The following is a 57671-nucleotide window of genomic DNA, read 5'->3' as shown; positions in this document are numbered from 1 at the left end:
ATGGGACAGACTACTTCTTACAAAAAAGAATTGTTGAAACCAGAAGTAATTGTATTAGGCGAAAATCGTTCGTTAAATGAAGCTCGTTATATTCACGGTACTTTCTTAAAAGGCTTTTGGACTTTTTATGGCGGACATGACCCCGAAGATTATAGACATTATGTAAACGAAGAACCAACCGATTTGAATTTGCATCCTAATTCGCCAGGTTATCGTTTGATTTTGAATAATGTTTTATTCCCAGCAGCGAAGAAGAAAAAGCAAAAAACATAATTACGAAATACTCCAAAATAAAAGCCTCTCAACATTATTGAGAGGCTTTTTTACTGAATAAAGTTTCTAATCTCCATTTTACGTTGGCATAAACTTTCATCAAACGTGTTGGAATAATAAAGTCTTGAAAAACAGATTTTAAATGTTTTTTTGAATTGGGCTTTGTTAAGTACAAAGAAATAAAAGCAAAATAAATACTTTGAAAATACTGATTTTTAAGCTTAAAAACATTGGTAAGTAATAAATAATATTCGCCTAAAATGGGTTTTATCAAATGATTGTATTTGAAGTTTAGTTCTTTATCAACATTAGAATACATAAACATTCTGTTTTTAATAAATACTTCATCTAAATTGCTATCAGTGTAGCTCATTCCACTCAAATGCCTTCTATAAACACACATTACGTCAGGAATATAACCAATATAACCTTTGTTTGATAACATTAAATACAAAGGAATATCGCCACTTTTTGATTGCAAAAACCAATCTGGAAACTTTTCGCCAATCAGATTTCTCCTGAACATCACACTGGCAGTTGCCATGAACCAAACTTCTTTTTGGCTAAGAAAATCTTCAGGATAGATTTTTTCTTTTTGATCTGGAGGATTGATATTGGTGTTTGGTCTTCCTGTTCCATCTTCATACGACATAATGGCGTTATGAAAACAGGCAGATGCCTCAGGGTTTTGTTCTAAAAAATCATACTGTATTTGAAGTTTATGATTATTGATTAAATAATCGTCAGCTTCTATATGAACGATGTATTTTCCTTTGCATTGATAAAATGTATTGGTAAAATTCCCTTTCCCGGGACATTTTTTTGAACCTTGGTTTACTTCATATAAAATAGGAACAATTAATTCTGGATATTTATTAGCATATTCAATGACAATGGCACGAGAGTTATCAGGAGAACAGTCTTCGCCGATGACGATTTCAAAATTGAAATTAGTTATTTGACTAACAAGACTATCGAGGCACTCTCTCAGAAATTTTTCGTGATTGTAAACCGTAATAAAAACACTTACTTCAATATTTTCAGCTTGTTTTGTTTCAATCATGATTGAAAATAATTAGTAACATCTTCAAGTTGGGGATAGTTTGGCGTAATTAAATCTGCATTTGGATAATACACATAAGGATGCGGATAGCCACGTTCGATAAACTGATTTTCGGATAAATCATTATATCTAAAATGACATGACCAACGAATACCGTTTTCTGTTGAATTATCGCCAGATTGATGAATTAATAATGAAGAGAAAAATAATACATCTCCTTTGCGTACTTCGATAGGAACAAACTGATTTTTCTGCACTAAATCATCTGGAATAAGCCCAAAAGAATCAACCATTTCGGTAGTTTGTAAACCTAGTTTATGGCTTTCTGGAATTACTTCTAAAGCACCAAGTGATATATCAATATCTGCTAAAGCTACCCAAACAACCATCGAGTTCAATGAGCCTTGCATACTTCTCCAGTCTTGATGAGCGTCAGTTTTCCAGTAAACTTGCTTTTTAGCGAGTTTTTTGGCGTTGAAAAACATAACAGGACGAGTACAAATATTAGGAACTTGAAGACCCAATTTTTGTAGATTACTTATGATACGTTCGTCTAAAGAAAGTCTATGAAGGGAAATTAAATGTTGGATATGTTTTCCACTAGCAATTAATCTATTTGGATGCTCCTCAAAAAGTTGGAACAATAATTTGTTGAAATCCTCGTCCGAGCTAATATTATCAATTGGATAGTTGAGATACCGCATTTGATTTAAAAAAATATTGCTGGCATCTTGTCTGATTTGGTCGATTTCTTCGACTGTGAAGAGTCCTTTAATAAGCTGGTAACCAGTTTTTTTGAAGTTTTCTACATCTATCATTTTTTGATATGTTTATTTTGATACAGCATAACCAAAACCGCTTGCACCAAAGCCATTTCCGTTATAAAACATTATTTTTTCTCCTTGATGATTAATGACCAATGGATACTCAATCATTTGAGCATCCCAACCACTCTCAGAAATATCAATTCCTACTTGGTCGTCTAGTCTTGTCCAATTGATTCCATCCAGAGATTCAGCATAGCCAATTCTATAACTTCTTTCGGTATTAGTTCTATAATCGTCAATTGCTCTATATGAATACCACATTTTGTAAATGCCATCTTCAATCAGTACGGTTGGTCTTGAAATACCGCCCTCAACTTCATCTTTATAGTCAATCGCAATTTTCCCTTGACGAACCCAATTAATTCCATCAATTGATTCTGCATATTTTAGATGATAACAAGGTTCAATTTTGCCATCTGGTGCATTGTACCAATCTGTACAATTTAGATACCACACTTTAAAAAGTCCTTTATCAAATAAAACACAGCAACTTCCATTAAAAAGCGGTTCTGTAGCAATGGTATGAATTACTGGTCCTTCAAACATTTTTGTAAAGTTCAAACCATCAGTACTTTTTGCAATGCCAATCGAATTATGATATGGAATGGTGTTTCTGACCGTCCAACCGATGTAATAAAGCCATTTTTCGCCATTTGGATGATTCAAAAACCATGTAGGCATGATTCCACAATCATCAAAAGTTCCTGCTTTGCCCAAGGCTAAAGTAGGTTTGTCATGAACATAAAGTACTTCTGATAAATTGTTCGGATTTAAGTCCAGAAACGAAGCCATACATCTTCCTTTTTCATCACGTGTAGAATAATGAATACGTAATTTATCCTCGAAACTGGTATCTGCACAAAGCACATGTGCATGTGTTTGATTCCAACCAAATTTACCATCGGGCTTGTAGATGAGACCTTTTTTTATCCAATTCATAAATTATAATTTAATGTCTTTACTTGAAATTTTTGCTTTTTCGGCTGGATTACCTTTATAGATACTCCATTCATCGGATTTTTTACCTGTAAAGTTGGTCCCCATCGCAATGAGAGTTCCTTCTGCTAAATGTACTCCGTCTCTGATTGTTGCATTTACACCTAAAAAACAATAAGGTTCAACAATGCAACGTCCTGAAAGTACAATGTGTGAAGTAAAATATACATGGTCTTTAATGACACTGTGATGACCAATATGATTTCCCGACCAAAGTACTACATCATTGCCAATTGTTACAAAAGGTTGAATAGTATTATCTTCTAAAATAAAACAGTTTTCGCCAATTTTATCAGTTAGAACTGTCGCTTTCGAGCTGATGTATGAAATAAATTCATAACCTTTATCTTTTGCTTCTTGATAGATTTTTGCCCTAATTTGATTCATTTTTCGTTCAGAAAGAGGGGCGAAAAACTTAAATTTAGCGGGTGGGAAGAGCGTAGTTACTTCCTCGAAAGCTACTACTGGAAGACCACAAAAAGTGGATTCTTTGATATATTCTTGATTGACAGTAAAAGCAACAATTTCATGCTCAGAGTCATTTGTTAAGTAATAGTGGGCTAATTCCGCCACTAATTCAGTTCCGAAAACTACTACTTTTGCCATTTTTTAAGGTATTTTTGAGTGGCGAGCCACTGATTTTATCAAAAATGATGATAACCTAAACTAATTCAAAATTATTCAAATACTCTTTGACTTCTGTTTTCGAGCAAAACATTAAAACATCAATAATTGAAAGCCAAGGTACAAACTCATTTTTAAATTGTTTATAAGTACATGCTTTACTTTTAATAAAAAATAATGCCATATCTTGATTTTTGAAAACAGATTTATCGTACAATTCCAAGCCACCAATAGGATTGATGTAAGTTTCAGCTTTTTCCTGCAAACAAATATCAATAATTCTGTCTTGTGCTTTTAGATGAGTGTTGTTATAAATGCTTGAACTGCTTACAATTTCAGTGTTAATATCAAGATATTCGTTGACTAATTTTAAATTTAGTGTAATCACTGCTGAAATAGTAGTCTGATTGATGCTGATTGTTTTTTCAATTATTGGAAGAATCTCCGAGTAAAATGGTGCTTTTTTATAGCTTTGTTCGATGGTTTTTAGAAATTTACTTTTCCAAGAATTATCCCAATTTACTTCAATTTCATTAATTAATTTATTCTGACTCGCTTCTTTCAATGGAATGGTAAAAAGGCTGTCTTTACCATTCACAAGTATTCTATTCCGATTAATCCAACCTTTATTGATATAATTTACATCATCATAAATAATGAATTTATCAACAGCATTAATTAACTGAAAATACCCAATGTATGGGAATATATAAGGTTGCATAATTGCAATTTTCATCATCGAATATTAAAGTAACTAACGTAATTTTCTGAGGTAATAATCTTCGCCTTTTACAATTACATTTTTAGTCATGGTTGTATCTGTTCCTAAACGAATGTCGCCAATTTTGGGTTTAATGACACTTTTAGCAAAAAATAAATAATCAGCTTCTTTTGGAATGGGGCGTAAGCCTTGTTCAAAAGGATTAATGACAATTAATTTTCTTGTGAGTTTATCTCCCCAAAGTGGGTATTCGTAGTCATCGTTTATTGTTGCCACAGCTACTGTAGCATCTTGTGGAACTATATTATTGAAGTTTTCATAAGCCTTGGTTATATCTGGTCTAGCTTCTGTTAATATTTCCATTCTTGTCATATCAAAAGCAGATTTTCTACCATAAGCACTAAATGGTAAACATCTATAATTTAGAAATGTAGATGAAAGAGCAGAAGCGATTCCAACAATTACTACAAAGCCCACATAAGTTTTTAAAAAGATATGCTTTGCTTTTTCAATAGAATATTGCTCTGTAAAAAGCAAAGCAAGAAAAGGCACAGCGAAAATTGCACTGCTTATCATGTATCGTCCTTTCCAAGGGTCGTAAGCTGCTGTGTAACATAAAGCAATAAAATGTAACGTAAAAGCCATGCCCAAATAATAATAAACTGCTTTTGCTCTTATGATTCGGAAAAGCACCATTAATATCAAAGGAAGAATTAAACCAAAACCGAAAATGCCCCAGTAGGGACTCATATTATAAAATTCGAACCTTTTATGATAAGTAAATGGAACGATGGTAAAGTCTTTTTCGGCTTCTAATCGTGTTTTTAAAACGTTTCTTTCAAACCAAATAATTGGTTTTTTCATGGTTTTATTCAACTTTTCACCTGCTTCCCAGTTTCTTAAACCATCTAAATTGATTAAATCAATACTGTATCTTAAAACATTTCGAGAACCTTGTTTGATAAGATTGGCTTTTGAACCTGCTCTATCAACAGATTGATGTTTTAAAGCAGTTGGTGGTCCAATTGGATGATGATATTCTTGAATATTTTCTATGTATCCCGCAGGAAGAGCAAATAACACAAAGCCCAAAATGAAGGCAACAAATAAATGTTTAAAATGTGCAAACGTAAGACGAAGGAAATTACTTTTTTCGTCATCTCTGAAAACAGTATAAAGTAAAATTAAGAAAACTGGTGGAAGAGAAAACACAAATGTTATTTTATGCCCAAGTGCAATTCCGAAACTAAAACCTGCTAAATAAAGGTATCTTCTTTTTTTCTTTTCGTTAAAACTGAATAGAAAGTAAACCAAACAAGCCAAATATGAGGCAAGTACAATATCAGATTCTGTCGTAATTGTTTGTTTTAAAACATCAGGTAGTAATAACACGACTAATGCACAAAAGAAACTAGCTGTTAGGTTTTTGCTGATACTTCTAACAATACCAAAAACGCCAAATCCAATTATCCAATAAGCAGTATGATGAATGGCTTTAAACCAATTTTCAACTTTTCCTGACATCAAATAAGTATAAATTTGAATTGTACAGGCACTTCTTGGATAGCTGTCGATGTTCCAGTTTGTTCCACCGAAATGCGACATTGTATTGTGTTGGAGGTAATACAGAAGTCTATTTAAGTGTCCTGTCATACTATCCCATTCATTAGGAGGAGTATAGCAAATTAAAATAAAGTTGGTGATTTCAATAATGCCAAGACTAATGAAAAGCCCAGCGAAGATACATTTTAAGAATAGCGAAAGATTACCAAACCAATTCCAAACTGCCTGAATTTGACTACCAATCATTTGAAAGACAGTAAAGTTTTCATTTCTATCTTTCCCGAAAAATTTTGTGAATTGAATATAGAAAATAAAAGCAGGAATAAATACTCCGATTGCCCAAAACCTTCTATCATTCATTTTATGAATTTCAGAAAGCGTAAAGCCTGTTAGAATAACACTTCCACAGAAAACGATGTAGGCAATAATGATGAGATCAATTAATGATTTCTGACAAACTCTTGCCGATACTCTAAATACAAAACCAATGAAAATGGCAAATATGATAGGATACAAGAAAGTCATATTCTTTATGAAATAGTGTTATTAATTATCGTACTAATTCTTTCAACATCAGTATGGGCTAAATCATAATAAAGAGGCAAAGCCAATGCTCTTGGAGCGACATCATCAGCAATTGGACAATTACTTTGTGCTGTTACAAACTTCAAAGTATTTAATGAAGGGTAGAAGTATCGTCGAGGAAAGATGTTTTCAGCTTCTAATGCTGTTCTTACTTTTAACAAAACTTCTTCAGATTCAAAGAAAACAGGATAATACGCATGATTAGTTTCTATGGGAAGTTTCACTTTAGGCTTTGTCAATTTTTCCCAGTTCAAAAGTTTATCGTACAAAGCAAAAATGTTTTTTCGGGCTTCGATAATTTCTTTTACTTTAGGTAACACACACAAACCCATTGCAGCATGAAATTCTGAATTTTTGCCATTGATACCGATGGTATAATAGTTGTCGCTTTTATGTCCAAAGCTTCTGTAGCTATCAATCAAATACGCTAATTGGTCATCATCTGTAAAAATAGCTCCGCCTTCGGTAGAATGAAATACTTTTGTGGAATGAAAACTGCAAGTACTTATATCCCCAAAATTGAATAAAGAAGTACCATTTACTTTTACGCCAAAAGCATGGGCAGCATCATAAATTAATTTTATGTTGTGTTTTTGGGCAATAGCAGCCAACTTTTCGACCTCACAAGGATTACCATATACGTGAGTCGCTAAAATAGCTTCGGTATTTTCAGTAATTAATTGTTCTACTTTTGAAGGGTCAATACAAAAATCATCAGGTGAAATATCTGCGAAAATAGGCGTACAGTTTTCCCAAACAATAGCATGAGAAGTAGCACAATATGAAAATGGTGTAGTAATTACTTCCTTCGTAATATTTAGTACTTTCAGTGCTATTTGTATTGCAATCGTTCCGTTGCTTACATAAAAGCAATGTTTTACGCCAAGATATTCTTTGAGCTTACTTTCTAATTCCTGAACTAATGGGCCGTTATTAGTTAATTGATTTTTCTGCCAAATACCTTGTACATATTGTTGGTACTCTTCAATGGGAGGTAAATATGTTTTTGTAACGTTTATCATTTGTTGATGTTAAAGGAAAAGATTAATGAAGTTTTATCTTTTCTAGCTAACATTTTCTAGTTCAAGTTGAGTAATGGGAAAGTTGATTTTTGGTCTAATATAACCTGGCCACTTTCCGTACCAAGCTGTTCCTTCACGATAATCTTCAATTTCAAAAACTAATACTTCGCCGAAATTATGAATTACAATTGATTTATCTTGAACAATCATCAACGATATTGAATAAGAACCATCGTTCATAAAATCAGAAGGAATTTCACATTCAGCATAAATTACGCCTTTTCTCAGCTCTAAGGATGGTGTACCAATATTAAAAATACATTCGCCCGTCAGAGAATTTAGATGTAAACTTATATTGGCATTGATGTTATCGACCATGTTCCAAAATTCAATTTGAATCTTGAATGATGTTCTCACATCAATATGTTTTAAATTGCCTTGATAATCGGGAGTAAGTTTTACTTTCTTGAGCCTAACTTTATCGTTTCCTGGAGCTTCTTCTGGTTTTGTCCAACTAGATTCTAAATCTGTTTTTTGAACATGACTTAAATAAGTGGCTAATACTTGGTTGGTTTCACCCATTTCAAGTAGTTTACCTTTTTGCATGTACATAGATTTATTGCAAAGTCCTTGTACGGCAGTAAGATTATGGCTTACAAAAAGAATTGTTCTTCCAGAACTAGAAGCATCTTTCATTTTGCCTAAACATTTTCTTTGAAATTCAGCATCGCCTACTGCTAATACTTCATCCACAATCAAAATTTCAGGTTCGAGATGGGCAGAAATAGCAAAACCAAGACGAACATACATTCCAGAAGAGTATCTTTTTACTGGAGTATCCAAGAATTTTTCTACACCTGCAAAATCCACAATGGCATCAAAATGTTTTTTGATTTCTTCACGCTTCATTCCTAATATTGAACCATTCAAATAGATATTCTCACGACCAGAAAGCTCTGGATGAAATCCAGTTCCAACTTCAAGCAAACTGGCTACTCTACCTTTAATTTTGATTTTCCCTTCGGTAGGTTCTGTAATTCTACTCAAGATTTTTAACATTGTTGATTTACCAGCTCCGTTAGAACCAATAATACCAACCCTGTCTCCTTGATCAATTTTAAAACTAACATTCTTCAAAGCCCAGAATTCTTCGTGACTTATTTGTTCTTCAGTTTTTTTATTGAATATGTTTTTTAACTTATCTGTAACTACCTCTCTAAGCGTATTGGCTTTCGCATTACTTTTGATGTGGTCGATAATGTATTTTTTACTTATATTTTCAGCTTCAATTACTGTCATTTTCAAAGGGTTTTTCTACATTATGCAAATAATGTTAAATGTAATCCACAAAAGAATTCTCTTTTTTACGGAAAAAAATGATTGCCAGCGTAGTGGTTATGGTTACAAATATGATGGTTGGGATAAAACTATTCCATTCAAAATCTGTATAATTTGGAATTAAACACCACCTAAAACCTTCTATAATTCCTGCTAATGGATTTAACCATTGATAGATTGGATACCAAGAGAAATCTTTCAATGATGATATTGGATAAGCCACTGGACAAACAAAAAAACCATATTGAACTACCAATGGAACGATTTGCTGGAAATCTCTAAATTGAACATTTAAAGAGGCAAAAATTACACCTAAACTAAATGAAGCAAAAAATGCTAAAAATAGAAATACTGGAACAAATAGAATATTAAGTGTTGGTGTATAACCTTTGTAAATTAGAAAAGGAATCATTACTACAAAACCAACAATAAAATCAAGTAAAGGTACTGCTACCGCACTCAAAGGCATCAATAATCTTGGGAAATAAACTTTTGATACCAAATTAGCATTTCCAGTAATACTGTTGCTTACTTGTTGGAATGACATGGCAAAGAAATTCCAAAAAATAACACCAGTAAAAATAATGATTTGTAATGGTATTGTTGAATGGCTTTCTATTTTGGCTACTTTATCAAAAGCAAAGACAAATACTAATACTGTAAGTACTGGACGAAAAATAGCCCAAGCAACTCCTACAAATGTTTGTTTATACTTTACGGTAATATCTCGAATTGCCAAAATGTAAAGTAATTCTCTAAACCTCCACAAATCTTGCCAATAATATTTTTCTGACCTACCTGACTCGATAACTGTTTCTTGCATATTATTAAATAATTACTCTTCTACTTTATTCTTTACTTTACCCATTGTTTTCGAAAAGACAACGTATAAAATCGAAAGCAATAATCCTAAAACGGTTCCAATAATTGTTCCCTTTGTTATTCTGTCGGTCTCCTTCGGAAAAGGTAACTCAGCATCGTCGATAATACTATAGAGTGGAGATTCTTTTACCATCGAGAACTTCATATTGTCTAGGCTTCTTACAGCTTCATAATATAAACTTTGTAATTGCGAGCTGTTTGTAGCCAAACGTTGTTGTTGAACCAATCCTTGTTGAACAATTACTTGTTGGTTTTGGTCAGCAAATTTTGCCGCAGCACCCTGAGTACGATACAATTCTCTTCTTAAAGAATCTACTCTATTCTCAACCAATACAAGTAAATCTTTAGATTTTTTAGTCTTGGTTTCAATATAAAAATCGGTAATAGTTTTAAGATAAAGATATGACCATATATAAGATAATGTGTCGTTTCTTGTAATAACTGTTAAAGTAACAAATGATGCTTTTTTACTTTCATTCGCAATATCAGTTAGTGGCATTAAAAAGTTTTGAATATTTCTTAACTGAGCTTTCTCTTTAACAGTACATTCTTTGTAATTACTGTGTTTGAATTGAAAGTTTTGAATCTCTTCATCGTCTTCCATTTCGATTTCACGAATACCACTTTTACGTAAGAAATAGTTGGCAAAAATTTCATCTTTGCCCTTTACTTTCACTTTAGTTAGTAATGCTCGGTTGTAAAGATTTTTAGTTCTAATAAGTTCATTGAAATTCTCTCCAACAAACAAATTAGAAGAAGGAGCAGCTCCTGTATTTACGCCAAAAGCACTTGCCAAGTCTGATAGTCCTCCAGATGGAGAACTACCGCCGTTTTCCATGTTAAATAGAATTTTGGACGTATAAACGGGAGGTTTTCTGGTGATTAATTCCCATGATAAACCACAAGCCATACCTATGAAAGTGGCAATTGTGACAATTTTCCAATTAGCTACAATTAACTGTTTTAATTTTATGACTTTTAAAACTATGTCTTCAAGCGAAAATTGATCTTCTGGTAATGATGTATGTTGTTTTGCTGACATCTTAAATCCTGAATTATAATATTATTTAAAAGTTCTGATAAGTGCAAAAAGAGTAGCAACACTTGTTAAACCCATCGTAAGTGTTTGAATCGTTTGTAATGCTTGTTGCGAAGCACCTTGTCTGACATTCAAGCTTGGTACAACAATTTCTGAACCTGGCTGAACTTTTGGATAGATATTTATCAAACCTAAAAACTTTCTCGTTCTATCTACAGAACCATTTGCATAAATGATATAAGAACGTTTACGTGATGATAATTCTGTAAAACCTCCAGCTTCAGAAATATAATGTTTGAAAGGCAAGCTTTCAACGTATCTCGTTGATGTTGGGTACAAAACTTCTCCTTGCATTCTTACTGTCTGTGGTTCTTTAGGGATTTTGATAATATCTCCATCTTGCAAAAGCATATCTGCTGAAGAGCTTGGGTCTTCTAAGGCTTTCACTAAATCAATTCCAATTGATTCAGATGTTTCTTCTTTTACCGATTTTACTTTAACACTTGCTTCAGTAGTATTGTCAGATAATTCACTCATTTGTTCGCTTTTTCTATCAGCTTCTTGTTTACTTATTTTGAATTTACGAACCAATGTAGCACCTTTTGGATAAGCTTGAGCATTTAATCCTCCAGCACGAGTAATAACTTCAGAAATACGTTCATTTTTTCTTTCTAAGCCATATACGCCAGGGAAAGTAACTTGTCCTTCAATTGAAATAAATTGTTGCTTTTCGTAGTTTGGAGATGAACGAACAAATACTTCATCAAATGGCTCTAAAATAAATTTTGAAGCGCTTGGGTCAATTGATAGATTACTGTTGATAGCAAAATTAAAACGCTCACCGATTGTAGAAGTAATTTGTGCAGGATCATCTTTACCAATATTCTTCTTTCTTCTGATTACCTCGATTCTACCTGTAGCTGCTGATTCTTTTAAACCACCTGCTTTTTCAACTAAATCTTCTACAGTCATATTATGTAAAAATGGGAAAGTGCCTATAGGAGAGTCATTGTTTGGATTTTCACTTGGGGTTTCAGAAACTGCTGTAGATCCTTTTTCAATAGCACTTGTTAAAGGTGCATCTTCTTTTAAGTTAATTTCACCTTGAATACGTACTGTGTATTTTTCCATTAATTCTACTACAGAATAAACCGTAACGATGTCTTCACGATGAAGAGCAATATCTGGGCTTTTGCCTGAAAGAATGTCGTTGTAATTAACAGAGATGTTTTCTTTCGTTAAATTATCACGAAGTCTGACGATAGAAATTCTTCCTAAAAAGGCATCTTCTTTAAAATTGTCAGCTCTTTTAATCAATTTTGTTAGTGTTGGACTATCATTAATTGAAAATTTACCTGGTCTAAATACTGCACCTTCTAAGGTTACGGCATTTTCAATTCTATTCATCAATACTTTTTCAACGGTAATAACATCACCTGCTTTAGGGTAAAATGATGATAGTAAATCATTACTTAAATCAATCAGCTTACTGTCTCTTTCAGTAATACGTTGAACTTTTAGTACTGATTTGTATGCCATTGGAGTAAAGCCATTGGCATATTCATTGATGATTTTCTCTAGACTTTCATTCGCTAAAGTTTCGAAAACAGCAGGTTTTTTAACTTCTCCGATAATTTCTACTCTTGATTTATAAGCACCTACCTGAATAATATCTTGGTCGTGTAAACCAACGTTTTGACGTAAATTACCTGTCGTCAATAAATCATATAAATCTAACTGAGCGATTAATTTTCGGTCTCTAATTACTCTGATTTCACGGAAAGTACCATTTTCATTTGGTCCGCCCGATAAGTACAGAGCGTTCATCACTCTTGATAAAGAAGAAATAGAATAAGTACCTGGTGCTACAACATCACCCAAAACCGATACTCTGATAGTTTTAATACTACCCAAAGAGATTGTTGCAGTTGTGTTAGCCGGGGCGCCACCATAAGGTCTTAATCCTACATAAATTTTAGAAAGTCTGTCTATAATTCTTTTTTTTGCTTCTTCGATAGAAATACCGCTTACAAACACATTGCCTACTTTAGCAATTTTTACATAACCCTCAGGAGTAATTGGAAGTGTATAATGTTCTTCTGAATAACCATTGATGTCAATAACCAACTCATCACCTGCTCCTAAAATATAATTTTTAGGTGTTGGAATGTTCAAAGAGCTTTCAAAAGTGATATTTGGGTTATTAAACATGTTAATACCAAAAATTTTCTTTTTGTAAGCAGCACTAGCAGAATCTGCCGCACTAACAACACTACCAGTAGCTTTTGCTTTTAGAGAATCACTAGAAGATTTTGCATTTGCAGCAGCATTAACTTTTCTAGGGTCAACATTTGGAGATTTCGCTGAAGAAGTCGAAATTTTACTCCCTTGCATTGGAAGTGCTAAATTTTGAAGGTCTCCCAATGTGAAGTTTTGAGCATTACCAGAATTTGATAAAAAAGTGAGACACAGGAAAAGAGCAGAAACAATAAATTTATTTAAGTGTGAAGAAATAAATCGTGTGCCTACTTTGTTAGAGCAATCGTTTGCTTGCATGATTTTGAACATATAAATTGTTGCCTTTGGGTTTAAAAGGATTACTTTTCTGACCAATTGAATCTTATTGACAATAGAAGTTAATTCTAAACAAAGTGCAAAGTAAAACAACTTTTAGTAATTTCTAACGACCTCCTCTAACATTAATTATCTCTTCTAAGATTAAATTATGCTAATTTTATAAATTCTTAATGTTTTTGTAGCTTTGTTTCACTGATAAGCAGAATAGAGGAAACGTACAATTTTTGGTTACTTTGCTCTTTGAAGTTTATTGGTAGTTTTAATTGTTTTTGATAAAAATTGTTTTAACAACAAATTTTAGAAAGTATTAACCCTTGCTTTGAATATGTCAACAAACCCTACTTCTGTACAATACACTGAAGATAATATTCGCTCTCTCGACTGGAAAGAGCATATTCGCCTTCGTCCGGGTATGTATATTGGAAAATTAGGAGACGGTTCCTCTATTGATGATGGTATCTATGTCTTAGTAAAAGAAATCATGGACAACTCTATTGATGAGCACATGATGGGAAATGGAAAAACAATCGAAATTAAAATTAGTGATCATCGTGTTGAAGTACGTGATTATGGTCGTGGTATTCCTTTAGGAAAAGTAATCGACTGTGTTTCTAAAATCAATACAGGTGGTAAATACGATTCTGGAGCTTTCCAAAAATCTGTTGGTTTAAATGGAGTTGGTACTAAAGCTACAAACGCTCTCTCTTCTTACTTCAAAGTACAATCATTCCGTGAAGGGAAAACCAAATGGGCTGAATTTAAACAAGGTGAATTAATTGCTGAATCACCAGACGGAACAGAATCAAATGCTAGAAATGGTACTTATGTGATTTTTGAACCTGATAATACGATTTTCAAAAACTATCATTACATCCCTCAATACTTAGAAAACCTTATTTGGAATTATGCTTATTTGAATGCTGGTTTAACCATCAATTTCAATGGACAGAAATATTATTCTCAAAATGGTTTATTTGATTTATTGAGTAAATATTCTGCCGAAGAAGAACGTCGATACCCAATTATTCATCTAAAAGGTTCGGATATTGAAGTAGCTTTGACGCACGGAAATCAGTACGGAGAAGAATATTACTCTTTTGTAAACGGACAAAATACTACACAAGGGGGAACGCACTTGCAGGCTTTTCGTGAGGCAATCGTTCGTGCTGTTCGTGAGTTTTACAAAAAAGATTATGCCCCCGAAGATATTCGTGCAAGTATCGTTGGTGCAATTGCCATTCGTGTACAAGAGCCTGTTTTTGAATCTCAAACAAAAACAAAATTAGGGTCAAATAACATGTCACCTGATTCAAGTTCACAGTCGGTTAGAAGTTTTGTTGGAGATTTTATCAAAATTAATCTTGATAATTATTTACACAAAAATCCGACGGTTGCCGATGCTATCAAAAAGAGAATCGAACAGTCTGAACGTGAGCGTAAAGACATGGCTGGTATTAAAAAGTTGGCTAACGAACGTGCTAAAAAAGCCAATTTACACAATAAAAAGTTAAGAGATTGTAGAGTTCACTTGACTGATGAAAAAGCTGATAATCGTTATGATTCTATGCTTTTTATCACTGAAGGGGATTCTGCTAGTGGTTCAATTACTAAATCTCGAAATGTACAAAGTCAGGCAGTATTTAGTTTAAGAGGTAAACCTTTAAACTGTTTCGGTCTTACAAAAAAGATTGTGTATGAAAACGAAGAGTTCAATTTACTTCAACATGCTTTGAATATTGAAGAAGGTTTAGAAGGATTGCGTTATCATAAAATTATTATCGCCACTGATGCCGACGTCGATGGAATGCACATTCGTTTGTTGATGATGACTTTCTTTTTACAGTTCTTTCCAGATTTAGTAAGAAATGGACATTTGTACATTTTAGAAACGCCTTTATTTAGAGTAAGAAATAAAAAGGAAACGATTTATTGCTACACTGATGAAGAACGTTTGAATGCCATCGAAAAGCTAAGTCCAAAACCAGAAATTACTCGATTTAAAGGGTTGGGTGAAATTTCGCCTGAAGAATTCGGGAAATTCATCAATGATGATATTCGTTTAGAACCAGTAATTCTCACAAAAGATACGACGATACCTAAAATTTTGACTTACTTCATGGGGAAAAATACGCCTGATCGCCAAAAATTTATTATCGAAAACCTGATTATTGAAAAAGATCCAGCCGAATTAGCGGCTTAAATTAAAATAGGTGAGTGAATTAATGATTGCGTGAATTGTGATTATCTGTTCATTAATTCACTGAATCCTAATATTCTCAATCTAATATTGTCAAAAATGTCTCTCGAAGAATTAAGAAATCAAATTGACTCATTCGACGACCAAATGCTTGAAATTCTCAACAAGCGTATGGATGTTGTAAAACAAGTTGGTGAGTTAAAAAAACAAACGCAAACCGTTATTTATCGTCCTGAACGAGAAAAACAGATTGTTGATAGGCTAGCTGCTGCCAACAATGGATTATTAAATAGAGCTGCTATAGAGGCGATTTATTTAGAAATTTTTGCAGTTTCTCGTAATTTAGAATTACCCGAAAGAATTGCTTATTTAGGTCCAGAAGGTAGTTTTACACATCAAGCCGCTGAAAGTAGATTTGGAGCAATGAGCGACTACTTGGCTTTGCCTAATATTCGTTCTGTTTTTGAAAGTGTAGATACTGGTCGTGCAAGATTTGGTGTTGTACCAATCGAAAACAATTTGGAAGGAATTGTTAAAGAAACAATTGATTTACTCAATGAAACAGATTTGAAAATTGTTTCAGAAGTAGTGATTTCTGTACACTTTACTTTTGCTACTAAAGCTGAAAAATTATCAGATATTAAAAGAATTTATTCAAAAGACATTGCCTTTGGTCAATGCGAACGATTCTTGAATGATTACTTCGGTGGTAAAGAAGACGACTTTTTTGTACAAGTAGATTCAACTTCAAAAGCAGCGAAATTAGCTGGTTTAGAAACTGATTCAGCGGCAATCTGTTCTCATATCGCTGCAAAATTGTTTGATGTACCAATTCTATTTGATAATATTCAAGATTCGGCACAAAATCGTACTCGTTTCTTTATTATTGGTAAAGATTTTATCAACCAGAAAAGTGGAAACGATAAAACGACAATCATTGCCAAATTACCAGAAGATGGAAAACCTGGAACACTTGTTCGTTTCTTACAAGAATTCGAAAGTCAAGGAATTAATCTTTTGAAAATAGAAAGTCGCCCTGTAAAGGAAGGTGAGCAGTTTAATTTCTGGTTTTTGATGGAATTTGATGGTTATTTCTTAGACGAAAGTGTACAGAAAATTATGGCAAAACATGCTTCAGAAATCAAATGGTTAGGAAGTTACGTTAAAACAATTTAGGCTAAAATTATAATTCAATATCCAAAGCGGCGATTCTTAAATGAATTGTCGCTTTTTTTTGTTTTCAAAGATTTTCATTTGAATTTTATTGAAAAACACTCATAAAACTACCGAATAATAAATATTTAGTGATTGAAATGAAGATACTTGTCAAAGTATTTTGTTTTTTTAGGATGAATGCTATTTTTGAAGTTAATACTTGAAAATCATACGCTTATCTTAAACAATATTTCTATGAAAATCCTTGATAAAGTTTTCTCTGTACTAAAAAAAGTAGATAACAAAACACCATTGGCACAACAGGTTTCTGCTACTAAGGTGCCTAAAGTAAAAACAATCTCAGCACCGCACAATTTTGATTTTGATTATGTAGTGTTGGATATTAAAACGGCTAATCTGCAACCTAAAAGTATCTTTTCAGTAGCAATAGTGGCACTAAAAAATGATAAAATTGTAGATAAGAGACATTGGTTTGTTCGCCCTAATCCTTTTAACATTAATCCAATCTATTTTCAAAACTCCAATTTTTCCAGACAAGATTTAGAGGTAGCAAATTCATTTTCAGAAGTCTGGCAAGAACTTTATCCCTACATTATCAATCAAAAGATTGTTGCTCACTTTGCTGATTTTAACATTGGTGCACTTAAATCTGCATTGTGTTCTGCCCAATTACTCGTGCCTACCTTCACTACATTTTGTACTTATCTCAACGCAAAAAAAACTTGGGTTTTTCCAGATTTTCAATTGCACTCGCTCGCCGACTATTTACATCTAAAAGTACGAGGCGGTGAAATGTTAAAAGATGTGGATTTGTGTACTCGTATCTTCTTAAAGTTAAAAAAAGAAAAAGGAGAATTGATATTCAATAACAAAAGCGAGATGCCTAAAGGTAATGTAGTTGCTGTGAACTCAAATTCTTTCTTTGGAAGAAATATCGCCGTTGCAGGAGCATTTCAACATTTTAAACATTACGAAATCAAAGAAAAAATTAGGTCTTTGGGTGGAATCTATGTTAAAAATGTAACCGCCAAAACTAATTATTTGATAGTAGGAGAGATTTCTGCCAATGAAATTTGTCCTAAAAGAATTGATGCTGCTACTTTCAAAGTTAAAATTATCAATGAAGAACAATTCTTAGCACTTTTAGCAAGCCAAAATGATTTTCAATAAGTTTAAACACGGAAGTGTAACTACTGCACTGACTTTATTATATGAAAGATAAGCATATAATTTTGCGGTCTTGGGGCGTTATGTTATTTTTGAACTTTGGAAATAACAATTAATTCAAAATAAATGGCTTTATTACAAAACAAGGTAGTGTTGGTAACGGGTGCTTCAAGAGGTATCGGTCGTGCAATTGCCTTCAAAATGGCTCAAGAAGGGGCAAATGTTGCTTTTACTTATCTTTCATCTGTAGAAAAAGGACAGGCTTTAGAAGCAGAATTGTCTGCTTTAGGAATAAAAGCAATTGGTTATCGTTCGGATGCTTCTGATTATAAGCAAGCTGAAGAATTGATGAATTCCGTTGTTGCTGATTTTGGTGGAATCGATGTGTTGATTAACAATGCAGGTATCACAAAAGACGGCTTATTGATGAGAATGACAGAGGAACAATGGGATGCTGTGATTCAAGTAAACTTGAAATCTGTTTTCAACTTAACAAAAGCTGCTACAAAACCAATGATGAAAGCCAAAGCTGGTTCTATCATCAATCTTACTTCGGTTGTAGGTATTCGTGGAAATGCTGGACAAGCAAATTATGCGGCATCTAAAGCAGGTATTATTGGTTTTACTAAATCAGTTGCTTTAGAATTAGGCTCAAGAAATATTCGTTCAAATGCTATCGCTCCAGGTTTTATTGAAACTGAAATGACTGGCGAATTAAACGCTGCTGCGACTGAAGAATGGAAAAAATCTATTCCATTAAAACGTGGCGGACAACCAGAAGAAGTAGCTGATGCTTGTGTTTTCTTAGCTTCAGATATGTCAAAATATATTACTGGACAAGTATTACAAGTAGATGGCGGAATGCTTACCTAGATATTTAGTGAATGAGTGAGTTAGTGATTGAGTGATTTTTAATTATTAGTTAATGTTTTTAAAATGCTATTTTCAATCACTAATTAGTACTGTAAGAAGGTTTAGATTGGTCTTTTAAGCTGATTTGATGTAGCGGCAAATCCTTGCGGTTGCCGCACTCAAAACAGCAATCTCAAGGGTTTGCCACTACAAAAAAATAATTCAAGAAATATTTGAACAAAATTAAGTCCTTCGTACATACCTAATTACTAATTCACTCAATCACCAAATAATTTTGATAAGAGACAACAAACAACGCACATGATGAAATTCGATTTTCTCTTTCAATCTTCCCCTTGGTTTATTCCTCTTTGTTTTTTATTGGCTGGTTTGTATGCCTTTGTGTTATATCAAAAAAACACCAACTGGACGAAAAAGCAAAATTACTTAATGGCTACTTTCAGATTTTTAGCTGTAAGTATTTTAAGTATGCTTTTGTTGAGCTTTCTTATCAGACAAGTAAGTCAGAAGATTCAAAAGAAAACGGTGGTTTTAGCAATTGATAACTCACAATCGATGAATGTTGTCGGAGCAAAAGTGCTAGAAGATTTGAAAAAAAATCTGAATGATTTAAAAGAAAGCCTTCAAGAAAAAGATTATGAAGTAGCCTTTGCTACTTTCAATGAGGAGAATACTCAAAACCTAGAAAAGCTTCAATTCAACCAAAAAACTTCAAACCTTTCAAATTTACTTTCGGGCATTAAAAATACTTTTGAAGACCAAAATCTAACAGACGTCGTCCTGATTTCAGATGGAATTGTCAACGAAGGAATTGCTCCCGCTTCTGAATCTTTCAAATTTCCAGTACATACCATTGGTTTGGGCGATACCATTCCTAAAAAAGACCTTGCTGTTAAAACTGTCTATGCTAATAAAATAGCATATTTGGGTAATAAATTTCCTGTACAAACGGATATTACGTCTTTCGGTTTTGAAGGAAAAACAGCTAACGTTTATTTAAAACAAGGAGCAAAGTTTTTAGAAAAACAAACCATTACTTTTAATCAAAAAGAAGATTTAAAAACACTTACTTTCAATACAACTGCTACACAAATTGGTGTACAGCATTTTACAGTTGAAGTTGATTTTTTATCTGGAGAATTTTCAAATAGAAATAACCGTCAGGAAGTTTATATTGAAGTAATTGATGGCAAAGAGAAAATTTTATTGCTGGCATTAGCACCGCATCCAGATGTAAAAGCTTTGAAAAGTATCATCGAAAAAAATGAAAACTATGAATTAGATGTAAAAATCCTGACTGAAAATGCAAATCCAGAAATTACAAAAAGCTACGATTTACTGATTTTACATCAATTGCCAGATGCTTATAATACTTATGCTAACGTCTTCAAACCACTTTTAGACAAAGGAATTCCTACTTTTTTTGTAATGGGAAATCAGTCTGGAGTAAATAATTTGAATCAATTAAACCAAGTAATGCAAATCAATGCAGATTTTGGCGAAAACGATAAAGTAACAGGAATTTTTAACAAGAATTTTAAAGTACTGAATTTTGAAACGGAACAAATGGATATTATTACCAAGTTTCCACAAATTTCAGTGCCTTTTGGCGATTATACTTTATTGCCGAATTCAGAAGTATTGTTGTATCAAAGAGTAGGGGCTGTTCAAACACAGAAACCACTTTTGGCAATGAATATTGGTGCTAAAAAATCTGCCATTTTTACAGGAGAAGGACTTTGGGCTTGGCGTTTAGAAGAGTATCAATTAAATGAAAAGCAAGTAGTCATTGATGATGTTATCTCCAAAGTATTGCAATATATTTCTGCTAAGGATGATAAAAGAAAATTGAGAGTTTATCCTTTAAAAACGCCTTTATCTTTAGGTGAAAAAGTAGTTTTTGAAACAGAAATTTATAATGCTATTTACGAGAAACTGTATAATTTACCGATTAAATTAACTATTAAAGACGAAAAAGGTTTTACTAGAAATTATACTTATTCCACTTCGGCAGATAATACAAAATTTGAAATCAGCGGCTTACCTGCTGGTGTGTATCGTTTTAATGCTTCTGCTACTGTCTTGGGCAAATCGGAACAATCAATAGGTGAATTTGTGAATCAAGATTTACAAATTGAAAATATTAATCTTACCGCAGATTTTGATGTCCTCAGACAAGTATCTAATAAAACAGGTGCTTCATTTTTCCATAAAAATGAATTTGAAAAATTGAAACAAAAGATTTTAAGTCATGATGTACCTGATAAAATTGAAGCTACGGAAGACTTAAAAGAAATGATAAATCTCCGTTGGATATTTTTCTTAATCCTGACGCTTCTCACGGCAGAGTGGGTAATGCGAAAGTATTTAGGAGGATATTAAATGTATAATAAATTCAGTCAATGCCAGACTGAATTTATTATTTTTATGCAATCTTTGAAAACAATTCATCTCAAAAAACTATGAAAAAAAATACTCCTCAACGGCTAAAAACAGCTGTATTAATGTTATTGGTTTTATTTATCTGCAAAACCAACTCACAAGCTCAGTCTCCTGATTCATATATTTTTGGCGATGCATTACCTGATGCTCCTGAATTATCAGCCCGAGGAGAATATAAAGTAGGAGTAAGGACGCTTGAATTTGTTCATAAAGGACAAGTAGATGTGCTTAAATCTAAAGGTGGCGTAGATGCTATTTACGACAGACCACTAAAAGTAGAAGTTTGGTATCCTGCTAATTTAGCTGATAATGAAAAAGAAATCGTTGCGTATGACCAAGTATTTGGCGTATCAAACGACCCAAAACGACCTTTGATTCCCTTTCAGTTTACAGGAAGAGCTACTCGTGATGCTAAACCTAAAACGGGTGTTGGTTCATTTCCTTTGATAGTGGTTTCACATGGGTATTTGGGTTCAAGATTATTAATGACTTATTTGACAGAGAACCTTGCTTCAAAAGGTTATGTGGTGGTGGCAATAGACCATACGGAATCTACTTATCGTGATGCTTCACCTTTTCAAAGTACTTTATTGAATCGTGGTAAAGATATTTTATTTGTCCTCAATCAAATAGCAGAACTGGCAAAACCCAAGAGTAAGAGTTTTCTGGAAGGTTTGGCAGATGCCAACAATACGGCTTTGATTGGTTATTCGATGGGAGGTTATGGCGTTTTGAATGCGGCAGGTGCTGGTTATAGTCAGCAAGCAGCAAATTTATTTGCTACTATGACGGGTGGAAGTAAAGCCATTGAAGTACGAACGTCAGGAAATCCTGAATATATCGCTTCGCAGGACAATCGTATTAAAGCAGTTGTAGCTTTTGCTCCTTGGGGAATGCAACGTGGGGTTTGGGATGCCGAAGGATTAAAAGGGTTGAAAGTACCTACTTTTTTTGTAGCGGGAAGTCAAGATGATATTTCAGGTTATGAAGATGGTATCAAAGCCATTTATAAAGGAACTGTAAATAGTGACCGTTACTTGCTTACTTATATGAATGCTCGCCATAATGTAGCACCGAATCCACCACCTGCGGAATCTTATAAACCTGAACGTGCAAGAGATTATGCTCATTATTCAGAACCAGCTTGGAACGAACGACATATCAATAATATCAATCAACATTTTGTAACAGCTTTTTTAGGAATACAACTCAAGCATCAAGATTTTGGCAAATACTTATTACTTCAACCTAATTCTAATGAAAAGAATTGGACAGGTTTTCCTCCACGTTCATCAGTTGGCTTAGAATTACTGCACGAAGTGCCAGCAAAATAGATTAATTTTGTAAAATATTTAAAATGACTTGATGAATACTTTTCTAAGTAATCGTCAAGTCATTTTTTACAAATAGCTATTCAAATGGAATTTTTTACAATTATCAATATTGGCGGAACAATTGCTTTTGCCATCTCAGGTACTTTAGCAGGTATTCGTAAACAATTAGATATTTTTGGTTTATTGGTTATCGCCTTTGTTACTTCCATTGGCGGAGGAACAATTCGTGATATATTGATTGGTCATTTGCCAGTGCGATGGCTTTTAGATTCTTCAGTCATTTTATTGATAATTGGTACTTTTATCCTGACAATTTTCTTGAAAAATCATATCGACAAAATAGATAAAACACTAACTCTTTTTGATTCACTTGGTTTAGGATTCTTTACTTTAAGAGGAATTCAAGAAGGATTAGCTATCCAATTAGATATGTCGGCTTGTATTATTTTGGGAACAATCACCGCTTGTTTTGGAGGATTAATCCGAGATATTTTGTTGAATGAAATACCGTATTTACTAAGAAAAGAAGTTATTTATGCAACACCTTGTATCATTGGTGGATTATTTTATTTCTTGATGAAACAAATCGCTTTGCCCAATGAATTAATAGATTTATTAACGATTCTTATCATCTTCGGGATCAGATTATTAGCTGTAAAAAAGAATATTTCTTTACCAAGAGTTGATTAAAACAGCTTTATAACTCATTGCAACATTCTGTTATTCGTAAATTCAATACTCTTTATTGCTCCGATAGGAGAGATTTTTATAGCTTTATTGCCTTTTGCAAGATAAAAATAATAGACACTGTTTGAACTTATCAGATAAATTTGCTCAGAATCTCCGCTACTGTAATTCAGCTTTTGGTTATATTTCAGTTTGTCGGTCATTATTCTTTGAGATAAGGCTATCCCTTCGCCAATTCCTATGCCAACAAAGAATGCCAATAAGCCTATCGTAAGAAATTTGATGAACAGGTTTGTAATATGATTTCCAAGTACTTCATCACTCAATTCAATATTATTTTTTAATCCTAATATTTTTTGAACCCATTGCTTATGACTTCTTTTAGATAAAGATGCTGGAAAAGCATAAGAAAAAACAATGACCAAGATTACGGCTATTAATATGATTGGATGTGCAGTAAGTGTAGCAATCGGACTAATTAAAATATCCATGATGGTAGAGTATTTCAAAATATTTATTCCGATTTGGTAATAAAAGACACTTTCTTTTAAGATGCCCATCACCACAAGAAATAGATAACCAAATGGTAACAATTTTTGTAAACTTTCTGAAAACTTCATTAATTAAATAGGTTTGGAGTTTGTTTAGTTTTTTCGTGATTTTATTTCAGTTTCTATTTGCTTTAGAGCAATAATACTTGGTAAAAGAGTTAGCCCACTACCACCAGCAACAGCAAGTAAAGCATAATTTTTACTTTTTGTAGCAAGATAAATAAGGGTAGCTAAAGCCATTGCCATCACTATGCCTAGTCCTATAACAGCACCTTTTGCTTTTTTTTGTTTGATTAGTAATTCTTCTAATGTTAATTCAGCGAGTTTGTTGTTTTCTTTCATTTGATTATTTTGGTTTGTTGGATTGATGGAATTTTAAACATTTCAAGGTCTCTGTCAACCATTTCTTTATTATCTGATGTTGACTCTACATTCTTAATTCTCTAAAGTAAGAATTTATTTTTAAAGCCTAAAATCAAGCTTAATTAAATTTATAGAGTTAAGAAGAAATACTATTGTTTAACTCAAAAAATAAGCACAAATTTTTTAACACTTCCCTCTATAATCCTAATTTTCAATTAACCTTCAATAGTCATTTTTAATAGCACTAAATAAACTCAATTCAGCCTATTTTTCTCCAACTTTTCTTAACAAATCACTCTTTTTAGTCAACAAAATTTTAAAAAAAGTTAAAGCTTTAATTTTGGCTGATGACATGGCTTTGAAGCAAACATTCAGGGCTATTTTTACGACAAACAGAGTAATTTTGTTTGTTTACAAAACTTTTTTGCTTTAAAGCAAAATTCCATTGTAAGCATGCAAAACTTTTTTGCTTTAAAACAAAATTTCATTGTAAGTATGCAAAACTTTTTTGCTTTAAAACAAAATTCTATTGTAAGCATGCAAAACTTTTTTGCTTTAAAACAAAATTCTATTGTAAGTATGCAAAACTTTTTTGCTTTAAAGCAAAATTCCATTGTAAACAAATAAAATTCTAGTTTAATAATCTGATACTTTATATAAGCAATTGATTGTTAGATTGTTATTTGTTATTTCGGCTGTTTTAGGATTCTTTTTTTTTATCTTAAAAGCTTTTTTTATGCCCTAGAATGAAGAATTTTCTCAACGTATTAACTTAGAATTATTTTTATATTTGTGTTACCTTTTTCAAGGCTAAATAGGGTAATTTATTGTCATAATCGGTAGCTTGATGAGCTACAAATTTTTATGGTCAATCTGTTTATTTTATAACATCATAAACGATAGTCAAAGCCATATATTTAACCAATTTTTGGGATAGCCAAAGTATTCCTTCCCTTAAAATATTATCATGAAAGTAACAACCGAACACAACGAGCGAATGGCGAAAATGACTTTTGCATCGGTATATCCACACTATGTTAAAAAAGTGGAAAGTAAAGGCAGAACAAAAGAGGAATTGCATCAAGTAATTACGTGGTTGACTGGTTTTGATGATAAAAAGCTAGATGAATTAATTCATGAAAAAGTGACTTTCGAAACATTTTTTCAGAAAGCTAACCTTAATCACAATGCGTCGCTTATTACAGGTGTAATTTGTGATTACAGGATTGAAGAAATAGAAAATAAGCTAACAAAAGAAGTAAGGTATTTAGATAAATTAGTAGATGAATTGGCAAAAGGCAAAAAGATGGAGAAGATTTTGCGTGTTGCCAACATATAAATTTAAACAATCTTTGCTATCGTATTTTAAACAGCAGCGATGGACTGCTCACAATTCATCACTCTCAATTCACAATTTTTATGATGTCAGTTCAATGTTATTGTGGTTCAAACTTAGCTTTTAGCGAATGTTGTGAACCTATTATTTTAGGAAAAAAAGAAGCACTTACTGCGGAGGCATTGATGCGTTCGAGATATTCAGCTTATGCCTCTGTTGCACCTGATTATTTATTAGCAAGTACATATTTTACAGAACGTGCTAAGTTTAGTAAACAAGATTTAGCAGATTGGGCAAACGAAAACCAATGGCAAAAATTAGAAATCCTCAGCACTAAAAACGGACAGGCGAATGATGTAAATGGAGAAGTAACTTTTAAAGCTTATTTCAAGAACGCTGATGGACAAACGTCAATTCATCATGAGCATTCCACTTTTGTGAAAGAAAATGGGAAATGGTTTTATGTAAAAGGAATTATTAATCCTAAAAATACTTCGCCAGAAGTACTTATCGGTAGAAATGACCCATGTATTTGTGAAAGTGGAAAGAAATATAAAAAATGTTGTGGCGTTTAGATAGCAGTAAGCTTTGAGCTTTTTAAAGTTAAATTTCCCAGATAACAGTTTACAAATAACCGATAACCGCCAGCAAAGCCCTAAATTGCGAACAAATTAACAATTAAGAAAATGAATATAGGAGATAGAGTAAGACTATTACGTGGGAAAGAAGAAGGAATCGTTACCAAGATTTTGTCGAATAATATTATTGAAATAGAAATTGAAGACGGTTTTACAATTCCTGTAAAGCGTTCAGACGCCGTAATTATTGATGAATTAGAACAAAAAACATTTAAACCTCTTGCCCCTTCTCGTTCATTTGAACCACAGGCTAATATCGACCGACGCTTACCAGTTACGCCAGAAATTTTAGCAAATAAAGGGATTTACATGGCTTTTGTGCCTGTAAATGACCGTGAACTATCGCAACACCTTATCAACAATACTGATTGGGAATTACCTTTTATGCTTTCTGTGGGTTCAGATCCACATCATAAAGGTTTGGCAGCAGGAACATTAAAGCCAAAAACTTCTATCAAAGTACAAAACGTTTTGGTAAAGGATTTTGAAGAATGGGGAACATTTGTGTTTCAAGCGTTTTTCTATCGTTTGGCGTTTATGAAATTGCCAGAACCTTTGTTAAGACGTTTGAAATTTAGAGTAAATACTTTTTTCAAGAGTAAACAAAAAGCTCCTATTCTTAATCAAGATGCACATTTGTTTCAATTGGATTCGGAAGATGCAGTAAATCCTGTTCCAACAAAAATTGATGTTGAGAAGTTGAAGGAACAAATGTTTGAAAAACAAGTGCCAGAACCATTGGCAACATTACCAGCTAAACCTGCTCTTAATGTTGATTTACATATCGAAAAATTATCTGCTGATTCATGGGCGATGTCAAATCGTGAAATGTTAGCTTTACAAATGGCTACTTTCGATAAACAGTTTGAAGCAGCCATCGCCAACGGAATGGATGAAATTACTTTTATTCATGGCGTTGGAAACGGAGTACTTAGAGATGCCATTCACAAAAAACTTTCGGGACATAAAAATGTAAAATACTTTGAAGATGCTCAGAAAGAAAAGTTTGGTTATGGAGCTACTAATGTGAAGATTAAATAGAGATAATCTTTATTTTTCATTAGGGCTGGACTTAAGTCCAGCCCTAATGAAAAATCGTTTTAAAATTTACAGTAATTAATTGTTCAACAAAATTCGCTTATAAAAAGTCATCTTTTAACAATTGTTTTAAACATAAATGAAAAAAATCCTTTTTGCCTTAGTCGCTATCATTTTGCTTCAAGGCTGTGCTGGTTCAAAAAATACAAATGCTACAGCTAATCCTGAAGCACCCAAAGAATCGTATATGTATAATGGAAAACAAGTAGAGAAAAGTCTTTCGACGATTGGAATCCCTTTTGAAATTACCATGGGCGATGTAGAAAGACAAATCAATGCCAATATCAAAGACTTGATTTATGAAGACAATAGCATGGATGATAACAATTTTGATAACTTCATGTGTAAAGTAAACAAGCGAGATAACATTACAGTAACCACCAAAGACGAAGCCTTTTTATTTAGTGTACCACTAAAAGTATGGGTAAGAGCAGGCTATAAAGTAATGGGAATTTCTATTCCACCGCAAGAATTACAATTTGATTTCAACTTGAAATTTGGAACAAAATTCTCTATTTCTCCCAACTGGACAGCAACAGTACAAAGCTTTCCGATGGGTTATGAATGGATAAAAAAACCAACTTTGCGTTTAGGAGGTTATGAAATACCAGTAACAGGTTTGGTAGAAAGAGCCTTGAATTCGCAACAAGCAACCTTGTTGAAATCAGTGGATGATGCAGTAAAGAAAAATGTAGAAATTAAAAAATATGTGTTACAAGCTTGGAATACAGCCATGCAACCATATTTACTTTCTGAAAAATATCGTACTTGGCTGAAAGTAACACCAGTTGGTTTACAAATGACTCCGCTTACTACGGTAAACAACAAAGTAAAAGCAACGATTGGAATTCAGGCTTATACCGAAACGATAACAGGTACAAAACCTACTTTCCAAGCAGTAAATACAGTTCCTGATTTAAAATTGGTTAATCAAATTGCAGATGATTTCAAAGTGGGAATCATTGCTGAAATTCCATTACGTGAAGCAGCAAAGTTGACGGCAGATACTTTAATTGGACAAAATTTTTCTTTCAAAGAAGGAAAGTATAATGTAGGAGTAACTGAAATTGATATTTATGGAGACCAAGATAAAATGGTTATCAAAGCGGGTTTGAAAGGAAGTATCAACGGTAGCATTTATTACAAAGGTGTTCCAGCTTACGACCCAGCAACGAAATCGGTTTATTTGGAGAATTTTGATTATGATTTAAAAACGAAGAATTTATTGGTAAGTACAGCCAATTGGTTTTTTCAAGGAAAGTTTGCCAAGAATATGAAAGACGCTCTGACATTTAAAATCGGTGGTCAAATTGATGAGATGAAAAAGCAAATGCAAGCGAACTTAACTAATAATAAAGTAGCAAAAGGCATTACTTTGAATGGAAATATTAGTGAATTAACGCCTGATAAAGTATATCTAACACCGAATTCTATCATTGCGGTAATCAATGCAAATGGAAAGTTAGATATAAAAGTAGATGGTTTGTAAAAACTAAAAGCTAACTTTGTGGCAGAAAGCATTCGTCTTATCGCCTTTGTTAAAGCAGGGGAGGAAAGTCTGGACAACACAGAGCATCATGCTTCCTAACGGGAAGGTACGTTTTTGGAGACGAAACCGTAACAGCAAGTGCCACAGAAAATTACCGCCTGAAAGGGTAAGGGTGAAAAGGTAGTGTAAGAGACTACCGCTCGGTTGGTGACAAACGAGGCATCGGTAAACCTCATGAGTTGAAAGACCAAATAGGCTGGCAAGCGGCGTTGGCAACAACAAAGTAAAGGGCGGCTCGTTCGTGTCAGTGGGTAGGTTGATAGAGGTAGTAGGTGACTACTATTCGAGATAAATGATAAGACTTTTGGAAATTTCTGCAAAGAAAAATTCAATCGACAGAATCCGGCTTATAGAATGTTTTTAAAAAATCCTCACAGTGTTTTACATGCTGTGGGGATTTTTTTTGACTTTTAATATTGATAGTATTAAAATGCTTTTTCGTAAATAATAGGATTCAATGGTGAGTTAATGACTTCTCCAATTTTTGCACCAGGACACCAAGTTTCCCAATCTGCTTGTTGGTTTACATTTTCGGGTTGTTTAAGTCTCATATTTTTATCCATGTAAATCATCGTCATTACTTGTCGCATTTTATCAGTTTGATTAGCACCGGCTCTATGAAAAATCCATCCAGAATGAAAACTTACTTCACCTAATTCAAATGCTTCTTTTACTTGTAGAAAATCACCGAGTCTTAATCTTTTCTGGATTTCGACCTCACTATCATCACTAATTTTAAGGTTTCTTCCTTCTTGCATTAAATGACTTTTGGCACTGAATTCGAGTGGACCCATTTCTAAGGGCGTTTCTTGTAATGGAATCCAAGCAGTAACTGTTTTGTCACTTTCGAGTGGCCAATAATATTGGTCAGCATGCCAAGGAGTAAAGCCTCCGCCTGGCTCTTTGAAAAGTGCTTGATCATGATAAAGTCGAACACCATCCACTTGCATTAAATCACTAGCGATTTTAGCAATTCTTTTACTGAATACAAATTCTTTAATGGTAGCACTCTGAGTCCAAATATTCATGATTTGTAAGAAAGCTTTGTTATAAACATCTCTTTCTTCAAGCGGAGTATTCATGGTATTTAGCTCTTGTACTTTTTCTCTTATTAAGAGATTGTATAGTTCAATGGCATCCTTATTTAATACATTCTTGAGCTTAAGATAGCGGTTTTCTTGATAAAACTCAATCTGTTCTTGACTTAATTCATAAGGCTTTTTGAGGTCTTCAAAAATTGATGTGGCGATTTCAAACATTGCATTAAGAATTTAATATCCAATAAAGAATTGGATACAAAATTATTCATAAAACAAAAGTATATTCCACACTAAAAATTCAAAATGTAGCACTATATTGAATTTTTAATTTTCTATTTTTATATTATAATATTAAAATAGTGTTTAAATGAAGGCAATTCTGGAGGATTTAAGTGCAGATAAGTATATCAACTCTTTTATAGTTAATCAATACACTACTTCAAATTTTGAATACAGATGGCATTATCATCCTGAATTTGAATTGACACTTATTGAAAGTGGAGTAGGAGACAGGTTTATTGGAGATTCTTTTGAGAGTTTTCAAAAAGGTGATTTAGTCTTGATTGGACCAGATTTACCACATACTTGGATGAGTGATAAAGAGAAAAACGTTGTTTCAGCTGCAGTAGTTATACAATTTACTAACCATTTTATTGAGCGTTTTTTAACCCTGAATGAATTTAGTAAGTTCAAAAATATGTTGGCGATGAGTGGTCAAGGTTTATATTTCCCTAATCCTCCTTTCGAAATTATAAGTAAAATGGAAACCATCAATCAGAAAGAAGGCATTGTAAGGATTAATAGTTTGCTTGAAATATTTGACATTCTTACCGAATTACCTTACGAAGTATTAGCTTCTCCTTTTTTTCAACCGATTAAAAATGAAGAAAATGGATTAAGAATTAATACGGTTTGTCAATATATGTTGAAGAATTCATCAGCGGATATTTCATTGAAAAACGTCGCTGAGTTAATTCATTTATCTGAAAGTGCCTTTTGTAAATTCTTTAAAAAAATGACAGGTAAGACTTATTCTGATTACTTGAATGAAATTAGAATCGGGAAAGCTTGTTCCTTATTGACAGCATCAGACAAAACGATTGCTGAAATTGGCTTTCAAACAGGATTTGAAAGTATTACTTATTTCAACAGAGTATTTTTAAGAAAAAAGAAAAGAACACCAAACGAGTTTAGAAAAATGAGTAGAAATAATCTTGATAAAAACACATAAAAAAAGCCGTCAATTCACTAGAAATGACGGCTTTTATATCAATTTATATTATGCAACTGCGAAACTTGAAATGTTTTTAGCTTCTAATACAGATTCTCCCATTAGGTAAATATCAGCTGCACGAGCAGCTTCTCTTCCTTCAGAAATAGCCCAAACTACTAAAGATTGTCCTCTGCGCATGTCACCAGCAGCGAATACTTTATCAATTGCTGTTTGATAATTATGAGCTTTTACATTGCCTCTATCGTCAAATTCTAAGCCTTTTTCTTCCAATTGTGCAAGGATACCTTCACGTTGTGGATGTAAGAAACCTGCTGCAATTAATGCTAATTCTACAGGAATTTCACGCTCATTAGTATGAACTTGGTGAGCTTTTCCGTCAACGACTTCCATTGTAATGTCAGCAATTTTGAGTCCTTTTAAGTTTCCATCAGCATCGCCAATGAATTCTTTCACGGCAATAGACCAGTGACGATCAGCACCTTCTTCATGTGAAGTAGAAGTACGTAACATCATAGGCCAATTTGGCCAAGGTGTGTGCGAAGCTCTTTCTTTTGGAGGCATTGGCATAACTTCAACCTGAGTAACTGATTTTGCTTTATGACGGTTTGAAGTACCCACGCAATCAGAACCAGTATCACCACCACCAATTACAACAACATTTTTATCAGTTGCATAAAGTTCGCCCATTGGGTAAGGCTTACCCATGTGATTCACTTCACGTTCTATGCCGGCAACTCTTTTGTTTTGTTGAGATAAGAATTCCATTGCTGGATAAATTCCTTTCAAATTAGAACCTGGAATACCTAAAGTTCTTGGAATTGTTGAACCACCTGAAAGAACTACTAAATCGAAATCTTCTAACAAATCATCTGCTTTGATGTCAACACCAACATTGGTATTTGTTTTGAAGATAATTCCTTCTTGTTCCATTACTTCAACTCTACGTTGAACAACCCATTTTTCTAATTTGAAATCTGGAATACCGTAACGTAACAATCCACCAATTCTATCAGCACGTTCAAAAACTGTAACTGTATGACCAGCTTTGTTTAATTGAGCAGCAGAAGCCATACCTGCTGGGCCAGAACCTACAACAGCTACTTTTTTACCTGTACGTTTTGTTGGTATATTTGGTTTAACCAAGCCATTACCAAAAGCATACTCAATAATTGATTTCTCTATGTATTCAATCGTTACTGGTGGTTTATTGATACCTAACACACATGCAGATTCGCATGGAGCTGGGCAAATACGACCTGTGAATTCTGGGAAATTGTTTGTAGAAGAAAGAATTTCGTACGCATAAGCCCAGTTTTGATCGTAAACAGCATCGTTGAATTCTGGAATAATATTACCAAGTGGACAACCACTATGGCAAAAAGGTACACCACAATCCATACAACGACTTGCTTGAGATTTTACTTTATCGGCAGTAAAATCAATATCTATTTCTTTGAAGTCTTCGACACGTTCTGCTACGGGTCTTTTCTTTGGAGTTTCTCTAGTAACCTCTAAAAATCCTGTTGGTTTTCCCATTTCTTTAATTTGAAAATTTGAGGATTTGAAAATTTGAAATCAATCTTTAATATTTTTTGAGATTGATTTTGAGATGCGTCAACTCAAATCGTTTTGAGTTGACGCATTTTCAAGTTTTCAAATGATATTAATGTGCAATTTCTACTTGAATATCTTTGTAAACAACATCCTTGTTCTCTAAAACTTCTGCTACGCTGATGTTGCGTGAAGCAAGCGCTTTTTTGAAATCTTGTGGCATTACTTTTAGGAATTGTGGTAAAGTAGTAGCCCAGTTGTCAAGAACAGTTTTGGCAGTATCCGAATCTGTATATTGTAAATGTTGTTCTACATACATTTTTAATATATTTTGATCTTCAACTGTCAACTCTTCAATGGCTACCATTTCTCCGTTCAATTTAGGAGCAAAGTCTCCTTTTTTGTCCCAGATGTAAGCCACACCACCCGACATACCAGCACCGAAGTTTCTACCAGTTTCACCTAAGATGACAACTAAACCGCCTGTCATGTATTCACAACCGTGGTCGCCAATACCTTCTACGACAACTTTAGCACCTGAGTTTCTCACACAGAAACGTTCGCCAGCCATACCTCTTAAATATGCCTCACCAGAGGTTGCACCATAGAATGATACGTTTCCAACTACTGCATTTTCAGATGGATTGAATGTTGCTTTTTTACTTGGATATACAATTAGCTTAGCACCACAAAGTCCTTTTCCGATATAATCGTTAGAGTCTCCTTCTAATTCAAATGTGATACCATTTACTGAGAACGCACCAAATGATTGTCCAGCAGTTCCTTTAAATTTCACATGAATTGTATCGCTCGGTAAACCTTTTGCACCATATTTCTTCGTGATTTCGTTCGATAACATCGTTCCGATAGTACGATTCACGTTGATTACTTCTAATTCACCTGTTGACTTTTCTCCGTTTTCAAGTGCTGGTTTAGCTATTTCTAACAATTTCCAGTCTATTTGGTCTTGTAAACCATGATCTTGATCTTCTTGTTTGTATAAAGCTACATCCAATGCCATTGGTTGTTTATACAAGATTGGAGATAAATCTAAATGCTTTAATTTCCAATTGCTAAGAGCTTCTTTCATCTCTAATCTATCTGCCTGACCAACCATTTCGTTCACTGTTCTGAAACCTAATTCAGCCATGATTTCACGTAATTCAGTTGCCAAGAAAGTAAATAGATTCACAACGTGTTCTGGCTGACCAGTATATAATGCTCTCAAACGTGGGTCTTGCGTTGCTACTCCAACTGGACAAGTATTTACATGACATTTACGCATCATGATACAACCAGCCGTTACAAGTGCCGCAGTTGCTACACCAAATTCCTCTGCACCTAATAAAGCCGCTACAGCTAAGTCTTTACCAGTTCTGATTTGTCCGTCAGTTTGAACAGTAACACGTCCACGTAATTTATTTCTTACTAAGGTTTGATGTGCTTCTGCTAGACCAAGTTCCCAAGGTAAACCTGCATGACGGATTGATGAAAGTGGAGAAGCACCAGTACCTCCATCGTGACCAGCAATCAAAATATGGTCTGCATGTGCTTTTGCAACACCCGCTGCAATTGTTCCAACACCTGCTTCAGAAACTAGTTTTACTGAGATTCTAGCTGCACGGTTAGCATTTTTCAAATCAAAAATTAGTTGTGCTAAATCTTCAATTGAATAAATGTCGTGGTGAGGAGGAGGGGAAATCAAACCTACTCCAGGAGTAGAATGACGAGTTTTTCCAATCCAATCATCTACTTTATGTCCCGGTAATTGTCCACCTTCACCCGGTTTTGCACCCTGAGCCATTTTAATTTGTAACTCAGTAGCGTTAGTCAAGTAATGAGCCGTTACGCCAAAACGTCCCGAAGCTACTTGTTTGATAGCAGAGTTCATAGAATCTCCATTCGCAAGTGGACTGAAACGGATTGGGTCTTCACCACCTTCACCAGAATTTGACTTACCGCCAATTCTGTTCATCGCAATGGCTAAAGTAGTATGTGCTTCATACGAGATTGAACCGAAAGACATCGCACCAGTAGCAAAACGTTTGAAAATATTTTCAATTGGTTCTACTTCACTAATATCAATTGATTTACCTTTCTTGAATTTAAGCAAACCACGGAGTGTCATTGCTTTTTCAGATTGGTCGTCAATCAATTTTGAATATTTTTTATATTGCTGATAGCTGTTATTCTTAGTTGATTGTTGTAAAAGGTGAATAGTCTCTGGATTAAACAAATGGGCTTCACCACGTTGTTTCCATTGATAAATACCTCCAACTTCCAATTTAGGATTAGCTACTGGCAATTCTGGATAACCATTTCTGTGTTTGATTAAGGCTTCTTTAGCGATGCCTTCTAAATCAATACCACCGATTCTTGAAATAGCACGAGAGAAATAAGTATCTACTACTTCTTTACCTAAACCAACAATTTCAAAAATCTGAGCACCTTGATATGATTGAAGTGTTGAAATTCCCATTTTAGAGAATATTTTCAACAATTCACCATTAACAGCTTTGATGTAATTTGCTTGAAGTTTTTCATAAGGGTAATCTACTTGTAGAATGCCTTTTTCCTTCATTCCATTAATTGTTTCAAATGCCATGTAAGGGTTTACTGCCGATGCACCGAAGCCAATTAAGGTTGCGAAGTGATGTGTTTCCCAAACGTCTCCAGCTTCAACAATTAAACCAACTTGGGCTCTTTTCCCTTGACGAATTAAGTGATGATGTACCGCACTAACAGCCAGTAAAGATGGAATTGGGGCATGTGATGAATCTACTCCACGGTCAGTTAATAAGATGATAGCGTATCCATCATCTACTGCATCTTCTGCATATTGACAAATTCTATCTAAAGCTCTTTTTAGTTGACCTTTCTCACCTGTTGCACGGAAAGTAGCGTGAATAGATTTCGTTTGGAAGTTTTTGTGGTCTATCCAACGAATTTTTTCAATTTCACTGTTTGTTAAAACTGGTTGACGAATTTCAATCTGACGACAATGTTCAGGGGATTCTTTCAACAAGTTTTTCAAACCACCAATGTCAGATAACAATGACATTACTGTACGCTCACGGATGGAGTCAATCGGTGGGTTGGTTACTTGAGCAAACAATTGCTTGAAGTAATACGATAAATGTTGAGCTTGGTCTGAAAGAATAGCCAAAGGAGTATCAACACCCATTGAACCTAAGGCTTCTTTACCCGTTTCAACCATTTGAGAAAGAATTACTCTTAAATCTTCTGTAGTGAAACCGAATACTTGTTGACGTAATAACAATTCACGTTCAAATGGAGTACGGTATTCAGCACCAGCAGCGGGTAAATCTTCTACTTTAATTTTATTTGTTTTCAACCATTCTCCGTAAGGATTTTGTTGACAAATTTTCTCTTTTAATTCATCATCAGGAATGATACGACCAGCCTCCATATCAACCACGAACATTTTACCCGGTTGCAAACGTCCTTTTGACACAATTTTAGCTGGATCAATATCTAAAACACCCGCTTCAGAAGCCATGATAACGAAATCATCGTCAGTTACCCAGTAACGAGATGGACGTAAACCATTTCTATCTAAAGTTGCACCAATCATTTTTCCATCGGTAAATGAAATCGAAGCTGGACCATCCCAAGGCTCCATCATTGCTGCGTGATATTCGTAAAAATCTTTTTTGTATTGCTCCATTTGCTCGTTTCCGTCCCAAGCTTCAGGAATCAACATCATCATCACATGTGGAAGCGAACGACCACTCATGTATAACAATTCGATGGCATTATCCAAAATGGCAGAGTCTGACTGACCCAACTGACAAATTGGTAAAATCATCTCCATTTCTTCCTTAGTGAAGTACTCAGATTCGAACAAAGCAGACTGGGCTTGCATCCAAGCCGCATTACCTTTTACTGTGTTGATTTCACCATTGTGACCAATAAAACGGAATGGTTGTGCCAATTTCCATTCAGGGAAAGTATTTGTAGAAAAACGAGAGTGAACAATTGCCAAAGCAGAAGTAAATTCTTCACGTTTTAAATCATCAAAATATCCCGGAACTTGCATTGTCGTTAACATACCTTTGTAAATGATGGTATGAGCCGACAGAGAGGCAAAGTAAAATTTATTGTCTAAACCTTTGACTGTTTCGTTGATAATACGAGCTGTGTATTGACGGAAAACGTACAATTTTCTTTCAAACGCCATTTCATCTGTGATGCTAGCCGGACGCTTGATGAATAATTGTTCCATTTGTGGTTCTGTATTTCCAGATTCAGCACCTAGAATTTCAGAATTATCACATGGAACTACACGATAGCCCAAAATTTCTAAGCCTAAACGCTTGGCCTTTCGGGTAATAATCTCCTTACATTCTTCACGAATTGTTTTATCTTTTGGAAAGAAAGTCATACCTACTCCGTATTCCTGAGCAGCAGGTAAGTCTATACCTAAATTAGTACATTCTTCCAAAAAGAATTCGTGAGGAATTTGTAATAAAATTCCTGCACCGTCACCTGAATTAGGGTCACAGCCGCACGCACCACGGTGATCCATACGAATGAGCATCTGAATTGCATCCGCAACTACTTTATGAGACTTGCGTCCTTTCATGTTCGCTACGAAGCCGATTCCACAAGCATCATGCTCGAATTCTTTACGGTACAAACCTTTATTGTCGAAATTAGTCATGGTAATGGGTCTGTTTTTAAATTTACTAACAGAGAACTTGAGATTATGTTAGTGGCAATTGTTTTACTATAATATTGGAAAATTGTCAGAGAAATACAGTATAAAATGAAAATAATAAAATCGAAGTAGAAATTTCTTGCACTTCAATTTTATGAAAAAAGAAGAATGTATTGCTTTCTGTTTTGTTATTACAAAGATATACAAGAAATTCTTTGGAAAAAATAGCATTTTGCCGAATAATCATCTGAATGATACAATTTCAAGAATTCGTAAAATTTTATCTTAGTTAGATGCAATTTTTAAAGATATCGCTCAGAAACATTATTTGCTAAATATGAATATTTTTTTTGCGAAAAACGACTTTTTTTAGACCTATTTTTAATGATTTAACAATTTTACAACAATTATTACTTTAAAATTAATGGTAAAATATTAAAAATTCAATTTTAATTAATTTATAAGTTTTTTGTGAAAAAAATATCATTTTTATTTATTTGGCTGTAAAAAGTGTAAAAACCAACCATAAAGGAGCTTAATTTTACATTTATACGATGTAAATGCTTGGATATTAGTCTATTAATTCTATAGTGTTAATTAGAAATTTGTAATTAACTAGGCAAAGATATTCAATTTTTTAGACTACATTGATAACTTATTGAACTCATTACAAACCTTTTATTTATTTGATGTTTTTAGATACATTTCTTTAAATAAATTTCGTTTTAAGGACAATAATAAAAATAAGATTTTGAAGTATTTAAGTAAAAAGAAAGATTAAATAGACATTACTTTATAAGCTATTTGATAAATAAATACTTGACTTTGAGAATTTACAGATAACAGAATACTATTAACTGATAACTTCTTTTTACTTAGATTATTAATTTTGAGTACATGTAAACAACCTTTATCCCTTTTGTTTTGTCAATAATATCGTAAAGTAAGTTTATCAATCAATAATTTGTAAAACCTCCTGTTTTAACTATATGAAAAAAACTTTACTCTCTTTGTTCTTATTGTTATTTTCAATGTTACAAGCCAATGCTACGCATATTGTTGGTGGTGAAATTGAATTACAAGTAGTGAAAAATCTACCTAATGCTACTCATCGTTTAAGCCTTAATTTATATTTTGATGATATTAATGGTAACGTTGGAGCAAAAGATCCTACAGTTTCTTTGGTGGTGTATAGAAAAAGAGATAATGTATATCAAGGTATAGCCACTTTACCCATTATCAGTGATAGTTTGATTGGTTTTTCTAATCCGAATTGTGTTCAGAATAATTCTGTAAGAACTAGATTTATTCGTTACAGCGGTTATATATACTTACTTCCTGAGAATTTTAATGATCCAGATGGTTATTATTTTGTGTGGGAACGCTGCTGTAGAAACAATACCATCACCAATATTCAGAGTCCAGAAGCAGCTGGTTCTGTATTTTATTTGGCATTTCCTGCCTTAATAAAAGATGGAAAAACATTCGAAAATTCTTCTCCATTATTTGGTAAACTTACTGGCGATTATATTTGTCGTGGTCGTCCATTTGTGTTTGACTTTGGTGCAACAGATGCCGATAAAGATAGTTTGGTTTATAGTTTAGTGACTCCATTAAATGGCTTTTCTAACACACAAAACCCAAAGCCAGATATTCCAGTTGCTAGTAGCAATTATCCACTTGTTCGCTGGCAAACGGGTTATGGTGTTAATAATGTTATTCCTGGCCCACAGCCTTTAAGAGTAAATTCCAGAACTGGGCAACTTTCTGTAACGACAGACCTTTTAGGCTTGTATGTTTTTTGTGTTTTAACGGAAGAATTCAGAAATGGAAAGAAAATAGGGGAGGTGAGAAGGGATTTTCAATTGAAAGTAATTGATTGTCCCGACAATAATGCACCGCTAAGTTTTCTAAGAGAAAAAGGGAAAACAGACTTTTATGACACCAATCAAACCATAACTATTAAGGCTAACCAACAAAAATGTTTAAGTTTTTTAGTGACAGATTTAGACCCGAATCAAGAACTTAACTTAAAAATTCTTCCTAATAATTTTACAGGTTCTTATACGCTTACGCCAACTTCAACTCGTACAAATACTTATAAAGATACGCTCAGAGCCGAATTATGCTTTGATGCCTGTACAGCTAGTTTTGATGGGAAACCATTAATATTCGATTTGATTGCTTCGGATAATGGCTGTCCGCAACCTATGGTAAGTACTTTAAGAGTTAAGGTAATTGTTGAACCAGATTTGAATAATCGTCCCAATATTTCAACTGATTTACAAAATAGAAAAGGAGAAGTAATCATTAACCAACAATTGAAATTTAATCTGTTTGGGAAAGATATAGACAATGATAATATTACGATTACAGCCAAAGGTAGAGGATTTAATCTTGCAGACATTGGCATGAACTTCGGTTCTGTAACGGGACTTGGAACAGTCAGTTCGCCTTTTACTTGGATTCCTAATTGTAATGCCGTCAGGAGTAATGATTATATCGTAGATTTTTTTATTACCGATACTCGCTGTAATAGAAATTTAAAAGATAGTATTTCGGTTAATTTAAAAGCATTACCGATTCCTAGCCTTGCACCAAATGTATTGACTTCTTTGGCGAAGAATGAAATAGAAATCATCTTAGATGGGACGGAAGTCCAACCAATCAATTTTGAGGTTACTGCACAAGACCCAGACGCCGACCCAATAAAATTATATGCTTTAGGAAAAGGTTTTGATTTGGCTAAAGTAGGAGCTATTTGGACTGATAAAAATGGTGTTGCTAAAATTATCAATCCTTTTTCATGGAAATTAGATTGCAGTTTACTGGATGGAAAAGATCAAGCAACTTATGTAATTGATTTTATTACAGAAGATAATTCTTGTAGTCCGAATAGATTTGATACTGTTTCGGTAAATGTTGTGCTAAAAAGTAAATTGGTAAGTTATGATAGCTTTAAACCAGTAAATGTTTTTACTCCTAATGGAGATGGAAAGAACGAATACTTTACACTAACCGATTTGCCAGAAAATAATTGTTTTGAAAAATTTGAGTTTATCCAAATTTTCGACCGTTGGGGCGGAATGGTCTATGAATCGAAAGATAGAAATTTCAGATGGACTGGTGGCGAATACGCTTCCGCAGAATATTATTATTTATTGAAATTTACTAAACGGGAATTCAAAGGTTGGGTCAACTTGATTCGATAAGTTAAACTTTGATTTCACGAATTTTATGTGTTTCGCCTTCAATAGCTAAATATGAATTCATAAATACTTCACGAGCCTCAGCTAAATGTGTTTCTAGCTCTTTGTATCTTGAAGAATAATGCCCAATAATGAGCTTGCCTACTTTTGCTTTTTTCGCAATTAAGGCAGCTTGTTTGGTGGTAGAATGATTTGTCTGTGTAGCTCTTGGTAATAATTCATCCAAAAAAGTTGCCTCATGATATAGCAAATCGACATTTTTCACAATATCAATAATCGATTCATTAAAAAGTGTATCAGAACAAAAAGCATAGCTACAACTTTTTAAAGAAGGAGTCGTATAATTTTCGTTTTTATACTTCACCGAACCATCTGCATTAAAAATATCTTCACCATCCTTTAACATTTTGATTTCTTCAAAAGTCAAATCAGCAGGCTTCGTGTTTTTTACGATTTTTCTTTTCTTACTTTTTTCTCTGAACAAAAAACCACAACAAGGTACTCTGTGAATCAGCGGAATTGTCGTGATAGTAACATTATCGTTTTCGAAAAGAAGATAGCTCTTTTCTGTTTGTGTTTCTGTAAAATGTATTTTAAAGTTCAGCCGAGTATCAGAATATTTTAATTGAATTGTGATAATTTCGGCAAGTCCTTTTGGTGCAAAAATCCATAAATCTTCGATTCTACGGTGCATATTTAAGGTAGATAAAAGCCCGATTAAACCAAAAAAATGGTCGCCGTGAAGATGCGTAATGAAAATATACTTGAGTTTTGTTGTCCTGATTTTGTAATGAAGTAATTGACTTTGCGTGCCTTCTCCACAATCTATCAAATAGCCTTCCTGCTCAATCTGTAGATGATGAGCCGTAGGGTTTCTTGTTAAAACGGGTGTGGCAGAACCCGTACCTAGGATGGTTAGCTGAAAACTCAAGATTGTTTATGGGATTGTATAGTTTTAAATCAATATCAGTTTAACAACTAAAAATATTGATTTGTTATAAAAGAGGTCAGTTTTATAACTGACCTCTCCTTAATATTAATAATCATCATCAGAACCGCCTTCGCTATATTCGCCGTGGTCGTATTCATCATCTTCGTCTGATTGGAAATCATTTTCCAATTCATTCAAATAAACAGCATCAATTGCTTCTTGAACGGTTGGCATTACTGTCAATTCTTCAATTTTTGCAGCATCTAACTGGTCGATAATTTCTTGATTTTTGGTAACGATAATTAAAAGTCCTAATTCGTTTAAACAAATTTTATTGGCTTTACGAATTATCGAAATACCATGCCCGTCTAATTCGGTAATGGTATTAAATTCAATAATAATATTGCCATAACCTTCTCTGAAAAGCTGGCGAATTATTTTTTCTAAATCAGCGTGATTTTCCTGCGTTAAGGCAGTTTCTTTAAGTTCGATAAGAGCGTACTGCTCGTTTTTTTCTACCTTAAATTCCATAAATTGTTGTAATTTCTTGTTTTACTTCCTACAAAGACTTTAAATAACTGTTTACGTTTTCTTCAACTCTAGCCAAAATATTTTCGGAATTATCTTTCACAAATTTTTTGCCTGTTACTTGTTCAAAAAGCTCGATATAACGTTCAGAAACTTGATTAACCCATTCATCAGTCATTTCAGGAATAACTTGTCCGTCTTTACCTTGAAAACCATTTGCAATCAACCATTCACGAACAAATTCTTTTGAAAGTTGTTTTTGTGATTCATTATTGTTTTGGCGTTCTTGGTATCCATCAGCATAAAAATAGCGAGAAGAATCTGGCGTATGGATTTCATCAATCAAAGTGATTTGTCCATCTTTATTACCAAATTCATATTTTGTATCTACTAAAATCAAACCTTGTTCGGCAGCCATTTCAGTACCTTTTGCAAAAAGTGCCAATGTGTATTGCTCTAGTTGAACATATTCTGCTTCAGAGACTAATCCTTTTGCAAGGATTTCTTCTCTTGAAATATCTTCATCGTGACCTTCGTGTGCTTTGGTTGTTGGCGTAATAATTGGCGTAGGCAATTTGTCATTTTCCTTCAAACCTTCTGGTAAAGTTACTCCGCATAAAGTGCGTAAGCCAGCTTTATAAGTACGCCAAGCATGACCCGCCAAATAGCCTCTTACAACCATTTCTACAGGGTATGTTTCACATTTTAAGCCAACACTTACATTTGGGTCTGGCGTAGCAACAAGCCAGTTGGGAACTACATCTCTGGTTGCATTCAGAAAGTGTTCAGCGATTTGATTTAATACTTGACCTTTAAATGGAATTGCTCTAGGTAAAACTACATCAAATGCTGAAATTCTGTCAGAGGCAACCATCACCAAAAGATTTTCAAAAGAATATACATCACGCACTTTTCCTTTGTAAAAATTTGTTTGGTTTGGAAAATTAAAATTTGTGTTTTTAATTACGTTCATTATGTTGTTTTGCGATTTTAATCACGCTTATTTAATGCTTTTTAGTGAAATAATTTCTGCAAAATTACCACAAACTTTCAGAGATTACATCCTTTCAATCACAATAGCAGATGCTCCTCCGCCACCATTACAAATACCAGCGGCTCCGTATCTTGCTCCTTTTTGTTTTAAAATATAAATTAAAGAAGTAACAATTCTAGCTCCGGATGCTCCAAGTGGATGCCCCAAAGCTACTGCACCACCGTGTACATTTACTTTTTTATGTGGAATATCCAATATTTTTTCAAAAGCCAAAGGTACAACAGCAAATGCTTCGTTTACTTCATAATAATCAATTTCTTCTTTGATTAAATTAGCCATTTTGATTGCTTTTGGCAAAGCTACTGTTGGCGTTGTTGTAAAGAATTCTGGTTCTTGTTCAGCATCTGCCATACCGATAATTTTAGCAATTGGCAACAACCCTAATTTATCAGCCTTCTTTTTAGACATTAATACCAAGGCAGAAGCACCATCATTTAGATTTGATGAGCTTGCAGCTGTAACTGTTCCTCTTTTTTCAAAAGCTGGTTTTAAATCTGGAATTTTCTCAAACTTTACTTTTTTGAATTCTTCATCTTCAGTAATAAGCATACTTCCTTGTTTGGTTTTTACTTCTACTGGAACAATTTCGCCTGCAAATGAACCGCTTTCAGCGGCTGCTGCAGCACGTTTGTAAGAATCAATGGTATAGCTATCTTGTGCTTCACGGCTTATTCCGTATTTACGAGCGGTTCTATCGGCAAAAAAGCCCATTGAGCAGTTTTCATAAACATCTGTTAAACCATCTTTTTCTAGTCCGTCGATAAAACTTGATGAGCCAAATTTATAACCGAATCTTGCATTTGGAACATAAAATGGTGCGTTTGACATACTCTCCATTCCGCCTGCTACTACAATATCTGAAATCCCAAGCATGATACTTTGAGCTGCCAACATAATTGCTTTTGCCCCTGAAGCACAAACTTTATTGATTGTTGTGCATTTTGCTTGAGGTGATAAACCAGCACCTAAAGCTGCTTGGCGAGCAGGTGCTTGCCCCAAATTGGCGGAAATAACATTACCCATTAATACTTCTTCCACGCTCTCAGGCTTAATTTTTGCTTTTTCAACAGCAGCTTTGATAGCGATACTTCCTAATTGAGTAGCCGATAGGCTAGATAATGCTCCTCCGAAACTTCCAATCGGCGTTCTAACTGCCGAAATGATATAAACTTCCTGTGTATTCATAAATGCGGTTCTTACCAGTTTTGCTTTGTTATTGTTTTATTGGGGTTTTTGGTGACTTTCTGACGTTGCTGAATATATTGGATTTCACTACTTTTCATAGCGTCCAATATGGTTTTGGCTTTGTCCACTGTTAAGCCATAGTTTTTTAATGTTTTAAGTAACTCTTGTTGGTTTTCATTTTTTGCTACTTCAGCATTTTCCTGAGGAGGAGGTTTAGGAGGCGTTTTTTGACTGCTTGGCGGCGGTGCTTTAGGTGGCTCTTGCTTAGGTTTGAATTTTCTTTTCAATAATTCATAATTAAACCTAGCGATATTGTTTTCGGGCATCATCACTAAAGCTTGCTTGAAAAGTGTCAATGCTTTAGCAGTGTCTTGCTGATTACAAAATATTAAACCCAATTGTACTAAAGTAGTTGAAGTTAATTTAGCTTCTTTTAGTCCACTTAATCGAGCATATATTTGGCGGGCAGCAAGTGTGTCTTTGGCCTCAAAAAGAGCATGTGCATAATTTAAAGATACTTCTGGAGGTGTAAAAATAGATTGTTTTGATAAAATAAGATACTGGTTTGCCGCTTCACGATAATTACCTTTCCTGAATGCAATTAATGCCTCGATTTTTGCTCGATTTCTATTGTTTACTTTTGAAAAAGAGCCATTATCAAGTATCCAAAGAAAAATATATAAGACAAATTGATTTAACAAAGTTGATTAATATTTAGTGATTTTTAAAATTTGACAAATTAAAATTAATCAATAATATAATTTTTTTCGTTATTTAATTTTCAAAATGTGCTATTCTAACACTATAACTGAAAGGTTCGCACCGTGAAAAAAACATCAATCCCGAGCAAAAATAATGCAATGATTAGAAAATAAAAATATTTATTTACAGCAACATTAATTTGCTGATTACTTGAAATTGTACTTGTAATTTGGTTTATTTCAGTAATTAACGCTGTTAAACTATTAGATATGTTGCTAATTTCTAAGTATTTACCTTTTGCTTCGTTTGTTATTTTCTTCAATAAAACGTTGTCTAATTTGGTGATAACAACATTTCCATCACTGTCTTTTTTAAAGGTATTTTCTTCTTTGATTGATGAACCTTCGGGCGTTCCGATGCCCACAGAGAAGAAATTGATGCCATTTTGCTTGATTTGCCCAACGATATTTCTATCGTATTCGTCTGCAAATTCACCATCACTTATCAAGACAATTACTTTTGATTTATTCTTTGATTTAGATTTTTGGAAGCGATTATGCGCTAATTCAAGTGCTGGATTAATCTGTGAACCTCCGCCTGTTAACAAATTAGTATTGATTTTCGGAACAAACAGACTGATAGCATTTCTATCAAAAGTAAGCGGCGATAATAAAATAGCTTCGTCTGAAAATACAATAATACCAATTCTATCATTCGGAAATTGATTAATTACTCTATTAATCTCAAACTTGGCTTTTTCAATTCTACTGGGCTGAATATCTGTAGCGTCCATTGATTTTGAAACATCTACTAGAAAAAAGATTTCTCTACTTACTGCTTTTGTGGCTTCGTTCAATTCACCAAACGATGGATCTAACAAAGCTAACAACATTAAGCCAAAATAGATGGTTCTTAGAAAGAATTTTAAAATACTTGAGCGTGCTGTGGTTTTAAGTCGTTTGGCAATCCAAAAAACTCGTCCCAAATAAATTAAGTACAGTATAAGAAAAATAGCGATAAACCAATATTCAGTTTTCCCTAAGGCTGAGGTTAAATTCATCTTTCTGAGGAAGTAAAATATGATGTTTACTTCACAAGTAATTTTCTGATTAAAATTACAAATAAACCGAAAATACTGTACCAAGCAAAGAAAGGCAATATCATTTCGGTTAATCCTAAGCAAAGTAAACTACAAATGATGAGTAATTGGAAACCCAATCCGAGTAATGATAATAAACTCATAAACCATTTCGGAAATTGCCTAACAAAAAGAGCAGGTTTGTCGAGTGCTAACACTAAAGCATCAAAAACTACATACAAACACAAAAAAAGAGCATGTAAAACATTGGCTATTTTCTGGTTTTCGTAGTGATAACTGATTGGTTTCCTAAACTCAAGAATACGACTTGTCTCATCATTGTTCAAGCGTCTCCTCAAAATTACATAATAATAGTTATAAATAGAACATTGAAATTCAATCCCGAAAAAGGCTAGTAAAAAAGTAAGCTTAGAGGAAGTTTCGATATTGAGAATACTTAGTAGAATAAGCAGATTAATGATAAAATCAAAAATAGAATCTAAATATCGCCCAATAATAGAAGGATGTTTGGTGATTCTGGCGATTTCGCCATCTACTGCATCCAAAATATTTTTGAGCATCAAGAACAAAGCCGCTAATACAAAATGATGTGTTTGAATACAATAAACACAGGCAATGCCAGCCAAAAAGAAAGTAAAAGTTACTTGGATAGCATTTACTTTTAACCTTGATAAATGAAGGGCAAGAAAACTGGCAATAGGTCGTCCGTAATCAGAGAAGTCAATAAATTTATCGTTAATAGAAAGTTTTGGCATTATGAAGTTGAAAATGTTGAATAGATAATTTAATAAATAGGTAGAAATTAACCGTCCTTGTATAACTCGTTTTCAAGTTCTTTGTTATCAAATGTTTGTATTAAAATAGAAACGCCTCTATTTTCGAACAAAATAGAGGCGTTTCTACTGCAATTTATTTCAAATAATTATGCTACAGTTTTTCATAATAAGCCAAAACATTGGCTACATCACTCCATTCCTTAATTTTAATGTTTTCCTTTTTGAAATATTCTTCCAATTGACTTGATTTATCACTCAAAATAGCAAGAATAGCCTTTTTATCTTTTTTAACTTTTACCATTGTACCATCAGTTTTATAAAGATAGTAATAAGTATTATGTAAGAATTTCTTGATTTTAGTCGCCGAATTATAAGGCTTTTCTTCATACATCACTGCATTTTTGAAACATAATAATTTCAGTTTTCCATCATGTAAAACTTCGTAAAAACTATTATTACTTTGTCCGTCGATGGCAGGAAAACCTTTTCTAAACGTTGCGTTGATGAGCGTAAATTCATCAAAAGGATTGGTTAAAATAAAAGCTTGGTCGTTTCTTTGAAATTCAAGTTCTCCCGATGCCATATTGTATCTCAAAGCATTATAATTGATTACAGCACCATTTTTCAGCTTAATACTTCCGACTGTCCACTGTTCGGGTAAATATGGATTTCCTTCTATTTCAACATAATTGTTTGAAAGAATAGGTTTTCCGTTGACGTCTTGTAGCACACTACCAGCGTTGCTCATTCCCTGAGTATAGCCTGATATTACATTGATAGATAGTAAGAGGATAAAAAATATTTTTTTCATTTCGTTGTTGATTTTTTCTTTTAACGATTAAACATAGTAAAATATTCAATTGGATACAAGTTTAACACTGGCTTTCAAACGGTGCTTGGTTGAGATTATTGAAAATAAACTTCTATTTTTTGTACCTTTGCAAAACCAAATGAGATTAACTTTTGGAAAACAGTAAACAGTGTTGACAAGATGAAAGAAACGGATAGAAGAGTTAGTGAACGAAATCCAAAAGATACCAAAAAAGCAGAAGTGCATTTTGACGTAAGCGAACCTGCTGAATTAATGACTTTTTTATTGGATAAAATGCCACATAAAAGCCGTCATAATATAAAGTCTTATTTAAGAGATAAACAAGTATTGGTTGATAATAAAGCTGAAACTCAGTATAATTATAAGTTAAGAGTAGGGCAGACCGTGAATATTAAAAGTTCTAAAGCTCCTGAAATTCAGAAGTACAAAGGACTGACGATTATTTACGAAGACCAATATTTAATCATTATTGAAAAACAAGAAGGTTTTCTTTCTATCGCTACCGAAAAACAAAAACTGTACAACGCTTACAGTACTTTGAGCGACCACGTAAAGAAACAAGACCCAGCCAACAGAATCTTTGTAGTACATCGCCTCGACCGTGAAACTTCTGGTTTGATGATGTTTGCCAAAAGTGAAAGAATACAAAAACTTTTGCAAGAATCTTGGAATGAAACCATTCAACAACGTACATACTTGGCAGTGGTGGAAGGAAATATCGAATATCCGCTCGGAACGGTTCGTTCTTATTTAGTAGAAAGTAAGGCTTTAACAGTGTATTCTACTTCAAATCCAGCTTTAGGAAAAGAAGCCATCACACATTATGATACCATTGATGCGACGGAATTTAATACTTTAGTAAAAGTAAATTTAGAGACAGGACGTAAAAACCAAATCAGAGTACACATGAAAGACATTGGTCATCCGATTGTGGGCGATGAAAAGTACGGTGCTAAAACCGACCCGATTGGTCGTTTGGGGCTACATGCTTGGGTACTCTCATTTGTACATCCAATTACGGATGAAGAAATGTACTTTGAAACAACAGTTCCTAAAAAGTTTTTGAGTTTGTTCTAGCCATTGACAGTTATAGGTTATCAGAAAGCCATTAACTGTTCAGTATAAAATCTTATCATCATCCTTTTCTCGTTTTGAGAAAGGGATTTTTTTTGAAATAAATAATCTTCTTCTTTTTTTATTTCAAGTATTACTTTATGTTTGTGAAAAGCTAAACATGGTTGTGCACCAGCGATATAACACCGAAAAACCACTCCTTAGCTTCCTGATTTGTTATCCTTTTTATTAATTAGATTTTATAAAAACCATTAATCACAATTGATGTCATCAGAGAGATGTAAAGTGATTCCCGAGAGATATTTTGTGTCATCGAAGAGATGCAAAGTGATTCCTGAGAGATATTTTATGTCATCGAAGAGATGTAAAGTGATTCCCGAGAGATGTTTTATGTCATCGAAGAGATGTAAAGTGATTCCCGAGAGATATTTTGTGTCATCGAAGAGATGTAAAGTGATTCCTGAGAGATGTTTTGTGTCATCGAAGACATATTTTTGTGATTCTCTCTCTTGACGTAGTGAAAAACATTACGCCAAGAAAGAGATTTAACCTTTTTAGTGCTGTTCTACTTGTCTTTCTGAACAAGAGGAAGAGACTAATTTTATCTTCATGCCAAAAATTAAATGTAATTGTGGAAATATAATTGGACTTGGAGATATTCCAAGCCCTAATCAATGGCTTGTTATAGCTGATGAAGAATATGACCAACTTTTTAATTCAGAATTAGTTAGCCCTGATGCGGTTTATTCTGAAATGAAAATTGTCGTAGAATGTAAAAAATGTAAAAGATTGATGTTTTACCTAAATGGCTTTGATGAAATGCCTATCATCTACAGCAGAGAAACTCCAATTTAATACATGAGATACTTTACTAAGTAATGCGAAAAACCTTAAATACCAACACCGTAAACAATTTAACAAAACATATAAAATGAAATTCTTTCTTACACTAAAACATTGGCAATTTTTTGTATTTGCATGCGTCCTTCCTTTTTTCATTGACTTAACATCATTCATAAATTATACCATTGGTGCGATTTATGTCTTTCCAATGATGATGTTACTTTTTATGTTCTTTTTCTTTGGCTGGTTGTACGCAGTAGGAACAAATCTTTATCCAAAGCTACCTGCAAAAGCTAAAATGAGCCTAACAAGATTTAAGATTTTCCTGTTCTTTCCTGTTTTTTACATTCTGGCAATATCAGTATTTTTAGTGGTCAGTATGATCCCCTTCTCTACAAGTGGTGGTCCAATTGAACCTTGGATTTTTTTACTAATACTTCCCTTACATTTATTTTCAATGTTTTGTGTTTTTTACTGCTTTTATTTTATCGCAAAAGCATTAAAATCAGTGGAAACACAAGCACTAGCAACGTCCAGTGATTATTTAGGTAATTTTTTATTGATATGGTTTTTTCCAATAGGCATTTGGGTAATCCAGCCAAGAATCAACAAACTTTTTGATGAATCTGATAAAGGAGAAATAGTAGAGGAGGTTTATTGATTTTATGGGTAGAGCAACAAGGGCGGAATTGCTCAGTAGTACGAGTTTTCAACTCGTAATGTTTTTTCAAGAGTTGAAAACTCGTGCTACTGAGCAATCCAGAACTGGAAAAGCCGAAAAATGGCAGTGTTTCAACAGGCTGGATTCGAAGTAACAAATAGTAGGAAAAACAAAAGCTATACTTATTAGCAAAGTACGATTGAGAACTTTGAGTAAAACTGTACATGATAACACTTTATGCTCAGGTGATGATTTATTAACTGCGTAGGTAATTAATAGCTTGTCATTCAAAAGATTTAAACAATAAAGCTCTCAAAATGAATTATATCTTCTGTTTAAGAAGAAGTGGTGTAGCCGCACTGCTTTGCTTCTTATTCTGTTCGGCTATTGCCCAGCAGAACCCTAATCCTAGAATTAAATACAATTTTAATCCATCTTGGAAAATGTTTGTGGGGGATGATTCTCTAGCTTCACAAATCGCATTTAATGATGCTGGATGGAAACCCGTTACTTTACCTCGTGCTTTTAATGAGGACGAAGCCTTTAAAGTTTCTATCGAAAAACATTCAACTGGAATTATCTGTTACAGAAAACACTTTAAGATTGATGCTAATCAGAAAGGAAAGAAAATTTTCTTAGAATTTGAAGGCGTTAGACAAGCAGGTGAGTTTTTCCTAAACGGTAAGCCAATTGGGCTTAGTGAAAACGGAGCGATGGCTTTTGGTTTCGATATCAGTAATGAAGTAAAGTTCGGTGAAGAAAATGTAATTGCTGCAAGAATTGATAACGCTTGGAATTATCATGAAAAAGCTACTAAAAGTGGCTTTCAATGGAATGATAAAAATTTTAATGCTAATTATGGAGGTATCACCAAGAATGTTTATTTGCATATTGCCGATAAATTATACCAAACTTTGCCTTTGTATTCAAACTTAAAATCGACAGGAGTATATGTTTATGCCAAAGATTTTAACATTCCTCAAAAATCTGCGACTGTCATAGCGGAAGCAGAAATAAAGAATGAATACGCTGACGCAAAGACATTTCAATACTCAGCTTATGTAGAAGATGCCGTAACTGGAAAAAGAATTAGTACAAATTTCAACCCTATTACCATTACTTTACAAGCCAACGAAAGCCAAATTGTCAAAACAGCATCGTTTATCAAAAATTTGAATTTCTGGAGTTGGGGTTATGGCTATTTATATAATGTATATACTACCGTTAGTCTCAATAATCGAGTAATTGATGTAGTAAAAACTACCACAGGATTTAGAAAAACTGCTTTCGAAAACGGTGCTTTAACCTTGAATGATAGAGTACTTCATTTAAAAGGCTATGCCCAAAGAACCAGTAATGAATGGCCAGCCATTGGTGCTTCTGTACCTGCTTGGTTGAGTGATTACAGTAATCAATTAATGGTAGAAAGTAATGCCAATTTGGTAAGATGGATGCACATCAGTCCTTGGAAACAGGATGTTGAAAGTTGTGATAGAGTAGGGCTCATTCAAGCCATGCCAGCGGGTGATTCTGAAAAGGATGTTGAAGGTAGAAGATGGGAGCAACGCAAAGAAGTAATGCGTGATGCCATTATTTATAATCGAAACAACCCAAGTATTATCTTTTATGAATCGGGCAATAACCAAATTAGCGACCAACACATGAAAGAAATGAAAACTATCAGAAATATGTACGATGCTCATGGCGGTAGAGCAATCGGTAGCAGAAATATGCTAGCCAGTAAAGAAGCTGAATATGGTGGAGAAATGCTTTATATCAACAAAAGTGCATCAAAACCGATGTGGCAAATGGAGTATAGTCGTGATGAAGCTTTACGAAAATATTGGGATGAATTTTCGCCACCCTATCACAAAGAAGGTGAAGGACCAACTCACAATGGGCAAGATGCAAGTACATACAACCGTAATCAGGATACTCAGGCAATAGAAAACATAACTCGTTGGTTCGAATATTGGAAAGAAAGACCGGGAACAGGCAAGCGAGTTAATGGCGGAGGCGTAAACATTATTTTTTCAGAAAGTAATACCCATCACCGTGGAGCAGAAAACTTTAGAAGGAGTGGAGAAGTAGATGCTCTTCGTATTATTAAAGATGGTTTTTATGCACATCAAATTATGTGGGATGGTTGGGTTGATGTAGAAAAACCACGTATCCACATCATTGGTCACTGGAATTATAAAGAAGGAGTTTCTAAAAATATTTCTGTAATGTCGAGTGCAGACAAAGTAGAATTATTTCTCAACGGTAAGTCACTAGGTTTTGGCGAACAAAGTAATCGCTTCCTTTATACTTTCAAAAATGTTACTTGGAAAGCAGGAACAATCTCAGCCATTGGTTATGATGCAAAAGGCAAAAAACTTTGTGAAACCAAACACGAAACTGCTGGTGAACCTTTTGCTGTTAAGTTAAGTCAAATTAATCCAGCAAAATCATTATTTGCGAATGGTGCAGATTTAGCTTTGATAGAAGTAGAAGTTGTGGATGCAAAGGGCAATCGTTGTCCGACAGCTTTGAATGAAATCCAATTCTCTTTAACTGGTGAAGCAGAATGGAGAGGAGGTATGGCACAAGGACCAGACAATTATATTTTATCAAAAACATTGCCAGTAGAATGTGGCGTAAACCGTTTCTTAATTCGTTCGACGCTTACTGCTGGGAATATTGTTGTTAATGCCAATGCAAATGGATTGAAAGAAGGAAGTATTTCTTTAAAATCTATTCCTTTTGAAGTAAAAGATGGCTTGGCTTTACAGTTGCCGTCTTATGGTTTGGTGTCGAATTTATCAAGAGGAGCAACGCCTTCCTCTCCTTCATTTACGGTTACTAGAAAAGCACTAACAATTATAAATGCTACTGCTGGGGCAAATCAAGAGAAAGCCAATGCTAGTTATGATGATAACGAAGCAAGTGATTGGGTAAACGATGGCAAGTTGGCTACTGCTTGGATTGAATATGAAATCGCAAATACCAGTAACATCAATGAAGTAACCTTGAAACTTAATAATTTCAGAACAAGAACTTATCCAATCAGTATTTCAATTGATGGAAAAGAAGCTTTTAAAGGAAACACTACTCGTAACTTGGGTTATTTTACAGCGAATTTCAAAGCCATTGCTGGTAAGAAAATAAAAATAGCACTAGCCGACCAAGTAGAAATTCAAGATGATAACAGCAAAGAAGTAAATGGTAAAAAACTAGATGATGGAGTAGCCAGAAAAGAAGCTGATACAAAAGGAAGCTTAGCGATTATTGAGGCTGAGATATATTCTCCCGTTAAATAAAAGATTAAAATTTTGAATAAAGTAGAATTAAGTAGCATAAAATGCTTGAGGTATTACTTCAAGCATTTTTGTTTTTCGCCTTTGTTAGTTTATCTTCAACTTCTCTTGTTCTCCAAAGATAGAAAGACACTATTAAGCTGGCAAGTTGCTGTCGCAAGGCTTGTTGGTCTTGGCGACCCCGTGAAAACACCAATAAAGGCGGAAACTAATGTGCAATTTGACTTACTACAAACTCAAATTATTAAACCTCAACAATTCTATAAAATTTGGAGTGTTGATGGATTCGGTAAAGCAATAGATAACTTACAAAATATTACTCCAAAATGACAAACAAGACACTTTTCAAGAAAAAATGCCGTAAATACTTCTCCTTTTTTGAAGAAGTGGAAGGCTTCGAAGCTTTGGTTCATGAAAATGGTATCATCTATACAAAAATAAAAGAGGAAGTACTCACAACAGCTTTTTTGTTTTTTGATACTTACCATAGCCCATTTAAAATCAGTAGCTTGTGGTTTGAAAAAAAAATCCCATTGATAGAAAAGATAGTTCAAGAAATAGTAGAGAAGAAGCATGATATGGAGCAACATACTATCAGAACTCATTTCGTAAGCTCAACTAAAAGCTCTCCTTTTTTGGCACTTCCGAAAGAAATGCTCAATGTTGCAAATGAAGTAATAGTACAACAAGAGTCTGACATTGAGGCGGCTGCGACTATCATCAAAGAATACTTTTATAGTAAAGAGATACAAGAATTTTTGAGCTTAACTATCGAAGACCTTAATCAACAATTATTGGAATGTGAAGATTTGAATACATATTATGCAAACATTTTTTGTCCTGATGGTAATGGATACTTACGCACATATATAGTTGCTAAATACTTTAATAATCAGCGAGTTTTCGATTGGTTTAATAGTTTAATATTGCCATGGTTGAAAAATAATGAAGATGAATACTGGCATAAAAAAAATGATCAAATAGAAAAAGTAAATCAACTATTTAATTCGAAAAAATGAACAAGACAGGATTTGTATGTACCCATGTTTATGGGAGTGAGAAAGAGTTAGTAACCGATTTTTTCGGAGCAGATTTTGATGAAGATTGTGTAGAAATCATCTTTCAAACAAATGGTGCAGTAGTACTGGTAGAAGAAGAAGATTTAGACAGTATAGATACCACTAAAGATGGGCAAACCATTATTATTTTTAGAGTGTATGAAACTTCGATGGCTTTTAGTATATCATGCTATAAAGATGGAAAAATGCTTTATGAAATGTCAAGCCATGATGGGCAAGCCTTTATTCAGGAAGGGAATTTGGGTAGTCTGCAAGATAGAGAATTAGAAACCAGTAGTCTCTTTAGTAAAATATTGGAAGATACAGGTATTGACGTTTGGGAGGTTTTGTGAAAATATGCTAATAATGCTTGAATAATAACCTTAAAACCAGAAATTTTAGCACAACCATGAAATCAACTTTCACCAAAATCATCCTTTTCTACCTGCCTATTATGCTATTATTAATGGCTTGTAATGAAGAAATTATTATCTCAAAAAGTTCTGAAAGGAAAATTACTAAATTTAGCTTTTCGGGCTTAACACCTGTGGTTGATGCTACTATTGATGAAGCCAATAAAAAAATCATAGCTGTTGTGCCTGCTACGGTTGATATTAGTAAACTAGTACCAACAGTTGTAGTATCGTTAAAAGCAAAGCTTTCACCAGAAACTGGTAAAGCACAGGATTTCAGTAATGAAGTTACTTATACCGTTACAGCGGATGATGGTTCTACGACTACTTATAAAGTACAGGTAAGCCGAACTAAATTATCAGCAAAAGATATTTTAAGTTTTTCATTCAATGATTTTTCACCAGCAGTCGTTGCCAAAATAGATAATACTACCAAAACTATTACAGCAAGCGTACCTAATACGGCAGATTTATCAAAACTAAAACCCAATATCACCGTTTCAGAACGAGCGAAAGTGACACCTACTTCTGGTAGCGTCTTAGATTTTTCTAAGCCAGTCAGCTTTACCGTCACCGCCGAAGACGGTAGTACACAGATTTACACGGCTACGATTACTAAACAAGCACCCGTATCAACCAGTACTTTACCAACCTCTATTACTTACATTCCCAATCCGTTAAGAGCCAGTGTGAAGTCAACTATTAAATTTACTTGGGAAAAAGGCGTATTAATGAAAACAGTTGAAAACAATGGGACTTGGATTGTAGAGAAAACCTTTAAGAGAGATAAAAATGGCTTGATTACAGAAATTGAGACCAAATATGATGATGGAACGGTGTCGTCAGATACTTATACTTATAATGCAAGGGAAATGGCTATTATCGCAGGAAGAACGAGATATACTTATAACGATAATGGTTTCTTAATCCAAAGCCTTACTTCTGGAGGTAATTTTGGCTCAGATTCATTTGTAAACATAAAATGGGATACTCAATATAATGTTGCTAGCGAGACATACGATGGTTCATTATTGAATACTATTACTTCATTTTCCAACGTAAAGAATCCACTTTGGGAGATAACCAAACAAACACAATTTTTATTAATAGATACTTATAACTACAATACAACATTATTGTATTTAGGAGAGACGTTACCATTTTATTGGTCTTTAAAATATAGTTCAGACGCACAGACAAGAGCAGATATTACTCCAACCTTGGATTCACAAGGGAGAATTACAAGAATTGTAGTAAATCAAGGATATGCACTTGCACAGGATATGTCTATTAGTTATGAGTAAGGAATAATAACAATAATATGATTGAGACTATCAACTATCCTTGATAAAATAAAATATTCTGCTGATTACAGAATTATCTGGAGATATTTTTACAAATTAGTTTAGTAATTTCATTCAGCTTTAAAACTAACATTAACATGAAAAAAATTAAGTTATTACTATCGTTATTATTTGCCTTTTGTGCGTTTCAATCAGTAATTGCACAGTTGAACGAAGATTTAGTGAAGGATTGGGAAAGAGCTAAAGCTTATACCAAAGAGTATTTAGATGCCATGCCTGAGAGTGGTTATTCATTAAAACCAACGCCTGAAATGCGTTCTTTTGCAGAACAAATGCTTCACCTGACAGATGCCAATTATACTTTTACTTCGGCTGTTACAGGTGAAAAAAGTCCAGTAGGAATGGGTGCATCTGAAAAATCAACAGACAAATCCAAAGAAAATGTAACGAAGCTAGTACTGGCAAGTTATGATTATGTGATTGATGGTATTAAGAAAATGACGCCTGAAAAAATGAATGAAAACGTTAAACTTTTTGGTCGTTTCGAGATGACAAAAGCAGCAGCTTTGAACAAAAATTTTGAACATCAAACACATCATAGAGGACAAACAACTGTTTACATTCGTTTAGCAGGTGCAAAACCACCGCAAGAAAAATTATTCTAATGATGGTTTTGACGAGATAAATAATGACAATTTTATCTCGTGACATCAAGACAAAAGCAGATAAAGTAACAGCAATAAATAGTATGCTAATATAATCTCAATTGATTCAGATTGCATAGACCTAAATCAACTCAAAACGCTTGAAGAAAACCTTCAAGCGTTTTTTATGTTTAAAAGTGGTCTTGTAGTTCACTCGGAGTGGTCTTGTAGTTCACTCGGAGTGGTCTTGTAGTTCACTCGGAGTGGTCTTGTAGTTCATTCGGAGTGGTCTTTAGTTCACTTGAAGTGGTCTTATAGTTCACTTAGAGTGGTCTTTAGTTCACTTGAAGTGGTCTTATAGTTCACTTGAAGTGGTCTTATAGTTCACTTAGAGTGGTCTTTAGTTCACTCTGAGCGGTCTTGTAGTTCACTTAGAGTGGTCTTTAGTTCACTTGGAGTGGTCTTATAGTTCACTTGAAGTGGTCTTTAGTTCACTTAGAGCTATTATAATTTGGCACCCTCCCCTTAGTTGTGTAAGTTTTGTTGGGGCTTTGATTTTTTAAAAAATCAAAGCCCCAACAAAAAACTTTAAATAACTTAGCAACAATAATTGTCATTTTTATGGATAAGTC

General features: G+C 33.8%; 47 protein-coding genes and 1 other RNA gene (1 of these 48 running past the window's edge). 24 read left to right on the top strand and 24 right to left on the bottom strand.

Features of this window, described 5'->3' with window-relative positions:
• On the top strand, positions 1-273 hold the 3' portion of the coding sequence (locus VB776_RS16105) for an asparagine synthetase B (protein WP_323697816.1). Its footprint begins 993 nt before the window's first position; only the last 273 of its 1266 coding nucleotides appear in the window; its start codon lies beyond the left edge, outside the window; its stop codon occupies positions 271-273.
• Positions 274-307: 34 nt separating this feature from the next.
• Here the strand turns inward: VB776_RS16105 and VB776_RS16100 are convergent, their stop codons facing one another.
• The 11 genes from VB776_RS16100 to VB776_RS16050 are packed head-to-tail and all read right to left on the bottom strand — an operon-like array spanning position 308 to position 13489.
• Complete coding sequence (locus tag VB776_RS16100; RefSeq protein ID WP_323697815.1) at positions 308-1336, bottom strand: glycosyltransferase family 2 protein; 1029 nt, start codon at positions 1334-1336, stop codon at positions 308-310.
• On the bottom strand, positions 1333-2154 hold the full coding sequence (locus VB776_RS16095) for a phytanoyl-CoA dioxygenase family protein (RefSeq protein WP_323697814.1): 822 nt from the start codon (positions 2152-2154) through the stop codon (positions 1333-1335). The genes VB776_RS16100 and VB776_RS16095 overlap by 4 nt, the downstream gene beginning before the upstream one ends.
• Positions 2155-2166: 12 nt before the next feature.
• Positions 2167-3102, bottom strand: coding sequence for a glycoside hydrolase family protein (locus VB776_RS16090; RefSeq protein WP_323697813.1), 936 nt, complete (start codon positions 3100-3102; stop codon positions 2167-2169).
• Between the two features lie 3 nt (positions 3103-3105).
• The gene (locus VB776_RS16085; RefSeq protein ID WP_323697812.1) at positions 3106-3765 is read right to left on the bottom strand and encodes an acetyltransferase; all 660 of its coding nucleotides are present in this window, start codon (positions 3763-3765) and stop codon (positions 3106-3108) included.
• 55 nt (positions 3766-3820) lie between these two features.
• Positions 3821-4522 (bottom strand): WbqC family protein, encoded by a 702-nt coding sequence (locus tag VB776_RS16080; protein WP_323697810.1) that lies wholly within the window; start codon positions 4520-4522, stop codon positions 3821-3823.
• A 15-nt stretch (positions 4523-4537) separates the two neighbouring features.
• Positions 4538-6592: a glycosyltransferase family 39 protein gene (locus tag VB776_RS16075; RefSeq protein ID WP_323697808.1), complete on the bottom strand. Its 2055-nt coding sequence runs from the start codon at positions 6590-6592 to the stop codon at positions 4538-4540.
• A gap of 5 nt (positions 6593-6597) precedes the next feature.
• Complete coding sequence (locus tag VB776_RS16070) at positions 6598-7674, bottom strand: DegT/DnrJ/EryC1/StrS family aminotransferase (protein WP_323697806.1); 1077 nt, start codon at positions 7672-7674, stop codon at positions 6598-6600.
• A 42-nt stretch (positions 7675-7716) separates the two neighbouring features.
• Complete coding sequence (locus tag VB776_RS16065; protein ID WP_323697804.1) at positions 7717-8973, bottom strand: ABC transporter ATP-binding protein; 1257 nt, start codon at positions 8971-8973, stop codon at positions 7717-7719.
• A 34-nt stretch (positions 8974-9007) separates the two neighbouring features.
• Positions 9008-9835, bottom strand: coding sequence for an ABC transporter permease (locus VB776_RS16060; RefSeq protein ID WP_323697802.1), 828 nt, complete (start codon positions 9833-9835; stop codon positions 9008-9010).
• Between the two features lie 12 nt (positions 9836-9847).
• The gene (locus tag VB776_RS16055) at positions 9848-10936 is read right to left on the bottom strand and encodes a hypothetical protein (protein ID WP_323697800.1); all 1089 of its coding nucleotides are present in this window, start codon (positions 10934-10936) and stop codon (positions 9848-9850) included.
• Between the two features lie 21 nt (positions 10937-10957).
• A complete protein-coding gene (locus VB776_RS16050) occupies positions 10958-13489 on the bottom strand; it encodes a polysaccharide biosynthesis/export family protein (protein ID WP_323697798.1) in 2532 nt (843 codons plus the stop codon).
• A gap of 346 nt (positions 13490-13835) precedes the next feature.
• On the opposite strand from VB776_RS16050, the gene VB776_RS16045 reads away from it, so the two are divergent.
• From VB776_RS16045 to VB776_RS16015, 7 genes are all read left to right on the top strand, one after another.
• Positions 13836-15710: a DNA topoisomerase IV subunit B gene (locus VB776_RS16045; protein WP_323697797.1), complete on the top strand. Its 1875-nt coding sequence runs from the start codon at positions 13836-13838 to the stop codon at positions 15708-15710.
• A 96-nt stretch (positions 15711-15806) separates the two neighbouring features.
• Positions 15807-16883: a chorismate mutase gene (gene pheA, locus VB776_RS16040; protein ID WP_323697796.1), complete on the top strand. Its 1077-nt coding sequence runs from the start codon at positions 15807-15809 to the stop codon at positions 16881-16883.
• Positions 16884-17117: 234 nt separating this feature from the next.
• Entirely contained in the window at positions 17118-18053 is a 936-nt protein-coding gene (locus tag VB776_RS16035; RefSeq protein WP_323697794.1) for an exonuclease domain-containing protein, read from the top strand.
• Positions 18054-18176: 123 nt separating this feature from the next.
• A complete protein-coding gene (fabG, locus tag VB776_RS16030; protein ID WP_323697792.1) occupies positions 18177-18923 on the top strand; it encodes a 3-oxoacyl-[acyl-carrier-protein] reductase in 747 nt (248 codons plus the stop codon).
• A gap of 300 nt (positions 18924-19223) precedes the next feature.
• The gene (locus VB776_RS16025) at positions 19224-21305 is read left to right on the top strand and encodes a VWA domain-containing protein (protein WP_323697790.1); all 2082 of its coding nucleotides are present in this window, start codon (positions 19224-19226) and stop codon (positions 21303-21305) included.
• 80 nt (positions 21306-21385) lie between these two features.
• Positions 21386-22699, top strand: coding sequence for an alpha/beta hydrolase family protein (locus tag VB776_RS16020; protein WP_407653838.1), 1314 nt, complete (start codon positions 21386-21388; stop codon positions 22697-22699).
• A gap of 84 nt (positions 22700-22783) precedes the next feature.
• The gene (locus VB776_RS16015; protein WP_323697789.1) at positions 22784-23389 is read left to right on the top strand and encodes a trimeric intracellular cation channel family protein; all 606 of its coding nucleotides are present in this window, start codon (positions 22784-22786) and stop codon (positions 23387-23389) included.
• Positions 23390-23403: 14 nt separating this feature from the next.
• Here VB776_RS16015 and VB776_RS16010 read toward each other — a convergent pair whose 3' ends face one another.
• Positions 23404-24006, bottom strand: coding sequence for a hypothetical protein (locus VB776_RS16010; RefSeq protein WP_323697788.1), 603 nt, complete (start codon positions 24004-24006; stop codon positions 23404-23406).
• Between the two features lie 24 nt (positions 24007-24030).
• Positions 24031-24279, bottom strand: a complete 249-nt coding sequence (locus tag VB776_RS16005; RefSeq protein ID WP_323697787.1) for a hypothetical protein — start codon at positions 24277-24279, stop codon at positions 24031-24033.
• 988 nt (positions 24280-25267) lie between these two features.
• Here VB776_RS16005 and VB776_RS16000 point away from each other — a divergent pair.
• The 5 genes from VB776_RS16000 (at position 25268) to rnpB (ending at position 29287) form a co-directional block, all read left to right on the top strand.
• Positions 25268-25639, top strand: a complete 372-nt coding sequence (locus VB776_RS16000) for a DUF2200 domain-containing protein (protein WP_323697785.1) — start codon at positions 25268-25270, stop codon at positions 25637-25639.
• 80 nt (positions 25640-25719) lie between these two features.
• Positions 25720-26211, top strand: a complete 492-nt coding sequence (locus VB776_RS15995) for a YchJ family protein (RefSeq protein WP_323697783.1) — start codon at positions 25720-25722, stop codon at positions 26209-26211.
• 111 nt (positions 26212-26322) lie between these two features.
• Entirely contained in the window at positions 26323-27315 is a 993-nt protein-coding gene (locus VB776_RS15990) for a Smr/MutS family protein (protein WP_323697781.1), read from the top strand.
• A 136-nt stretch (positions 27316-27451) separates the two neighbouring features.
• Positions 27452-28861 (top strand): DUF4403 family protein, encoded by a 1410-nt coding sequence (locus tag VB776_RS15985; RefSeq protein ID WP_323697780.1) that lies wholly within the window; start codon positions 27452-27454, stop codon positions 28859-28861.
• 24 nt (positions 28862-28885) lie between these two features.
• Positions 28886-29287: RNase P RNA component class A (rnpB, locus tag VB776_RS15980), an RNA gene on the top strand.
• Positions 29288-29346: 59 nt separating this feature from the next.
• On the opposite strand, the gene VB776_RS15975 is transcribed toward rnpB, so the two are convergent.
• Positions 29347-30180, bottom strand: coding sequence for a phytanoyl-CoA dioxygenase family protein (locus tag VB776_RS15975; protein WP_323697778.1), 834 nt, complete (start codon positions 30178-30180; stop codon positions 29347-29349).
• A 148-nt stretch (positions 30181-30328) separates the two neighbouring features.
• Here VB776_RS15975 and VB776_RS15970 point away from each other — a divergent pair, with 148 nt between their 5' ends.
• Positions 30329-31192, top strand: coding sequence for an AraC family transcriptional regulator (locus tag VB776_RS15970; RefSeq protein ID WP_323697776.1), 864 nt, complete (start codon positions 30329-30331; stop codon positions 31190-31192).
• 48 nt (positions 31193-31240) lie between these two features.
• Here the strand turns inward: VB776_RS15970 and VB776_RS15965 are convergent, their stop codons facing one another.
• Together VB776_RS15965 and gltB are read right to left on the bottom strand one after the other, a co-directional pair.
• Positions 31241-32731, bottom strand: a complete 1491-nt coding sequence (locus tag VB776_RS15965) for a glutamate synthase subunit beta (RefSeq protein ID WP_323697774.1) — start codon at positions 32729-32731, stop codon at positions 31241-31243.
• Between the two features lie 127 nt (positions 32732-32858).
• Positions 32859-37430, bottom strand: coding sequence for a glutamate synthase large subunit (gene gltB / locus VB776_RS15960; protein WP_323697773.1), 4572 nt, complete (start codon positions 37428-37430; stop codon positions 32859-32861).
• 986 nt (positions 37431-38416) lie between these two features.
• Between gltB and VB776_RS15955 the strand changes: the two genes are divergently transcribed.
• A complete protein-coding gene (locus VB776_RS15955) occupies positions 38417-40639 on the top strand; it encodes a T9SS type B sorting domain-containing protein (protein ID WP_323697772.1) in 2223 nt (740 codons plus the stop codon).
• A 1-nt stretch (position 40640) separates the two neighbouring features.
• On the opposite strand, the gene VB776_RS15950 is transcribed toward VB776_RS15955, so the two are convergent.
• From VB776_RS15950 to VB776_RS15915, 8 genes are all read right to left on the bottom strand, one after another.
• Positions 40641-41567 (bottom strand): ribonuclease Z, encoded by a 927-nt coding sequence (locus VB776_RS15950; RefSeq protein WP_323697770.1) that lies wholly within the window; start codon positions 41565-41567, stop codon positions 40641-40643.
• A gap of 105 nt (positions 41568-41672) precedes the next feature.
• Complete coding sequence (locus VB776_RS15945; RefSeq protein ID WP_323260738.1) at positions 41673-42098, bottom strand: STAS domain-containing protein; 426 nt, start codon at positions 42096-42098, stop codon at positions 41673-41675.
• Between the two features lie 28 nt (positions 42099-42126).
• Positions 42127-43068: a phosphoribosylaminoimidazolesuccinocarboxamide synthase gene (locus tag VB776_RS15940; RefSeq protein WP_323697769.1), complete on the bottom strand. Its 942-nt coding sequence runs from the start codon at positions 43066-43068 to the stop codon at positions 42127-42129.
• 84 nt (positions 43069-43152) lie between these two features.
• Positions 43153-44334, bottom strand: coding sequence for an acetyl-CoA C-acyltransferase (locus VB776_RS15935; RefSeq protein WP_323697768.1), 1182 nt, complete (start codon positions 44332-44334; stop codon positions 43153-43155).
• Positions 44335-44345: 11 nt separating this feature from the next.
• Positions 44346-45035: a tetratricopeptide repeat protein gene (locus tag VB776_RS15930; RefSeq protein ID WP_323697766.1), complete on the bottom strand. Its 690-nt coding sequence runs from the start codon at positions 45033-45035 to the stop codon at positions 44346-44348.
• A gap of 101 nt (positions 45036-45136) precedes the next feature.
• Positions 45137-46096 carry a vWA domain-containing protein gene (locus VB776_RS15925; RefSeq protein WP_323697765.1) on the bottom strand — a complete coding sequence of 320 codons (960 nt, stop codon included), beginning with the start codon at positions 46094-46096 and terminating at the stop codon, positions 45137-45139.
• Between the two features lie 26 nt (positions 46097-46122).
• Entirely contained in the window at positions 46123-46890 is a 768-nt protein-coding gene (locus VB776_RS15920; RefSeq protein WP_323697764.1) for a CDP-alcohol phosphatidyltransferase family protein, read from the bottom strand.
• A 172-nt stretch (positions 46891-47062) separates the two neighbouring features.
• Positions 47063-47722 carry a hypothetical protein gene (locus tag VB776_RS15915; RefSeq protein WP_323697762.1) on the bottom strand — a complete coding sequence of 220 codons (660 nt, stop codon included), beginning with the start codon at positions 47720-47722 and terminating at the stop codon, positions 47063-47065.
• 180 nt (positions 47723-47902) lie between these two features.
• Between VB776_RS15915 and VB776_RS15910 the strand changes: the two genes are divergently transcribed.
• The 9 genes from VB776_RS15910 to VB776_RS15870 all read left to right on the top strand — a co-directional run bounded on the left by VB776_RS15910 (position 47903) and on the right by VB776_RS15870 (position 57060).
• Positions 47903-48820, top strand: coding sequence for an RluA family pseudouridine synthase (locus VB776_RS15910; protein WP_323697761.1), 918 nt, complete (start codon positions 47903-47905; stop codon positions 48818-48820).
• Between the two features lie 606 nt (positions 48821-49426).
• The gene (locus VB776_RS15905) at positions 49427-49672 is read left to right on the top strand and encodes a hypothetical protein (protein WP_323697760.1); all 246 of its coding nucleotides are present in this window, start codon (positions 49427-49429) and stop codon (positions 49670-49672) included.
• A 76-nt stretch (positions 49673-49748) separates the two neighbouring features.
• Positions 49749-50321 carry a hypothetical protein gene (locus tag VB776_RS15900; protein WP_323697759.1) on the top strand — a complete coding sequence of 191 codons (573 nt, stop codon included), beginning with the start codon at positions 49749-49751 and terminating at the stop codon, positions 50319-50321.
• Positions 50322-50638: 317 nt separating this feature from the next.
• A complete protein-coding gene (locus VB776_RS15895; protein WP_323697758.1) occupies positions 50639-53623 on the top strand; it encodes a glycoside hydrolase family 2 protein in 2985 nt (994 codons plus the stop codon).
• A 12-nt stretch (positions 53624-53635) separates the two neighbouring features.
• Positions 53636-53950: a hypothetical protein gene (locus VB776_RS15890; RefSeq protein ID WP_323697756.1), complete on the top strand. Its 315-nt coding sequence runs from the start codon at positions 53636-53638 to the stop codon at positions 53948-53950.
• On the top strand, positions 53947-54639 hold the full coding sequence (locus VB776_RS15885) for a hypothetical protein (protein ID WP_323697754.1): 693 nt from the start codon (positions 53947-53949) through the stop codon (positions 54637-54639). The genes VB776_RS15890 and VB776_RS15885 overlap by 4 nt, the downstream gene beginning before the upstream one ends.
• A complete protein-coding gene (locus tag VB776_RS15880) occupies positions 54636-55031 on the top strand; it encodes a hypothetical protein (RefSeq protein WP_323697752.1) in 396 nt (131 codons plus the stop codon). Before VB776_RS15885 ends, VB776_RS15880 begins: the two co-directional genes overlap by 4 nt.
• A gap of 56 nt (positions 55032-55087) precedes the next feature.
• Positions 55088-56395 carry a DUF5018 domain-containing protein gene (locus VB776_RS15875; protein WP_323697750.1) on the top strand — a complete coding sequence of 436 codons (1308 nt, stop codon included), beginning with the start codon at positions 55088-55090 and terminating at the stop codon, positions 56393-56395.
• Positions 56396-56532: 137 nt separating this feature from the next.
• Positions 56533-57060, top strand: a complete 528-nt coding sequence (locus VB776_RS15870) for a DinB family protein (RefSeq protein WP_323697748.1) — start codon at positions 56533-56535, stop codon at positions 57058-57060.
• The last annotated feature ends 611 nt before the right edge of the window (positions 57061-57671 follow it).

The organism is Arcicella gelida (assembly GCF_034931025.1).
Lineage (GTDB): Bacteria > Bacteroidota > Bacteroidia > Cytophagales > Spirosomataceae > Arcicella > Arcicella gelida.
This window is presented reverse-complemented; position numbering and strand designations above follow the sequence as displayed.

Excerpts from the sequence above, each read along its gene's own strand:
- VB776_RS16100 (WP_323697815.1), bottom strand. The coding sequence starts at position 1,336 with ATGATTGAAACAAAACAAGCTGAAAATATTGAAGTAAGTGTTTTTATT.
- VB776_RS16095 (WP_323697814.1), bottom strand. The coding sequence starts at position 2,154 with ATGATAGATGTAGAAAACTTCAAAAAAACTGGTTACCAGCTTATTAAA.
- VB776_RS16090 (WP_323697813.1), bottom strand. The coding sequence starts at position 3,102 with ATGAATTGGATAAAAAAAGGTCTCATCTACAAGCCCGATGGTAAATTT.
- VB776_RS16085 (WP_323697812.1), bottom strand. The coding sequence starts at position 3,765 with ATGGCAAAAGTAGTAGTTTTCGGAACTGAATTAGTGGCGGAATTAGCC.
- VB776_RS16080 (WP_323697810.1), bottom strand. The coding sequence starts at position 4,522 with ATGATGAAAATTGCAATTATGCAACCTTATATATTCCCATACATTGGG.
- VB776_RS16075 (WP_323697808.1), bottom strand. The coding sequence starts at position 6,592 with ATGACTTTCTTGTATCCTATCATATTTGCCATTTTCATTGGTTTTGTA.
- VB776_RS16070 (WP_323697806.1), bottom strand. The coding sequence starts at position 7,674 with ATGATAAACGTTACAAAAACATATTTACCTCCCATTGAAGAGTACCAA.
- VB776_RS16065 (WP_323697804.1), bottom strand. The coding sequence starts at position 8,973 with ATGACAGTAATTGAAGCTGAAAATATAAGTAAAAAATACATTATCGAC.
- VB776_RS16060 (WP_323697802.1), bottom strand. The coding sequence starts at position 9,835 with ATGCAAGAAACAGTTATCGAGTCAGGTAGGTCAGAAAAATATTATTGG.
- VB776_RS16055 (WP_323697800.1), bottom strand. The coding sequence starts at position 10,936 with ATGTCAGCAAAACAACATACATCATTACCAGAAGATCAATTTTCGCTT.
- VB776_RS16050 (WP_323697798.1), bottom strand. The coding sequence starts at position 13,489 with ATGCAAGCAAACGATTGCTCTAACAAAGTAGGCACACGATTTATTTCT.
- VB776_RS16045 (WP_323697797.1), top strand. The coding sequence starts at position 13,836 with ATGTCAACAAACCCTACTTCTGTACAATACACTGAAGATAATATTCGC.
- pheA (WP_323697796.1), top strand. The coding sequence starts at position 15,807 with ATGTCTCTCGAAGAATTAAGAAATCAAATTGACTCATTCGACGACCAA.
- VB776_RS16035 (WP_323697794.1), top strand. The coding sequence starts at position 17,118 with ATGAAAATCCTTGATAAAGTTTTCTCTGTACTAAAAAAAGTAGATAAC.
- fabG (WP_323697792.1), top strand. The coding sequence starts at position 18,177 with ATGGCTTTATTACAAAACAAGGTAGTGTTGGTAACGGGTGCTTCAAGA.
- VB776_RS16025 (WP_323697790.1), top strand. The coding sequence starts at position 19,224 with ATGATGAAATTCGATTTTCTCTTTCAATCTTCCCCTTGGTTTATTCCT.
- VB776_RS16020 (WP_407653838.1), top strand. The coding sequence starts at position 21,386 with ATGAAAAAAAATACTCCTCAACGGCTAAAAACAGCTGTATTAATGTTA.
- VB776_RS16015 (WP_323697789.1), top strand. The coding sequence starts at position 22,784 with ATGGAATTTTTTACAATTATCAATATTGGCGGAACAATTGCTTTTGCC.
- VB776_RS16010 (WP_323697788.1), bottom strand. The coding sequence starts at position 24,006 with ATGAAGTTTTCAGAAAGTTTACAAAAATTGTTACCATTTGGTTATCTA.
- VB776_RS16005 (WP_323697787.1), bottom strand. The coding sequence starts at position 24,279 with ATGAAAGAAAACAACAAACTCGCTGAATTAACATTAGAAGAATTACTA.
- VB776_RS16000 (WP_323697785.1), top strand. The coding sequence starts at position 25,268 with ATGAAAGTAACAACCGAACACAACGAGCGAATGGCGAAAATGACTTTT.
- VB776_RS15995 (WP_323697783.1), top strand. The coding sequence starts at position 25,720 with ATGATGTCAGTTCAATGTTATTGTGGTTCAAACTTAGCTTTTAGCGAA.
- VB776_RS15990 (WP_323697781.1), top strand. The coding sequence starts at position 26,323 with ATGAATATAGGAGATAGAGTAAGACTATTACGTGGGAAAGAAGAAGGA.
- VB776_RS15985 (WP_323697780.1), top strand. The coding sequence starts at position 27,452 with ATGAAAAAAATCCTTTTTGCCTTAGTCGCTATCATTTTGCTTCAAGGC.
- VB776_RS15975 (WP_323697778.1), bottom strand. The coding sequence starts at position 30,180 with ATGTTTGAAATCGCCACATCAATTTTTGAAGACCTCAAAAAGCCTTAT.
- VB776_RS15970 (WP_323697776.1), top strand. The coding sequence starts at position 30,329 with ATGAAGGCAATTCTGGAGGATTTAAGTGCAGATAAGTATATCAACTCT.
- VB776_RS15965 (WP_323697774.1), bottom strand. The coding sequence starts at position 32,731 with ATGGGAAAACCAACAGGATTTTTAGAGGTTACTAGAGAAACTCCAAAG.
- gltB (WP_323697773.1), bottom strand. The coding sequence starts at position 37,430 with ATGACTAATTTCGACAATAAAGGTTTGTACCGTAAAGAATTCGAGCAT.
- VB776_RS15955 (WP_323697772.1), top strand. The coding sequence starts at position 38,417 with ATGAAAAAAACTTTACTCTCTTTGTTCTTATTGTTATTTTCAATGTTA.
- VB776_RS15945 (WP_323260738.1), bottom strand. The coding sequence starts at position 42,098 with ATGGAATTTAAGGTAGAAAAAAACGAGCAGTACGCTCTTATCGAACTT.
- VB776_RS15940 (WP_323697769.1), bottom strand. The coding sequence starts at position 43,068 with ATGAACGTAATTAAAAACACAAATTTTAATTTTCCAAACCAAACAAAT.
- VB776_RS15935 (WP_323697768.1), bottom strand. The coding sequence starts at position 44,334 with ATGAATACACAGGAAGTTTATATCATTTCGGCAGTTAGAACGCCGATT.
- VB776_RS15925 (WP_323697765.1), bottom strand. The coding sequence starts at position 46,096 with ATGAATTTAACCTCAGCCTTAGGGAAAACTGAATATTGGTTTATCGCT.
- VB776_RS15920 (WP_323697764.1), bottom strand. The coding sequence starts at position 46,890 with ATGCCAAAACTTTCTATTAACGATAAATTTATTGACTTCTCTGATTAC.
- VB776_RS15915 (WP_323697762.1), bottom strand. The coding sequence starts at position 47,722 with ATGAAAAAAATATTTTTTATCCTCTTACTATCTATCAATGTAATATCA.
- VB776_RS15910 (WP_323697761.1), top strand. The coding sequence starts at position 47,903 with ATGAAAGAAACGGATAGAAGAGTTAGTGAACGAAATCCAAAAGATACC.
- VB776_RS15905 (WP_323697760.1), top strand. The coding sequence starts at position 49,427 with ATGCCAAAAATTAAATGTAATTGTGGAAATATAATTGGACTTGGAGAT.
- VB776_RS15900 (WP_323697759.1), top strand. The coding sequence starts at position 49,749 with ATGAAATTCTTTCTTACACTAAAACATTGGCAATTTTTTGTATTTGCA.
- VB776_RS15895 (WP_323697758.1), top strand. The coding sequence starts at position 50,639 with ATGAATTATATCTTCTGTTTAAGAAGAAGTGGTGTAGCCGCACTGCTT.
- VB776_RS15885 (WP_323697754.1), top strand. The coding sequence starts at position 53,947 with ATGACAAACAAGACACTTTTCAAGAAAAAATGCCGTAAATACTTCTCC.
- VB776_RS15880 (WP_323697752.1), top strand. The coding sequence starts at position 54,636 with ATGAACAAGACAGGATTTGTATGTACCCATGTTTATGGGAGTGAGAAA.
- VB776_RS15875 (WP_323697750.1), top strand. The coding sequence starts at position 55,088 with ATGAAATCAACTTTCACCAAAATCATCCTTTTCTACCTGCCTATTATG.
- VB776_RS15870 (WP_323697748.1), top strand. The coding sequence starts at position 56,533 with ATGAAAAAAATTAAGTTATTACTATCGTTATTATTTGCCTTTTGTGCG.